At 62.6% G+C, this 57,671-nt stretch carries 53 protein-coding genes and 1 tRNA gene (1 of these 54 running past the window's edge); 34 read left to right on the forward strand and 20 right to left on the reverse strand.

What is annotated here, in order from left to right:
- Nucleotides 1-111: 111 nt before the first annotated feature.
- From NE609_RS06690 to NE609_RS06720, 7 genes are all read left to right on the forward strand, one after another.
- Complete coding sequence (locus tag NE609_RS06690; protein ID WP_256152091.1) at nt 112-1,110, forward strand: hydrogenase maturation nickel metallochaperone HypA; 999 nt, start codon at nt 112-114, stop codon at nt 1,108-1,110.
- Nucleotides 1,111-1,132: 22 nt separating this feature from the next.
- Nucleotides 1,133-2,347, forward strand: coding sequence for a class I SAM-dependent rRNA methyltransferase (locus NE609_RS06695; protein ID WP_256152092.1), 1,215 nt, complete (start codon nt 1,133-1,135; stop codon nt 2,345-2,347).
- 58 nt (nt 2,348-2,405) lie between these two features.
- Complete coding sequence (locus tag NE609_RS06700) at nt 2,406-2,594, forward strand: PspC domain-containing protein (protein WP_101548640.1); 189 nt, start codon at nt 2,406-2,408, stop codon at nt 2,592-2,594.
- Between the two features lie 203 nt (nt 2,595-2,797).
- The gene (gene rplM / locus NE609_RS06705; protein WP_101548642.1) at nt 2,798-3,226 is read left to right on the forward strand and encodes a 50S ribosomal protein L13; all 429 of its coding nucleotides are present in this window, start codon (nt 2,798-2,800) and stop codon (nt 3,224-3,226) included.
- A gap of 19 nt (nt 3,227-3,245) precedes the next feature.
- Complete coding sequence (gene rpsI, locus NE609_RS06710; protein WP_101548644.1) at nt 3,246-3,644, forward strand: 30S ribosomal protein S9; 399 nt, start codon at nt 3,246-3,248, stop codon at nt 3,642-3,644.
- Between the two features lie 379 nt (nt 3,645-4,023).
- A complete protein-coding gene (locus NE609_RS06715; protein WP_158595707.1) occupies nt 4,024-5,070 on the forward strand; it encodes a G5 domain-containing protein in 1,047 nt (348 codons plus the stop codon).
- A gap of 110 nt (nt 5,071-5,180) precedes the next feature.
- Nucleotides 5,181-5,257 (forward strand) — tRNA-Arg (locus NE609_RS06720).
- A gap of 54 nt (nt 5,258-5,311) precedes the next feature.
- On the opposite strand, the gene NE609_RS06725 is transcribed toward NE609_RS06720, so the two are convergent.
- From NE609_RS06725 to NE609_RS06775, 11 genes are all read right to left on the reverse strand, one after another.
- A complete protein-coding gene (locus tag NE609_RS06725) occupies nt 5,312-5,530 on the reverse strand; it encodes a hypothetical protein (RefSeq protein WP_256152093.1) in 219 nt (72 codons plus the stop codon).
- A gap of 238 nt (nt 5,531-5,768) precedes the next feature.
- Complete coding sequence (locus tag NE609_RS06730; protein ID WP_256152094.1) at nt 5,769-6,506, reverse strand: DUF4367 domain-containing protein; 738 nt, start codon at nt 6,504-6,506, stop codon at nt 5,769-5,771.
- Complete coding sequence (locus NE609_RS06735; RefSeq protein WP_256152130.1) at nt 6,506-7,063, reverse strand: RNA polymerase sigma factor; 558 nt, start codon at nt 7,061-7,063, stop codon at nt 6,506-6,508. The genes NE609_RS06730 and NE609_RS06735 overlap by 1 nt, the downstream gene beginning before the upstream one ends.
- A gap of 88 nt (nt 7,064-7,151) precedes the next feature.
- Nucleotides 7,152-7,484 carry a helix-turn-helix domain-containing protein gene (locus NE609_RS06740; RefSeq protein ID WP_101548662.1) on the reverse strand — a complete coding sequence of 111 codons (333 nt, stop codon included), beginning with the start codon at nt 7,482-7,484 and terminating at the stop codon, nt 7,152-7,154.
- A gap of 265 nt (nt 7,485-7,749) precedes the next feature.
- A complete protein-coding gene (locus NE609_RS06745) occupies nt 7,750-8,358 on the reverse strand; it encodes a sigma-70 family RNA polymerase sigma factor (protein ID WP_256152095.1) in 609 nt (202 codons plus the stop codon).
- Between the two features lie 405 nt (nt 8,359-8,763).
- A complete protein-coding gene (locus NE609_RS06750) occupies nt 8,764-9,930 on the reverse strand; it encodes a hypothetical protein (protein ID WP_256152096.1) in 1,167 nt (388 codons plus the stop codon).
- Between the two features lies 1 nt (nt 9,931).
- Entirely contained in the window at nt 9,932-10,912 is a 981-nt protein-coding gene (locus NE609_RS06755) for an RHS repeat-associated core domain-containing protein (RefSeq protein ID WP_256152097.1), read from the reverse strand.
- Nucleotides 10,913-10,991: 79 nt separating this feature from the next.
- A complete protein-coding gene (locus NE609_RS06760) occupies nt 10,992-11,717 on the reverse strand; it encodes a hypothetical protein (RefSeq protein ID WP_256152098.1) in 726 nt (241 codons plus the stop codon).
- A 3-nt stretch (nt 11,718-11,720) separates the two neighbouring features.
- A complete protein-coding gene (locus NE609_RS06765; RefSeq protein ID WP_256152099.1) occupies nt 11,721-17,138 on the reverse strand; it encodes an RHS repeat-associated core domain-containing protein in 5,418 nt (1,805 codons plus the stop codon).
- A 54-nt stretch (nt 17,139-17,192) separates the two neighbouring features.
- On the reverse strand, nt 17,193-18,518 hold the full coding sequence (locus tag NE609_RS06770) for an RICIN domain-containing protein (protein WP_256152100.1): 1,326 nt from the start codon (nt 18,516-18,518) through the stop codon (nt 17,193-17,195).
- A 120-nt stretch (nt 18,519-18,638) separates the two neighbouring features.
- Nucleotides 18,639-18,875 (reverse strand): BhlA/UviB family holin-like peptide, encoded by a 237-nt coding sequence (locus NE609_RS06775; RefSeq protein WP_101548672.1) that lies wholly within the window; start codon nt 18,873-18,875, stop codon nt 18,639-18,641.
- A gap of 612 nt (nt 18,876-19,487) precedes the next feature.
- On the opposite strand from NE609_RS06775, the gene NE609_RS06780 reads away from it, so the two are divergent.
- Nucleotides 19,488-19,577 carry a DUF4491 family protein gene (locus NE609_RS06780; protein ID WP_243107450.1) on the forward strand — a complete coding sequence of 30 codons (90 nt, stop codon included), beginning with the start codon at nt 19,488-19,490 and terminating at the stop codon, nt 19,575-19,577.
- 67 nt (nt 19,578-19,644) lie between these two features.
- On the opposite strand, the gene NE609_RS06785 is transcribed toward NE609_RS06780, so the two are convergent.
- Together NE609_RS06785 and NE609_RS06790 are read right to left on the reverse strand one after the other, a co-directional pair.
- Complete coding sequence (locus tag NE609_RS06785; protein WP_256152101.1) at nt 19,645-20,520, reverse strand: Sir2 silent information regulator family NAD-dependent deacetylase; 876 nt, start codon at nt 20,518-20,520, stop codon at nt 19,645-19,647.
- Nucleotides 20,444-21,256: a protein-ADP-ribose hydrolase gene (locus NE609_RS06790; RefSeq protein ID WP_256152102.1), complete on the reverse strand. Its 813-nt coding sequence runs from the start codon at nt 21,254-21,256 to the stop codon at nt 20,444-20,446. The genes NE609_RS06785 and NE609_RS06790 overlap by 77 nt, the downstream gene beginning before the upstream one ends.
- 299 nt (nt 21,257-21,555) lie before the next feature.
- Between NE609_RS06790 and NE609_RS06795 the strand changes: the two genes are divergently transcribed.
- The 22 genes from NE609_RS06795 (at nt 21,556) to eno (ending at nt 46,806) form a co-directional block, all read left to right on the forward strand.
- Complete coding sequence (locus NE609_RS06795) at nt 21,556-22,110, forward strand: cupin domain-containing protein (RefSeq protein WP_101548676.1); 555 nt, start codon at nt 21,556-21,558, stop codon at nt 22,108-22,110.
- A gap of 216 nt (nt 22,111-22,326) precedes the next feature.
- Nucleotides 22,327-23,502, forward strand: coding sequence for a M20 family metallopeptidase (locus NE609_RS06800; RefSeq protein ID WP_256152103.1), 1,176 nt, complete (start codon nt 22,327-22,329; stop codon nt 23,500-23,502).
- Between the two features lie 22 nt (nt 23,503-23,524).
- Nucleotides 23,525-24,877, forward strand: a complete 1,353-nt coding sequence (locus NE609_RS06805; protein WP_121587023.1) for a GntP family permease — start codon at nt 23,525-23,527, stop codon at nt 24,875-24,877.
- A 19-nt stretch (nt 24,878-24,896) separates the two neighbouring features.
- Nucleotides 24,897-26,252 (forward strand): D-serine ammonia-lyase, encoded by a 1,356-nt coding sequence (locus tag NE609_RS06810; RefSeq protein ID WP_279221679.1) that lies wholly within the window; start codon nt 24,897-24,899, stop codon nt 26,250-26,252.
- A 614-nt stretch (nt 26,253-26,866) separates the two neighbouring features.
- Complete coding sequence (locus NE609_RS06815) at nt 26,867-28,387, forward strand: sugar ABC transporter ATP-binding protein (protein WP_121587025.1); 1,521 nt, start codon at nt 26,867-26,869, stop codon at nt 28,385-28,387.
- Nucleotides 28,374-29,378 (forward strand): ABC transporter permease, encoded by a 1,005-nt coding sequence (locus NE609_RS06820; protein WP_256152104.1) that lies wholly within the window; start codon nt 28,374-28,376, stop codon nt 29,376-29,378. The genes NE609_RS06815 and NE609_RS06820 overlap by 14 nt, the downstream gene beginning before the upstream one ends.
- 59 nt (nt 29,379-29,437) lie before the next feature.
- A complete protein-coding gene (locus NE609_RS06825; protein ID WP_256152105.1) occupies nt 29,438-30,508 on the forward strand; it encodes a sugar ABC transporter substrate-binding protein in 1,071 nt (356 codons plus the stop codon).
- 146 nt (nt 30,509-30,654) lie between these two features.
- Entirely contained in the window at nt 30,655-31,701 is a 1,047-nt protein-coding gene (locus NE609_RS06830) for an ABC transporter permease (RefSeq protein WP_101548692.1), read from the forward strand.
- A gap of 42 nt (nt 31,702-31,743) precedes the next feature.
- Nucleotides 31,744-32,568 carry a sugar phosphate isomerase/epimerase gene (locus tag NE609_RS06835; RefSeq protein WP_256152106.1) on the forward strand — a complete coding sequence of 275 codons (825 nt, stop codon included), beginning with the start codon at nt 31,744-31,746 and terminating at the stop codon, nt 32,566-32,568.
- 27 nt (nt 32,569-32,595) lie between these two features.
- Nucleotides 32,596-34,131: a xylulokinase gene (locus NE609_RS06840; RefSeq protein ID WP_121587029.1), complete on the forward strand. Its 1,536-nt coding sequence runs from the start codon at nt 32,596-32,598 to the stop codon at nt 34,129-34,131.
- Nucleotides 34,132-34,155: 24 nt separating this feature from the next.
- A complete protein-coding gene (locus NE609_RS06845; RefSeq protein WP_121587030.1) occupies nt 34,156-35,163 on the forward strand; it encodes a dihydroxyacetone kinase subunit DhaK in 1,008 nt (335 codons plus the stop codon).
- Nucleotides 35,164-35,174: 11 nt separating this feature from the next.
- The gene (locus tag NE609_RS06850) at nt 35,175-35,789 is read left to right on the forward strand and encodes a dihydroxyacetone kinase subunit L (RefSeq protein WP_101548700.1); all 615 of its coding nucleotides are present in this window, start codon (nt 35,175-35,177) and stop codon (nt 35,787-35,789) included.
- Nucleotides 35,790-35,801: 12 nt separating this feature from the next.
- Nucleotides 35,802-36,467, forward strand: coding sequence for a class II aldolase/adducin family protein (locus tag NE609_RS06855; RefSeq protein ID WP_121587031.1), 666 nt, complete (start codon nt 35,802-35,804; stop codon nt 36,465-36,467).
- Between the two features lie 25 nt (nt 36,468-36,492).
- Nucleotides 36,493-38,034 (forward strand): L-fuculokinase, encoded by a 1,542-nt coding sequence (locus NE609_RS06860; RefSeq protein WP_256152107.1) that lies wholly within the window; start codon nt 36,493-36,495, stop codon nt 38,032-38,034.
- Nucleotides 38,031-39,476 carry a hypothetical protein gene (locus NE609_RS06865; protein ID WP_256152108.1) on the forward strand — a complete coding sequence of 482 codons (1,446 nt, stop codon included), beginning with the start codon at nt 38,031-38,033 and terminating at the stop codon, nt 39,474-39,476. Before NE609_RS06860 ends, NE609_RS06865 begins: the two co-directional genes overlap by 4 nt.
- Before the next feature lie 77 nt (nt 39,477-39,553).
- The gene (locus NE609_RS06870; protein ID WP_256152109.1) at nt 39,554-40,336 is read left to right on the forward strand and encodes a triose-phosphate isomerase; all 783 of its coding nucleotides are present in this window, start codon (nt 39,554-39,556) and stop codon (nt 40,334-40,336) included.
- A 20-nt stretch (nt 40,337-40,356) separates the two neighbouring features.
- The gene (locus NE609_RS06875; protein ID WP_256152110.1) at nt 40,357-40,797 is read left to right on the forward strand and encodes an RpiB/LacA/LacB family sugar-phosphate isomerase; all 441 of its coding nucleotides are present in this window, start codon (nt 40,357-40,359) and stop codon (nt 40,795-40,797) included.
- A 41-nt stretch (nt 40,798-40,838) separates the two neighbouring features.
- Nucleotides 40,839-42,404: an FGGY-family carbohydrate kinase gene (locus NE609_RS06880; protein WP_256152111.1), complete on the forward strand. Its 1,566-nt coding sequence runs from the start codon at nt 40,839-40,841 to the stop codon at nt 42,402-42,404.
- On the forward strand, nt 42,394-43,335 hold the full coding sequence (locus NE609_RS06885) for a transketolase family protein (RefSeq protein ID WP_243107451.1): 942 nt from the start codon (nt 42,394-42,396) through the stop codon (nt 43,333-43,335). The genes NE609_RS06880 and NE609_RS06885 overlap by 11 nt, the downstream gene beginning before the upstream one ends.
- A gap of 5 nt (nt 43,336-43,340) precedes the next feature.
- On the forward strand, nt 43,341-44,159 hold the full coding sequence (locus NE609_RS06890) for a transketolase (protein WP_256152112.1): 819 nt from the start codon (nt 43,341-43,343) through the stop codon (nt 44,157-44,159).
- Between the two features lie 191 nt (nt 44,160-44,350).
- A complete protein-coding gene (locus NE609_RS06895) occupies nt 44,351-45,229 on the forward strand; it encodes a MurR/RpiR family transcriptional regulator (RefSeq protein ID WP_158595645.1) in 879 nt (292 codons plus the stop codon).
- A 293-nt stretch (nt 45,230-45,522) separates the two neighbouring features.
- The gene (eno, locus tag NE609_RS06900) at nt 45,523-46,806 is read left to right on the forward strand and encodes a phosphopyruvate hydratase (protein WP_256152113.1); all 1,284 of its coding nucleotides are present in this window, start codon (nt 45,523-45,525) and stop codon (nt 46,804-46,806) included.
- Between the two features lie 96 nt (nt 46,807-46,902).
- On the opposite strand, the gene NE609_RS06905 is transcribed toward eno, so the two are convergent.
- Nucleotides 46,903-48,129, reverse strand: a complete 1,227-nt coding sequence (locus tag NE609_RS06905; protein ID WP_256152114.1) for a hypothetical protein — start codon at nt 48,127-48,129, stop codon at nt 46,903-46,905.
- Between the two features lie 96 nt (nt 48,130-48,225).
- The gene (locus NE609_RS06910; RefSeq protein ID WP_256152115.1) at nt 48,226-49,341 is read right to left on the reverse strand and encodes an ethanolamine utilization protein EutH; all 1,116 of its coding nucleotides are present in this window, start codon (nt 49,339-49,341) and stop codon (nt 48,226-48,228) included.
- A gap of 525 nt (nt 49,342-49,866) precedes the next feature.
- Between NE609_RS06910 and NE609_RS06915 the strand changes: the two genes are divergently transcribed.
- The 4 genes from NE609_RS06915 to NE609_RS06930 are packed head-to-tail and all read left to right on the forward strand — an operon-like array spanning nt 49,867 to nt 52,899.
- Nucleotides 49,867-50,562 carry a DUF5058 family protein gene (locus tag NE609_RS06915; RefSeq protein ID WP_256152116.1) on the forward strand — a complete coding sequence of 232 codons (696 nt, stop codon included), beginning with the start codon at nt 49,867-49,869 and terminating at the stop codon, nt 50,560-50,562.
- Between the two features lie 10 nt (nt 50,563-50,572).
- Complete coding sequence (locus NE609_RS06920) at nt 50,573-51,268, forward strand: hypothetical protein (RefSeq protein WP_256152117.1); 696 nt, start codon at nt 50,573-50,575, stop codon at nt 51,266-51,268.
- Between the two features lie 30 nt (nt 51,269-51,298).
- On the forward strand, nt 51,299-52,390 hold the full coding sequence (locus tag NE609_RS06925) for a M42 family metallopeptidase (RefSeq protein WP_256152118.1): 1,092 nt from the start codon (nt 51,299-51,301) through the stop codon (nt 52,388-52,390).
- Nucleotides 52,391-52,449: 59 nt separating this feature from the next.
- A complete protein-coding gene (locus NE609_RS06930) occupies nt 52,450-52,899 on the forward strand; it encodes a HutP family protein (RefSeq protein WP_256152119.1) in 450 nt (149 codons plus the stop codon).
- A gap of 60 nt (nt 52,900-52,959) precedes the next feature.
- Here the strand turns inward: NE609_RS06930 and NE609_RS06935 are convergent, their stop codons facing one another.
- From NE609_RS06935 to NE609_RS06955, 5 genes are all read right to left on the reverse strand, one after another.
- Nucleotides 52,960-54,075 (reverse strand): ABC transporter ATP-binding protein, encoded by a 1,116-nt coding sequence (locus tag NE609_RS06935; protein WP_256152120.1) that lies wholly within the window; start codon nt 54,073-54,075, stop codon nt 52,960-52,962.
- On the reverse strand, nt 54,075-55,106 hold the full coding sequence (locus NE609_RS06940) for an iron ABC transporter permease (RefSeq protein WP_256152121.1): 1,032 nt from the start codon (nt 55,104-55,106) through the stop codon (nt 54,075-54,077). The genes NE609_RS06935 and NE609_RS06940 overlap by 1 nt, the downstream gene beginning before the upstream one ends.
- Nucleotides 55,107-55,129: 23 nt before the next feature.
- A complete protein-coding gene (locus NE609_RS06945; protein ID WP_243107453.1) occupies nt 55,130-56,272 on the reverse strand; it encodes an ABC transporter substrate-binding protein in 1,143 nt (380 codons plus the stop codon).
- A complete protein-coding gene (locus NE609_RS06950; RefSeq protein ID WP_256152122.1) occupies nt 56,269-57,171 on the reverse strand; it encodes a hypothetical protein in 903 nt (300 codons plus the stop codon). The genes NE609_RS06945 and NE609_RS06950 overlap by 4 nt, the downstream gene beginning before the upstream one ends.
- A 163-nt stretch (nt 57,172-57,334) precedes the next feature.
- Nucleotides 57,335-57,671, reverse strand: partial view of a sirohydrochlorin cobaltochelatase gene (locus NE609_RS06955; protein WP_256152123.1) — the end only. The gene runs 620 nt beyond the window's last position; only the last 337 of its 957 coding nucleotides appear in the window; the start codon falls outside the window, past its right edge; it ends in the stop codon at nt 57,335-57,337.

A 57,671-nucleotide genomic window follows, 5' to 3' on the forward strand; every position in this document is an offset into this window, starting at 1 on the left:
CCCGCGCGCGAATGCCGCGCGCCGTCTGTGGCCGCGGTACGACCGGGCCGCCGGGTCGGCCCGGGGGTTGACGCGGCCGGTATCGGGAAATTTTCTGGAGGGGGTGGCCTAATGCGGATCAAATGCGGTTCCTGCGGAAAGGTCTACGATTACGACAAGGATGAGCTCTGCCCCAAATGCGGGGCGCATAACCAGCTTCCCCGCGCGGAGGGCGCAGCGGCCGCTCCGCGCGCGGAAACGGCGGAGCCGCAGCCCCGGCGGGGCTGGCAGACCTACCGTCAGCCGAAGAGGGCCCCCGGCACGCCGCCGCCCGGATGGACGACCTACACGGCGCCCACCACCCCGCAGGAAAAGCGGTCCAACCGCTGGAAGGTCGCGGCGGGCATTTTCCTGTTCGTGCTCATCATGGTGGTGGGCGGTTTGATCGGCGGCCTTTCGGCCTACCACGCGGCCCGGGAACGGCAGGAGCGCGGCGCGGCGGCCGCCTCGGCCGCGGCCTCGCTCGCGGCGCGCGCGGAGCGGGAGGCGATGGCCGCCTCGCTTGAAGCGCCGGACGAGTGGGAAGACTGGGAGGTGTGGGACGACTGGGACGACGGGCAAGCGCCCGCCGCACCGGCGGCGGACGGCTTTTTTGAGGACGGAGCGGACGGCTCCGTCCCCGCGGAGCCTTTCTCCGCGCCCGCGCCGGATCTCTCGGCGCTCGCGAGCTTTACCTACGGGACGGAGGTCGGCGCGTCCAAGGGCGTGACGCTGACGGTCAACTCCGCGGGCCCGGCCGACTCCGCCGGGCTGGAAAGCCTGCTGCTGCCGGGCGAGAAGGCGATCTTTATCGACTTTACCGCCGAGGTCACCGACGCGGACGCCTTCGGGCGGGAGTTCTTCCAGCCGCCCTTCGTGCGGGTGGGGCAGGACGGCGGGCGTTCGCTGTGGCCCTACGGCGCGGAGCTGCCCGCCCCCTTCACGCCGCTCGACGTGGACGGGATGCGCTACACCGACCGCACGGTGACCTCCGGGCAGCTCTTTTTCGCGGTACCGGAGGACTGCCACACCTTCATGCTGCACTACGGCGACCCGGATGAAAGCTATTACATACAGAGAATAAACGTATAAAATATACCGATTGGAGTAAGCCATGAAGCAAAACAGACCATTCGCCCGGGCTGCGGTCACGCGCAAGGCGCAGAAATCGATTGAGGAAGGCCACCCGTGGGTCTACGACACCGAGATCACCGGGATCGAGGGCGGCTGTGAAAACGGCGGCCTGATCGACGTGGTGAGCGATAAGGGCGCCTACCTGGGCACCGGCTTTATCAGTGAGCGGTCGAAGATCCGCGTGCGCATCCTCTCCCGCAACGCCAACGACCGGTTCGACGAGGCGTTCTGGGAGCGGCGGCTGCGCTGGGCGTGGGACTACCGCAAAACGGTGATGGGGGAGGATGCCTCCTGCTGCCGGGTGATCTTCGGGGAGGCGGACCAGTTCCCCGGGCTCACGGTCGACCGCTTCGGGGAGGTGCTCGTGACGCAGACGCTCTCGGCGGGCGTCGAGCGGATAAAGCCCCTGCTCTTCCCGCTGCTCAAAAAGGTGCTCGAGCGGGACGGACAGGCCGTCCGTGGCGTCTACGAGCGCAACGACGCCGCCATCCGCGAGCTGGAGGGCCTTCCGCAGGGCAAGGGCTGGTTCGGCGGCGACGGCGGCCCGACCCGCACCGAGATCACCGAAAACGGCATCGTCTACGGCGTGGACTTTGAAAACGGGCAGAAGACGGGCTTCTTCCTCGACCAGAAATATAACCGGCGGGCGGTGGCGAAGCTCGCGCGCGGCCGCCGGGTGCTCGACTGCTTCACCCACACCGGCTCCTTTGCCCTCAACGCGGCGGCGGGCGGCGCGGCGCACGTGTGCGCGGTGGACGTCTCGGCGGACGCGGTGGCGCTCGCGGCGGAAAACGCCCGGCGCAACGGGCTGGACGGGGTCGTCGAGACGAAGGCGGCGAACGTCTTCGACCTGCTGCCCGCGCTGGAGGGCGGCGCGGAGAAATACGACTTCATCATCCTCGACCCGCCCGCCTTCACCAAGAGCCGCAAAACGGTGGACCGCGCGGAGCGCGGGTATAAGGAGATCAACCTGCGCGCGATGAAGCTGCTGCCGCGCGGGGGCTACCTCGCGACCTGCTCCTGCTCCCATTTCATGACCGACGGCCGCTTCCGGCGGATGCTGGCCTCCGCCGCGCGCGACGCGGGGGTGCAGCTGCGGCAGATCGAGGCGCGCCAGCAGTCGCCCGACCACCCCGTCCTCTGGAACGTTCCGGAGACCGACTATCTGAAGTTTTACCTCTTCCAGATCATCTGACGGCGCGTCCGCGCCAAAACCGTCTGCCCCCGGCGCGCCGGGGAAGTTAGGAGGAACTATGAAAAAGCTTTACCGTTCGGAAACCAACAGCATGCTCGCCGGGGTGTGCGGCGGGCTGGGGGATTATTTCGGCGTCGACGCGACGCTCATCCGCCTGGGATGGGTGCTGATCTCGCTGATGGGCCCCGGGCTCATCGCCTACATCATCGCCGCGATCATCGTCCCCAAAGAGAGCGAAGTGATTTGAGCGCCTCCCGTCCCCCGGGAAAATGTGATTTGCATCCGGAGGATACGGGAGAACCAAAGAGAAAACAGGCGAAAAACAGAGCGTGTCATTTGTAAATTAAAAAACCTGCAAAAAAGTGTTGACAGGGCGCGGGGCGCGGGTTATAATACAAATTGTCGCGAAATGCAAACCGGATTTAGAAGAAGAATATTGGAGGAAAAGGTATGTCTACAACTATGCCGAAGGTAGCAGAAATTACCCGCAAGTGGTATATCCTTGATGCTGCCGACAAGCCGCTGGGGCGCACCGCTGCTGTTGCGGCGTCGATCCTTCGCGGGAAACATAAACCCATCTTCGCGCCCAACTGCGACTGCGGTGATCATGTGATCATCATCAACGCGGAGAAGGCCGTCCTGACCGGCAAGAAGCTCGATCAGAAGATGTATCGCCGTCACAGCGGCTGGATCGGCGGCCTCAAGGAGGTCCAGTACAGCAAGCTGATGAAGGAGCGCCCCGAGCTGGCGATGATGCTCGCCGTCAAGGGCATGGTCCCCGACACGGTCATTGGCCGTAAAGCGCTCACCAGATGCCGCGTGTTCCGTGGCGCGGAGCATACGCATGCCGCGCAGAAGCCGCAGGCGTGGACACTGTAAGGAAGGGGAATTAACGATTATGTACGAAGGCAGACCTTATTTTTACGGTACCGGCAGAAGGAAACAGTCCGTTTCCCGCGTCAGGCTCTACCCCGGCACCGGCTCGATCACCATCAACGGCCGTGACATCGACGACTATTTCGGCCTTGAGACCCTCAAGCTGATTGTCCGTCAGCCGCTCAACCTTACAGACACCCTCGGCAAGTTCGACGTTGTGTGCACGGTTGCGGGCGGCGGCGTTTCCGGCCAGGCCGGCGCCATCCGCCACGGCATCTCCCGCGCGCTGCTCCAGAACGGCGAAGAGATGCGCCCGATCCTCAAGAAGGCCGGGTTCCTCACCCGTGACCCTCGTATGAAGGAGCGCAAAAAGTACGGCCTCAAAGCGGCCCGCCGTGCGCCCCAGTTCTCCAAGCGCTGATCATTTCCCGGCTTTTTCAAACCGCATGGAGCCACGCTCCATGCGGTTTTTCGTTTTTTCGGAACGATTCCCGGGGACAGGCTTCTGCTGAAATTAATATGAAATTTTTGTGAATTTTACCCGTCAGCGACGTTTTGGATTGGGGCAATTTTGTCCCAATTCGTCGAAAAGATGCGGAAAAAAACTGACAAAATGAATTTTTGACGAGGAAGTTGCACAAGATGGATTTGACAAAACTATGCAATCTGAATATAATTGCAACTACTCCGGTATACTAAGCAAAGGGTAAATTTACCAGATTATTTTTTGACAGCGGAGTGCACCCAATGCGTACCGGCCGATGGAAATTCCCCCGGCCGGCGAGCAAGAAGGAGTAGGTATGAAAAAACTTTGGAGCGAGGTCCGCGCGCTGGGCAGGTTCCTGCGCAGCCGGATCTTTGCAGTCAGTATGCTTTCTCTCGTGCTGGCGTTCGTGGTCTACCAGATCACGACCGCAACCAACACCGTCTACGTCATCGACGAGGACGGCCGCACGGTGAGCCATACGATGGAAAACCGCCCCGACCGGATCCTGCAAAGCGTCGGCCTGGGCGCCCTGGCGGCCGGCGATCCGGGGCTGGGGGAGATATCGGGACACTACGTCCAGGTGGACACGACGAAATCCTTCCGCGTCACCCTCACCGCGGACGGCGAGACGCAGGAATACGAGGTGGGCAGCGGAACGACCGTCAGCGAGCTGCTCCACGACAACGGCATCGAATACGACGGCAACGACCTGCTGGACCCTCCCGCCGAAAAGTCGCTCGAGGATGGGGACGAGGTCGTCCTCCAGCGGGTGGAATATGAAAAATACACCGTCGACGAGGCGATCCCCTATGAGACGGTGCGCAAGAATTCCCCGCTTCTGCGGGTGGGGAACAGTCGGACGATCCAGCCCGGCGCGGACGGCATCAAGACGTTGACCTACGTCCAGAGGACGGTCGACGGGGAGAAAGAGGACGTGCAGCTGCTCGGCGAGAAGGTCACCCTCGCGCCGGTCACCGAGACGATCCTCATCGGGTCGCTGACCCCCGTTTCCCCGCTCGATTTTGACCTCAACGTGGACGAGGAGGGCCGCCCGGTGGAGTACGCCCGGCTGCTGACCAACCAGGTCGCGACCGGCTACAGCGCGCGGCAGGGCGCCAAGACCGCCAGCGGGCGGTACGCGGTGCCGGGGCATGTCGCCGTCGACCCGCGTGAGATTCCCTACGGGTCCCGGCTGTATATCGTCTCGCACGACAACAATTTCATATACGGCTGCGCGATCGCCGCCGACACCGGCACCGGCCTGCTCGCCGACATCGTCGACGTCGACCTCTTCTACGACACCTACGCGGAGAGCGCCCTCAACGGCCGCAAGATCGTGGATATCTACGTGCTCGATTAAAACAGGCGGCCGCTCCCGTCCGGGTGCGGCCGCCTCCGTTAATTTTTGAAAAAAGACTTGACGAAACCTTCCAAACATAGTATTATAGTAAGGCTGATTACAGTCAGTATGCGCCAGTAGCTCAGCTGGATAGAGTGACTGGCTACGAACCAGTAGGTCGGGGGTTCGAGTCCCTTCTGGCGCACCAAAAACGGACACGCTCATGCGTGTCCGTTTTTTTGTCCTTGGGCCCTGCGGGGATTCATTCGACGAAAGGCTGGTTATCGGACGCGTTGCGCACCGTCTCGATGACGGCTCCCGTCCGGTGGTCGGTAACGGTGATCGTCAGGTAGACGCGGTATTGGTAACCGGAGGACAGGGCGCGTTTGGCGGTCATGCCGCAGCCGCCCTGCCCTTCAATCGGGCCCCAGTCCTCCACGGTCCTCCAACGGCCGTCGTATCTCTGGAGCTCAACGATCATCGAGCAGTCGTTGTTGCTGCTGAGGTTGACGTCCGCTTCGATGCTTGCCGTTCTTCCGCTGACCTTAAAGGTGTTGTCGATCCCGCCGATATCGATCCAGCGTGCGGACCCGGAGACGGCAAGGAACAGGGCGACGATGCAGACCAGAAGCAGGGAAACCGTTTTTTTTCATGTTCAACACTCCTTTATCATACGTTTTACATAAAAACCGAGCGGAGGAATGGCGCCTTGCAGAGCTTCACGACGTCCTGACGCTTTTCGCGATCTGGATGATTTCGTCCTTTGTGACAGGCCCGTCGATGTGAAACCCGTACAGGCCGTTATGCCAGACGATGCCGACTTTGCTCCCGTCCTTTCGCGCAAAAACCGTTGCCGGCGTTCCGTCCAGATCGGCGGGGATCTCGATGCGGTCCTCCGTATCGGCGGAATAACCGTCGGCGATCGGATAGACTGTAAAAAACAGAATCCCACGGTCGGGATCTATGTATTGTATGGTCGACCGGTCCGCGACCGTTTTGGTTCTGAGAAATGTAAACCGCTCCGGGATTCTTTTGGGGAAATACCCGCTCTCCCAGCTCTCCGGTTTTTCTCCAATGGTATACCCGCCGGCGTCCACGATGAATTTTGAGTATTTATCATATTTTTCAAAAAAGTAGTTGGACACGGGAACGCGGAAGGCGGACACCGTAACGAACAGCCCGACCAGCAGGATGCTGAGGGCGGCCGCCGCAAGCATCGCGCCCTTGATCCCACGCCGGACGGCTTTCCCGCGGGCTTCTTCGCGCCGCTCTTTCTCCAGCTTTCGTTCGATCTCCCGCCAGATACGGTTTTTTATCTCTTCGTCCGGGGCCGGCTCCGCGGCTGCGCGGGCATGGTCGGCCTCCCATTCAAGTTCCGCCGCGATCAGTCCGGCACATTTCAGCAGGTGCTCCAGATATTGTTCTTCATACTCCCGTTCGAATCTTTCAATGTCCATCACGTCACTTCTCCCTTGGAAATAAGCCGCTTCAATTCCTCTTTTGCCCGCTTGTGGATGACGCTTGCATATTCCGGCGTGACGTCAAGCAGCCTGCTGACGTCCTTGATTTTCAACCCGTAATAATAGTGCAGGATGATGAAACTGCGGTAAAGCGGTTTCAGGTTTTGGACGTAGGCGCGGAGAAGCAGATAGGCCTCGTTCCGGATGACCGCCCCTTCGACGGCTGCGGACACGTCGGGCAGAGCTCCATATTTCTCTTCAAATTCGTCCATGCTCCAGCAGGGCTTGGCCGCGCGCTCGTTGATCAGGTTGAAAATCCGATGGGTGAGGCATTTCTTTAAATAACAGTACGGCGAATGCAGCTCCCGGAGGGCCTTTATGTGCCCGGTCATATCCAGAAACAGCGCTTGCACCTGATCGAGGGAATCCTCCCGGCACTGCAGGATGGAATCGGCATAGGAAACGAGTGCCCGATAGGTTTCATTATATAGTTCCTCCAGATATTTCCGGTCCTCATCGTTCCCGATGCGGACGGCGACTATAATCGGCAGCATGATATACACGGTAACCGCCTCCTCCGCGCGTACATCAGTTGCAGGTTTTCACAGTGTGCCGCATTGACGCGGGCAGCGCTTCCGCCATTTATTTTCCATCGTTCTCAAGCCGATGCTCCTCCAGGAAGCGAAAGATGTCGGCCCGGCTGAACTGATACGCCCTGGGGCTGAACTGATCCGCCTCCTCGGGATTCAGCGTGCAGCCGAAAAAATAGGAGGCGGGAACGTCCAAGGCGCATGCGATTTCTTCGTAACAATAGAGCATGACGTGCTCTCCTTTTTCCAGACGCTTCAGCGTCTGCGTGGAGATGCCGGACAAGTTTGCGAGATCTTCGCGCGAAAGACCTCTTTCGCGCCGCACCTTAGAAACGCGCAGTCCAGCTTCCTTGCTGAACGGAGTCGGTACCCTTTTCCTGTGCATATTAGCTCCCTCCCCTCCGGCTCCGATTATATTTTACCATTTAAAAGGGTGAAATAAGGACGGATTCCCAACAAATAGTTGTCCCAATTGATGCTGTTCGGGAAAATAACAAAGAAGGGGGAGCGCAGCCGGCACCCCCTCCTTCTTTGTTCCGAATGCGGGACCCCTGCCGCCGCAATCGGCGCGGCCGAACTCCCCTGCCGGGAGTTCCCGACCATTCGCCGCGCCCGCGCCGTGGAAGGCCGGCACGATAAAGACACGGCGATCAAGTGTTTTTCAGCGCTTTGTCCTGTTCGGTTATATAGGCCTTCAGCTTTTCCAGCGCCCGCCTCTTCGATTTTGAAACCGCGGACTCTGAGACGCTTAATATCCGGGCGATCCTTCGCGTTCCATACCCACATATAAAGTGGCAGCGGATGATGTCCGCCTCACGTTTCGTCAGCACCCCCAGGAGGTCCTCCAAAACAATGTTTGCATCGAACGCGGGTTCATAGGACATTTTAGATTCCAGCCAGCCCGGGGGGCCGCCGTTCTCATCGTCCGCACCGGTGTAATTGGAGATCGGGATACAGAAGCGGCTTTTGTCGGCGGCCTTCGACAGCTGGATATAGGCGTTGTGCATGCTTTTTATGATGTAGCCCGCGAGACGGTTATCCTGATGCAGGGTATCCCTGTTTAGATCGACAGAACGGATGATTTGGATGAAATGCAGCGTCAGGCTGGCCTCCGCATCCTCGGCCGAAACAAGATGCAGCCGCCGTATGTAGGTTTTCATGAGAGGGCGGAACTGCGAAAGCAGGCAGAGCATCGCATCTTGACCCGCACGATCCGTACGCTGGGCCTCCCGCACTTTTTTCACCAGAAGATCAGACATAGAGCTTCCCCCCTGGGTGATACCAAGGAAGCTACATGCTGAAACTTAACCCCCGATGTCGATTTTTTTCGAATGAGGAAGGGAAGAAGGGCCGCCGCGATTTTATGGCATGTTTTTTTACTTCCCTGATACGTTTGGGGGGTTCCCTTCCTGAAAGTTCCACCTATTTACTAAGAAGGGTAAAAATAGAAAAACCCAACAGTCAATTTCAGGCAAAAAAATTAGCGCCCCATAGGAGCGCGTGACATTGGCTGCAATTTAAAAACGTGCGCTGCAAATTGTGCAGCGCACGTTTTTGCTTGTTTAATTGTTGCGCAGGACTCCCCGAGCTATAGCGCCAGTAGCGCCTGTTACATCCGGCAACTTAGGGATAGGATAGGAATTGCGATTGATTCTGCCATATGCTTATTCAAGTAGGATAGCTTCTTGCTTGCCGGACAAATTTTCCCGGAAAAGATGGAGCTGCCTTTCGGGGTCATCGTAGTCAAATCTTAAATAATAAATCGATTTGCCAATGACACAGAAATTCGCGACCGTGACATCAGAGATCCTGCGAAAACTGCCGGTTGCATAGTCGATATATCCCAAAAAACTTCCGGGGAAAGCAAGATCGCTCGCATCGTCGAAAACAACCACACCTGCCTCATAACTGGACAGGGGATTGTGCGGAGATTCAAAATAGATATCATTGAGCGGAAGGACTTTTTGGACCGTTCCGCTTGCTAAATCAATAAGTTTGAGAGTACGGTTGTCCGAGGTTATATAAGCCAGATCGGAGTCGCGGATTGACAGGTAGGAGATGTGGTCCTCCAGTTCGTAAAGACAGCGGCTTTCCTGGCTCTTTAGATCCATTGCAAAAAGCGACTGGCTGTGTTGGGCGTCAGGCAGTTCTTGTTCCTGTATATAGTAGAGCATATGATTGGAAAAGCAAAAATTTGTGACTTTATTCACCAATTCCTGCGGCGCCTTATCCGGGCGTATGAGGTAGATGTCATACGGGGGACAGGGAGATGGAGGGCCAAATGCAGCTTTTACTCCATATATTTCTCTTCCATACCGATAGAGGGAGTACATATCATGGGAAGGCAGCTGTGTAAGCTTTCCGGAGACTATGTTGACACAGAAGTAATCGATATAACCGTCTTTTGCTTTGACTTTTAGAAGGAGACTTTTTTCATCGTAAAGCTGTACTTCCCACAGATTTTCTGTTGTCGTCAGCAAAGTTCCGTGTCCCGATCCATCCAATAAATAATAGAAAATTTCTTTCGGGTGTTGATCTTTTTCAAAATAGATGAGGCAGTCTCCTGCCTGGAGCAGATCACTATGGAAAGCTTGCCGCTCCAAAGCGGCGCCGTCTATAGACGATATGGCATCAATGAATTCCTTCGGCGGGGGATAGAAATCATATGGAAACGAGCCCTCCTGATTTGGAGGTGGCACAAACTCGTCCAGCGCGCCTGACTCAGGCGCGCTGGACGAGCTGTTTAAGGGGATATTATACACGGGCGCCCTTTCGGAACTACAGCCGCAGGTGAGTAATAAAAGGGAAAAAACGACGAGAAAAAGCTTCATGTTATCCCCCTTGTTCTGGGAAGAAGGTGTTGATATCCGCCCCGTTTCTAATTTCGAAATGCAGATGGCTCCCAAATGAGTTTCCGGTATTTCCAACTTGGCCGATCGGAGCGTCAATGAAGACATAGTTCCCTACCTCGACAGGTGCAGATTCGGAGTAAGACATGTGCGCATAAATCGCAATGGAATCGTCTGCCATTCGGATCCGAATGGAATTTCCGTAAGGATTTCCAATGATCGGAGCCCCGTTATTGTCTCGCTTAATGTTTCCGCTGGCATCAACTTCATAATATGAAATTTGCCCCTTATCATTTTTAAATCCTCTTACGGTATAGTCATCTGCATATCCCCAGTCAACACGATCGACGATTCCACCGGTAGCTGCATGAATGGTTGTTCCTTTATCGGCAATAAAATCTTTCGAGTTCCCATGCCCTGGATATGTTCTCCCGTTAGTATTTTCCTTAATCGGAAATGTTACTGCCGTACGCCCTTGATGGTATGCAATATCCCATGGGTCTTTTTTGTTTCCTTTTACAAAATCCCGGTATTCTTGAGAATCATAATAATTATTTAACGGGATCCTAGAGGCCATGCCAGTTGGATCTGTAAATTGTATAGGGTTATTTCTACCGTAAACATAGTAGTTCAGGTCTTTTCTGGCCGGGTCCTCGGTGGTGAACCTTCCGATCCGCGGGTCGTAGTTCCGCGCGCGCAGGTAGTAGGTGCCGATCTCGCGGTCGAAGTACTCCCCGCAGTAGCGGAAGGGGTTCATATCCAGCGGCTCCGGGTCGATCTCGTTGCCGAAGGCGTCGTAGCGGTAGGTCTTGAGCATATTGCCGCTCGCGTCCAGCCGGTGCAGCACGTCGCCGTGCGCGTCGAAGAGGTAGTACTGCAGCGTGCCGTCCATCTCCCGCGCGATCAGCCCGGTCCCGCGGATGTACCGCGTGTTCAGGGCGCCCGCCGCGCCGACCTCGGCCACGATGTTCTGCCCGTCCCACAGGTGGATGTGCGTCGCCGCGGCGCTCCCGCTTCCGGTTGGCCTTAGTTTTTATAAGTAATTACACCTCGGAATCCGTCTTCTGGGGCCGTTGCCTTTTGCGCGCGATTTGTTGTTTGACGCAGAAGAAAACAACCAAAACCATGTAAAGAGGGAATAAAAACCAGGCATATCGCACGATTAGCGGCATACGGTCACGCATATCGATCAGAATCGTTTCCGTTCCATCCGGTTCAACCCGAACGATATGGTCAATACACACGAGGGCATTTATCCACTCCAGAGGTTTTACCGAGTGTTGCATCCGATAGGTAACTCCGTTGACCTCTTTCTCAAGGCTATTAATAACACGCCAATATGGGTCAAGGTGCCCCTCTCTGATTTTCATAACATCTTTTACGTTTCCCTGAGAATCAACAATGCGAACATAGTTCCCTCCGCTGTTCACCAAGATATCGTCGCCATACCAAGCAACTCTATAAGGACCCCGCTCTACCTTATAACCGTATTGGAATTCTCCGTTATCGTTATAGACATCTATTTGCTTTTTGGCAACATAGCATGCGATCCAGCCATTTTCATGCACTGCAAAAGCATAAATATATCCCGCTCCAGGAGTGTCCGCCAATGAGAGGGGTTTTTCTAGTTGCTCTTTTATACTGAGATCGTCTTCCGGAGGGAAAGAGACCAAATCAAAGCCTGTATTCTCGGCGGCTGCCCTAACGGGCAGTCCGCCGAGAAGCACGCAGCTTATCAGGATGAGACAGATATACCGAAGTTTTTTCATGAGTTACCACTCCAACATTTTTCTATATAACCCTTCCAGTTGGTCAAAAATGTTTTGATGTAAAAATGTAGATGTGATGGTAGGTCCTACATGAAGTTCGAAGCCCTTTCCTATTCCTGATTTAATAGTTCCTCCGTGGTAAGTGTTTTTGTTTTCATCTTGAATACGAAGATAGTCGGCCCCCACGATAAAGTCTGCTCCGCCAGTGCCGCCCGCTTCGATCGTCGATTTTTCCAAGTAGGTTATGTCAGGGGCGTTGGTAATTGTTTGCGTTGCAACTACAGAACCGGACAGCCAGCCTTTAAAAGTCGCACCTTCATCGAGCCCATCTAGGGACTTCGTCAGATCAGGAACGCCAGTACCAGCACCAGCTGACACACTGTAAGTTACCTGTATTGCAGAGTTTCCGTGCAGATCCTTTACAGATGTAACCCCACCCGAAAAGTTTATAATCCCAAGGACGGTTGCGTTCCCTTCAACTCCTTCAGAGTATGTACCGGAAAGTTTCTCCATGCGAGACCGAAGCCTTTTCAGTGGCTCGTAACCCAGACGATAAACAGCTCCCTTGACTCCCAGCTTGTACGTATTATTTGCCAGCCAGCCTTTCAAAGTTGCCTTTTGTGAAGATAAGCCTGTCGGGTCGGTATACCGCACCGGATTGTTGTGGCAGTAGGTATACAGATTGAGGCTGAGCGGATCGACCGCCTTCCTGTCCCCCGGGAGCGAAACGGTCGCGCTGCGCAGGGCGTCCTCGGTGGCGAACCTTCCGATCCGCGGGTCGTAGTTCCGCGCGCGCAGGTAGTAGGTGCCGATCTCGCGGTCGAAGTACTCTCCGCAGTAGCGGAAGGGGTTCGTGTCCAGCGGCTCGGGATCGATTTCGTTGCCGAAGGCGTCGTACCGGTAGGTCTTGAGTACGTTCCCGCTCGCGTCCAGCCGGTGCAGCACGTCGCCGTGCGCGTCGAAGAGATAGTACTGCATCGCGCCGTCCATCTCCCGCGCGATCAGCCCGGTCCCGCGGATGTACCGCGTGTTCAGGGCGCCCGTCGCGCCGACCTCGGCCACGATGTTCTGCCCATCCCACAGGTGGATGTGCGTCGCCGCGGCGCTCCCGCTTCCGGTCGTTTTGCGGTACCGCAGGCCGTCCGGACGGTAGGCGAAGCTGGCGGAACCGGATGGACCGGTAATTCCTTCCAGTTGCCCAAATCCATTATACGTCCGCGTTTCGGCGCCGTCAACCGTCGTTTTTGTGAGCTGGCTGCCGTTTCCGTCGTAGGCGTAGGTTGTGGCCGTAACGCCCGCCGTGTGGCCCGGGGAGTCGATGAAGTCCTCGCGGTCCTCGCGGATCAGGCGGTTGTTGAGATCGTAGGTGTAGGCGATCTCGTACCAGTCGTCGTAATCCGCGTTGTAGGCGAAGAGCGATTCGCGGTTGCCGAAGCGGTCGTAGGCGAAGTCGAGCTCGTAGCCGGTGTCGTCGCGGTAGTCCTCCTCCATGTACAGCCGGCTCATGGAGTCGTAGCTGTAGACGTAGAGGGTGCTGTCGTCGTCGACCCGGTTCACGCTGCCGTCCATGTAGTAGCTGTAGGTACGGTAGGACGGGCTGGTGTTTCCCACGTAGTTGTCGACCATCGTCACGAGGTTGGCGTAGTTGTAGGTGTAGCCCACGTAGATGCCGCTCTGCGGATACATCATCATCGTGCGGTTGCCGTTGGCGTCGTAGGAGTATTTGACGACTGTCGTGTTGTTGCTGCCCATCTCCACGAGGCGGCCCAGCCGGTCATAGAGATAGGTGAGGCTCATCTCCTGGACGCCGCCGCGCAGCAGGAAGAACTTCACGCGGTTGCCGTTCTCGTCGTAGACGTAGGCCTTCACCGTGCCGTCCGACTCGGTCTGCTTCACCATCCGGCCCATCGCGTCGCACTCGAAGGAGACGGTCAGCGTGCCGTTGGCGTCCTGCTTCTTCTGCCCGGTGCGGGTGTAGGCGTGGGTTACGCTCGACGCCGCGCCGTCCGCCGTGACCGTCTCGCGCACGATGCGCCCCGCGCCGTCGTAGGTATAGGCGGTGACGTTTCCGTTGCGGTCGGTTTTCGATACGAGCAGGCCGGTGGCGTCATAGGCGTTCGTCTCGACCTGATTCATCGGGTCGGTCGTCGTCAGCAGCTTGCCGAAGCGGTCGTAGGTGTAGGAGGTGACGGCCGCGCCGTCGATGCTGTCCCCGAGCATGCCGGTGTACTGGGTGATCTTGTTGCCCAACCCGTCGTAGACGAAGCGGGTGCGGATCTCCCGGTCGGCCCGGTCGTCGTACTGGATGGTGTCGATCACACGGTTTCGGCTGTCGTAGGTGTAACGGGTGGCGCGCCACTCGTCGTTATAGCCCATCTCGTAGTCCTCCTCGCAGCAGAGCTGGTCCTGCCGGGTGAGGTTGCCCGCCGCGTCATAGTAGTAGCGGGTGAAGGTGTGGAAGGACCTGTAGAAGGGGGCCTCCTGCTGGATGAGGCGGCCCGCCGCGTCATAGGTGAAGAGGGTGTCGTGGCCGGCGCGGTCGCGGGATTTCACCTTGCGCCCGAGCGCGTCGTAGGTGGTGTAGACGCTGCGGCCCACCGCGTTGATCTCGCGGGTCTGCCGCCCGGCGTAGTCGTATTCCCACATCGTGCTGTAGCCGCGGGGATCGACCGTCTTGACGCGGTTGCCGGCGCGGTCGTAGGTGTGCTGGGTGACGAGGTCGCCCACCTGCTCGACGGCCGCCTTGCCCATCGGGTCGGTCTGGGTGAACCTGGTGATCTGCGGCGCGCCCTCCTCGCCCGCGGTGACCACCTGTTCGAGCCGTGTCGCGCCCGGGTAGGCGGGGTTGTAGGTGTGGGTCTCGAGCATGTCGACCCCCTCGCCCACGGCCTGCTTGGTCAGGACCTGGTCGAACAGGTCGTAGGTATAGGAGATCGTGGCGCGCGGCGCGCCCGCGGCGTCATAGTTGATCTGCCGGGAAAGCCGCTGGAGGCTGTCGTAACGGTACTCGACGAGCAATGTCTCGGGGGAGAGGGCGTAGTCCTTTGCGATTTTGCCCAGCGGGGTGTACTCCTGCCGCCGGGAGAAGCCGTTTTCGTCGGTCGTGACGATCGTGTTGGCGGTGTCGTTGTAGACGGTCGTGCGGAAGGCTGCGTCCGGATGGGTCACCTTGGTGACGCGTCCGACGCCGTCGTATTCGGTCGCGGTGGTGTTGCCGTTGGGGTCGGTCGTGCTGACGGCGCGGCCGAACCAGTCGTAGGCGGTTTCGGTGCGCAGGACGCCCGCGCCGTTCGGCGAAGGGACGAGGACGCCGTCGATATCCCTGACGCCGGAGAGCTGTTGGGAGACCGGCTGGTCGGTGTAGCTCCCGTAGGTGTAGGCCGTCTCGACGAAATCCGCCGCCGTTTCCAGATCGTCCCCGTGGTAGCGCTTCTCGGAGGTCACGCGGAAGTTCGCGTCATAGGCGTAGTGGGTCTTCTCCCGAAGGGCCTCCGCGCCGTCCCGCTTTTCATAGACCTTCCGCCATTCGGGCACCTTGCCCTTGCCGTCCGCTTCACTGCGCAGGGTGTCGCGCTGGATGACATACCGGCCCGCGGCGATCAGCGTGGACTGCTCCACCGGAATGCTGAAATTGCCGTCGTAGACGAAGGCCTGCTCCTGGTCGCAGCCGGGACGAGCCGGATAGCGCTCGATCTTCTTGAGGACGTCGCCCCGCTTGTCGGCCGAATAGGTGTATTCGGTGATCCGCTGCCAGATGTTGAGCTTGTCCTCAAGCCCGGCATAATCGTAGTTGAGATAGGAGTCGAGCTGGGTCTTGAGCAGACGGTCCTGGTAGCCGTACTCGTGCCGCTCCACCTCCTTTTCCGCGCCGTTCACGCGGTGGAACAGCCGTTCCGAACGCTTGAAGCCGTCGTCCCGGAACTCGGTGGTCTCCCACACGTCGAAGCCGCCCGAGGCGTTCTTGTGGGTGTGGATGGTCGCGGTGGCCGTGTAATAACTGCCCCAGTCCTGGACGCCGTAGAGGAGCTCGCCGTCGTCGTCCTTCTGCTTGTTGCGCGCCTCCTCCGCGGTGTAGCTGAAGGTGCGTTCGTCGACCGCCGTATCGGACGCGCCGGGCAGGTCGCGGCGGGAGGCGAGCAGTGGGATCTGGTGCTCGCCCTCAAAGGGCGACTCGTAGCGGTCGACGCGGGAGGTGTAGGTATACTCGGTGCGCGCGCCGGTGGGATGGTCGATGGCGGTCAGCAGCACTGAGGTGATATCCACCGGCAGATCGCCCGTCTCCTCCCGGCTCATGCGGGTGTAGTGGCTCCGGCGGTCGTAGGTATAGGAGGTGGTGCGGCCCGCTCTGTCGGTGGCTGCCTTCAACTCGCTGTTTTCCACCGTGTAGGTCATGAGGACTTCGCCGGTGTCCTGCCGCTTGACCGTGAGGGCGGTCCCCGAGAGCTCGAGGAGGATGACGCGGCCGAAGGTGTCGGTGATCTGGTTCATGCGGCCGGCGGCGTCGTACGCAAAGGAGATCTCGTTGCCGAACCGGTCGGTCATGCGGACAAGGCGGTTGTTCGTATCGAAATACGCCTTGCGGCCGTCCTTATAGGAGACGGTGTAGGCGTTGTTCGACTTGGAGACCGCATAGTCCTTGAGCGGGTAGTCCTCAAAGCCGTTGTCGTCCTCGTTGATGGGCAGGGAGAGGCCGTTTTCAAGGTGCACGAAGGTCTTGTAGCGGGTCCGGTAGTCCTGGGTGAGCACCTTCTCGATGGAGGGCAGCATGAACCGCCAGCCGTAGCCGAGGCCGTAGAGCTTGTGAAAATGGTCGTTCGGACGCTTGGAAGTGCGCAGGAAGACGTTGGTTTTCCACGGATCGGGCCAGATGTAGCCGTCGTAGTACTCCTGGTCGTTGTCGAAGGTTCCGTCGTGGTTTTTGACCTCCACGTCGCTGTACCTCTGCTTCACCTCGCTGTTCAGCGCCGATTTGGAGGTCCAGAAGAGGAAGCTGTCCTCCTTGCGCACGTACATGGTGGGATTGCGGTCCTGCCACTTGGCGCGGTAGACGACGGTGTTCCAGCGGTCGCCCTCCTCGTCGTCGTAATAGAGGTTGACGTCCTCGGTGTTCGACTTGGAGGAGTCGTACTGGCGGGAGAGGCGCAGGTCGAAGCCGCCCCTGCCCGGCAGCACGAGGTCGTCGTAGGTGAGCTGGACAGCGCCGCTGTTGAGGATGACGTCCTCGTTGCCGATCTCGACCGAGAAGGGCGCGTCGTTGTAGTCCTTGGGGTCGCTCCATGAGGGGGTGATGGTGTCGCCGGGCGGGTCGGGCTTGACGATCTCCTCGGCGGCGGAACGGGCCGCGCGTGCGGAAAGCCGCCGCCGCAGCTCCTCGGTCCGGTCATAGAGGACCCAGCCGTTTTCTTCCTTGATTCGTTTCATAGGGGACACTCCTTTTCATGTCATGTCAAGTGGACGTTTTTCCTTCCCACGGCCTCACGCGGGGCTGTTTGAAAACTTGTCGATGTTGGCGAGCATCCGGGCGTGGCAGGCGCTGCACCAGAAGCTCCTCTGCGCGCCGTTTTTGACGGCGTTGTAGATCGTCTGGGTGTTGCTGTTCGGGTCGGCGATGCAGCTGGAATCGTGGGCGGTGCTCTGCGCCCCGAAGATGTCGGAAATGCCGCGCAGCGTCAGGGCGACGAGCTGCTCAAAGGTGACGTTGAGCGGGAGATTCATGGCAATATACGGTTTCAGCGGCACGCTCGCGTAGTAAAACTGCTCGCCCAGACCGAAATTGGAGTGCCTGCCGGAGGCGTTGGTGCACTTGCGGTGGCCGTCCCAAAGAAGGTGGAAGCCGTTGTCGTAACGGCCGCGGGCCTGGTACCAGTAGAGCTGCTTGGGCCAGTTGTTGTGGTGCAGCGCGTCCTCCTCGCCGCTGTAGGTGTTGGTGCAGGGACCGCCGTGCTCGCAGAGGTAAAGCATGCCCGCGCAGTCGTCCGCAAGGGAGGGGATCATTTCGCTGACCGACGGGGCCGGCCGCAGGCCGTACTCCCCGTAGAGGATGGAAAAGGCCTCGTTCGCGATGCTGTTGAGCCGTTCCTGGATCGCCAGGCCGGAATAACCGGAATGATACATGAAATACCCCTGGTCATATTCCATGTAGGGGGCGATGAAGGGCTCGAGAACCCACTCGTCGTTGAGGGCGGCGTTGTCGGTGTAGGCGTACTGCGCCACGTTCGCTCCCTCCGCCGAGGCGTTGGCGGGATCGACGCAGAGCGCGCGGGCGCCGCCGCTCGCCCGGGAATAAAGGACGTAGCAGCCGCGTGCATTTTTGGAGAGGGCCCAAAGCTGGGCGGTCTCGGGCGGATCCTTCCCGAGGGCGAGGCCGACGTTGGCGCCCTCGGCGGCGCTGCCGGAGAGGACGGCGAGCCGTCTGCCGGGGGAGTGGCGCGGGGCAAGCTGCCAGCCGCCGCTCTCCTGCGTGAGGTACCAGACCTGGTTCGGCGTTCCCGCGAAGGCGCGCTGGGTGCAGTTGGAGCCCGTTTCAGCGCCGTCCGCCGTGAGGTAGAGGCCGCTGCCGGCGTTGCGCAGGCAGTAGTTCACCTGCGTGCGCGCGTCGGGCGGGGCCGCGGCGGCGCGCGGGATCGCCGTGGAGGCCGGGCGAGCGGCGGGAGCCGGGCCGGCCAGGGGGCTGAGCGCGGCGCGCCCGCTTTTCGCAGAGGGCTCGAGCAGGATTTGCGCGCCGGGAATCTCGCCGAGGATCAGCCCCTGCGCGGAGGGGATGAACCCGGCCGTCTGACGGTGTTCGTGCGAGTTACACATAGTGCATTCTCCTTTTCTTTTATTTGCCGAGGGCCGTGAGGAGCCGTCCGTTTCCCGACAGGCTGTGATGAAACGCGGCTCCGGACCCTGAACAAGCTATTGATGGATTCCGCTGGCGGATCATTCGGGACTTTTTTCATCGACGGCGCAGAGATGGTCCTGAAGCAGCTGCTTGACGTCCGTGATATCCTTCGCGGTTTCCGTGAGGCTGAGGATCATCTGCTGATAGTTTTGCTCGCGTTGGTCCTGGCGCTCATCCCGTTTTTCCTGGCTCTTGAGGATATAAAAGATCAGCGCGACGCTGAGCAGTGCCCAAACGCCGTCCACACTGAACATTTTCAGAAATTCCATGTCCATTGCATTCACCTCCCAACGTGCAGCGGTTGCCGGCAGGGGCGTGCGTGTCCTGCCGCCCGGGCCTTGGACCAGGCCTGCGGATGATAAGAAGTAAAACCGCGTCCAAAAATTGGCCTGCAAATCAAAAAATACCGGATCACACCCTCGACCCCGCGCGATGCAGAAGCCGGTGGGATGGTTTCCGGTTTGTAACGTAGGACCGGGTACTGGCTTGCATCCTGACCGGCGTGCAGTTCACCCAAGAATGCGGTTTTAATCCGTTCGCCGGCAAGTCCCCAAGCGGCAGGTTCCGGGAGCGCTTCTTCGGGAGAAACTGCCTCGGAATGGATCTCAAGCCGGATTGTAACAGCTGAAGTAAATACAAAAAAACGGACTGGGCGTTTGCCCAGTCCGTTTTTTTGGCGGAGGTGTTTTGTCCGGAGTTTTCTTTGCAGGCGAAGTCGCGCGCCGCCGGTATTTTTTCGTGATACGCCGCAGATCGCATATTGACGGGCGCATCTTTTCGGATTGTTCCAGTAATGGTAATAAATTAACAGGGCATACCGCCTCTCACCGGAACATTTCACTGGCCTTGCGCCGTGCGCGGCTTCCGTCTTCGTCGCGCAGCCCGTTTTGTCGGCGGCGCTTGCGGTGGAGGGCTTTTCCGCGCTGTGGAGCATCGGGAAACTCAAAGAGCAGGAGGAGCGGGTGCGCAAGGGCTGATCCCCGGAAAATCCCGGCCGCCGGAAGCCGTAGCGCCGAGGGACTTCGGGGATCCGCGGCGCGCCCTTTAGAGGCGCGCCATCTCCCGCAAAACCCCGCCGATATCCTGCTCGATGCAGATCGACCGCCCGGCGATTTCCCGCGGGGCGAACGCCTCCGTGAGGTTGACGCAGGCGTAGACGGCCCGCGGGTTTTCGTGCGTAAACTTCCAGAACGGGTATTTGATGATGGCCGGCGTATTCCCGCCCACGCCCAGCTCCAAAAAGAGCACCCGCCCGCCCCCGTAACGGCGCAGAAAGGCATCGTACCGGGATTGGGCGGCGTACCAGCCCTCGTCCTGCACGAACGCGGCGTCGCAGCGCAGATTCATCGTCATGGGACGTCCGCAGATGGGACAGCGGGGAATCAATTCCGTCGGGATCCGCAGGTCCTTCTGCTCCGCAAGCATCCGGCGCACGGCCGCCTCGTTGTCATAGGTCCTCTGACGGCAGGGCTTGGAGCATTGCCACAGGCCGTAGTCGCCCTGCGTGTAGAAGAGGCGCGCCTTGTCGAACCCCGCGTTTTGAAAACAGTGGTCCACATTCGTCGTGATGACGAAATACGTCTTGTCCCCCAGCAGTTCCAGCAGGAGCCGGTAGGGTTCGCCGACCGGCTGGTCGTAGCGGTTCCAATAGATGTGGCGGCTCCAGTAGGCCCAATACGCTTCCGGGGTGTCGTAGGGATAAAACCCCGCGGAATACATGTCCCGGAAATGGTACCTTTCGATGAAATCCCCGAAGTGCGCTTCAAAGCGCGGCCCGGAATAGGTGAGCCCCGCCGAGGCGGACAGGCCCGCGCCCGCGCCGACGACGACCGCCTCGGCCCGGTCAAGCGCCCGCTTCAGACGGCTGATCCGCTCCGAGCAGCCGCCGGTAGATGTGTGCGTCGAGATCCTTGAAAACATTGAAGATCACCTTTCTGACGGATGTCGGTTCCCGCAGGAAACCGGCGACCGTTTTGACGGCGATTTCAGCGGCCTCCTCGTTCGGGAAATGGTATTCGCCGGTGGAGACGCAGCAGAACGCCACCGTTTGCAGGCCGTGCTCCGCCGCCAGCTCGAGGCAGGCGCGGTAGCAGGAGGACAGCTCCCGGCGGTCCCGTTCCGTCACGCGGCCCCGGACGACCGGCCCCACCGTGTGCAGGACGTATTTCGCCGGAAGATTGTACGCCCCCGTCAGCTTGGCACGGCCGGCGGGCTCGGGATGGCCCTGCGCCCGCATGATTCGGCTGCACTCGTCCCGCAGCTGGAGGCCCGCCGCCGAATGGATGGCGTTGTCGATGCAGCCGTGGCAGGGGCAGAAGCACCCCAGCAGGGCGTCGTTGCCCGCGTCCACAATGGCGTCGGCCCGCAGGCGGGTGATGTCCCCCTGCCAGAGCGCGAGCCTTGGGTCGCCCGCGGTGACGGGGAGGAGGCCGGCGTCCACCACGCCCCTCTCCGCGCGCTCGGCGCAGAGCAGCGCGTCCTGCATGGCGAGGAACTCCCGCTCCAGCGGCATGGGCGGGCGGAGATTCATCAGGCTGCGCAGCAGGCGGCGCTGGCCGGGCAGGTCGTCCGGGAACCCGGCGGCCTGGCCGCGGTATGCGGGCATTTCGTCAAGCAGGACGCCGTTGAGACGGCGGATCAGTTCGATACGGTCCATAGTGCCTCCCGGGCCGCGTGAAAATCGGCCGCCCCGGACGGCGCCGGGGCGCTGTGGCGGAACGCGGCTGTTGATCTTATTGTAGCCTCCTTCCGCCGGACCGGCAAGTACGCACAATCCGGTGCCATAGTTTCCCGCGGGAACCGGATCTCCGCCGGGCCGGACCCGCGCGCGGCGGTGCATTGACAATTAACGGCCGATCTCCTATAATAAAGACAATTTACGACAACAGCTGCGGGGAACCCCCGGCCGGGCGCGAAGCCGGGACGGGCGGAGCCGGCGGGTTATGGGAGAGTAACGTGGAAGATCTGGATATCGGCAGTGTACTGCAAAACTGTAGAAGCGCAAGGAATATCAGCCTGCGGCAGCTGGCGGAAATGACGGGCATGACCGCCTCGATGTTAAGCCAGATTGAACGGAATCTGGTGAACCCGTCGATCAACACGCTCAAGCTCATTTCCATGGCGCTGGACGTTCCGATGTACAAGTTTTTCCTCAGCGAGGAGGAGGACCGGGACCTGGTAGTCCGCCGGGACGCGCGGATCACGCTCGGCAGGCCGGAGACGGAGGACATCGTCTATGAGCTGCTGACCGCCAACGTCAGCGGGGACATCGAGTTCTGCATGATGCACGTACCGGGAAAGAACGATTCCCACAACGTCGAGACGATGCACCACGGCGAGGAGGTCGCCTATGTGGTCAAGGGGCGGATCACCGTCTACGTCAACGACGTCCCCTACGAGCTGGAGGAGGGCGACAGCGTCCTGATCCCGCCCGAGAGCCTCCACCGCTGGAAGAACGACGGGGACGAGGAGTGCGACGTCCTGTTCGCGATCACGCCGCCCAGCTTTTGACGGCGGCGGGCGGCGGAAACCGACCGATATGGTCAGATTGTACAATTTTTTGGCTGTGAACAAATCTATTTGACGATTTTCAATTGAACAGGTTGACATTTTTAAAACGGGTGTTAAACTGTACTTAACAAACAGCGTTGTTGTTAAGTACTTTTTAATGCCCTTTTGTTATTTTCGCAGAAAATGACCGGGAAAAATGGAATGGAGGAACCTGCAGTGAAAAAAGACCTCTCCGCGGCATATGCGTACATCGACGAGATCCGGGAGGAGACCCTCGGGCTCTACCGGGAATTCGTCAACCGTGAAAGCTGGAGCAAGACGCCGGACAAGGTCCGCATATTTTCCGACTTCCTGAAGGCGGAGATGGAGAAGGCCGGATTCGAATGCCGGTACGTGCCGGTGGGCGTCAACGCCGACACGCTGGTCGGCGTCCTGGGCAAGGACCGCCCGGGCAAGCCGATCCTCTTCTGCGGGCACATGGACACCGTCTTCCCGACGGGCATGCACCCGGAAAACCCCTTCAAGATCGTCGACGGCAAGGCCTACGGCCCCGGCGTCCTCGACATGAAGGGCGGCATCCTGATCGCGCTGACCACCGTAAAGGCGCTCAACAGGATCGGGTACGACGAGCGTCCGATCAAGTTCTGCTTCTCGGGGGACGAGGAGATCAACCACACCGGCTCCCAGGGCGCCGAGGTGATGGAGGCGGAGGCGAAGGGCTGCCTGTGCGCCTTCAATATGGAGACGGGCATGATCGACAACTACCTCTGCACCGGCCGCAAGGGCTGCCTGCGCTACACGGTCGAGGTGGACGGCGTGGAGACCCACTCGGGCAACGACTTCCAGGGCGGCAGGAGCGCGATCGCCGAGATGGCCTACAAGATCATCGACTTCCACAACATGACCGACCTTTCGATCGGCAGCACCTGCAACATCGGGACGATCTCGGGCGGCACGGTGCCCAACGCGGTCCCCGCCCACTGCGAGGTGGTGCTCGACATGCGCTACACCACCCTGAGCGGCAAGGAAAAGCTGCTCGCCCGGCTCGACGAGATCTGCAAAAAGACCTACATCGACGGCACCTCCACCAAATACGCCTTCCTGAACAAGCTGGACGTCTTTGAGACGACCGACGAGGGCATGCGGTTCTTCGAGTACGTAAGGGGGATCGCGAAGGAATACGGCCTCCCGGAGGTCAACGGCCGCCCGCTCGGCGGCGGGTCCGACGCCGCGTCCACGACGATGGCGGGCGTCCCGACGATCTGCTCCTGCGGCGTGCGCGGGCAGTGGAACCACACCATGAAGGAGTACGCGGTGGTCGACTCGATCTTCGACAGGAGCAAGATGTACGTCGCCGCCGTGGCCAATTCGGATCAATTCGCACAGAAATGATATCTAGGAGGGAGAGAACGGCATGAATACTCTGATTGTTTTCCTGATTTCCATGGTTTTTCTGCTGGTGGTCCTGATCCGCTTCAAATGGAGCGCGTCGGTGGGACTCGTCTCTGCGACGATCATGATGGGGCTGCTTTCCGGCATGAAGATCGCCGACCTGACCGGCGCCATCAGCGGCGGCTTCGGCAGCACGATGACCAGCACCGGACTCGTCATCATCTTCGGATGCATCTTCGGCGAGATGCTCGGCTCGTCCGGCGCGCTGGAGGAGATCGCGAAATTCCTCCTGCGCAAGGTCGGCTCCAAGCACGACTACCTCGCGATCAACCTGCTGGGCTACGTGGTCTCGATCCCCGTCTATTTCGGGTCGGCCTACGTCATGCTCTCGCCCCTGCTCAATTCGCTGCAGAAGCTCACCAATAAGAAGATGACCGGCTATGTGAACGCGCTCTTCGTGGGCCTGCTGCTCACCCACTGCATCGTCGCGCCGACGCCCGGCCCGGTCGCGGTCGCGGCGGAGGTCGGCGCGAATCTCGGCTGGTTCATCTTCTACGGCCTGATCGTCTCGATCATCGCGAGCCTGCTCTGCGGCTGGCAGTTCTCCAACGGCATCAACGCCAAAGGCCGCAAGGAGGCCCAGGAGTTCCTCGACGCCAACAGCGACCTGATCAAGGCCGACGAAACCAAGCCGTCGGCGGGCATCGGCTTCGCGCTGATCCTTTTCCCGATCATCCTCATCGTGCTCGGCGCCGTCGTGCCGATGTTCGTTGCGGAGGGGAGCATCCTCTACACCGTCTTCCAGTTCATCGGCGATAAAAACGTCGCCCTCTTCATGGCGATGCTGCTCGCCGCCGTGACCCTGCGCAAATACCTGGTCGCGGGCCCGGCCAAGAAGGGCATCATGCGGTATATCGACACAAGCGCCAACAAGGTCGGCAGCATCCTCATGGTCATCGGCTGCGGCGGCTGCTTTGCCAAGGTCATCACCCAGACGGGCATCGGCGACGCGCTGGCGAACATGTTCTCCCACTTCAACATGCCCGTGCTGCTGCTCGGCTTCCTGCTCGCCATGATCATCCGCGCGGCGGTCGGCTCCGCCACGGTCGCCATGATGACGGCGGTCTCCATCGTCGGTCCGGCGATCGCGCTGCAGGGGCTGTCGCCCGTGCTCGTGGGCCTCGCGGTCTGCGCCGGCACCGTCGGCCTCACCCTGCCCACCGACGGCGCCTTCTGGCACCCCTCTCAGCTCAACGGCATCTCCATCAACGAGACGATGGTCGTGACGGTCAGCACCACGCTGGCCAGCGTGGTCGCCTTTGCGATCATCCTGCTCATCAACTGCTTCAGCGGCTTCCTGCCGGGATTATTCTAGTACGTTTTAGGAGTCGATTATGGATAACACGATATTGTCGATGGAGGAAAGCGAATGGAGCGCGAAATACCCGCTCCTCCGCTCCCTCCGGGATTTACGGGAATGCTTCTGGATCAACGATCAAAAACGCCCCGCCGCGCAAGCGGCGGGGAACTGTCCGTTCACCATCCGGGACATCGAGGACGCCAGCGACCGGCTGGACCGGTTCGCCCCCTATCTCGCCGCGGCCTTCCCCGAGACGGCCGTTTCGGGCGGGATTCTGGAGTCCCCGCTGCGGGAGATCCCCCGCATGAAGAAGGCCCTCGAGGAGCAGAGCGGCGTCCCGATCGACGGGAGGCTGCTGCTCAAATGCGACAGCGAGCTTCCGATTTCCGGCTCCATCAAGGCGCGAGGCGGCATCTACGAGGTCCTCAAGCACGCGGAGGAGCTCGCGGTCGAAGAGGGGCTGCTCTCCTGGACGGACGATTATGCGCGCCTCGCGGAGCCGCGCTTCCGGGAGTTCTTTTCGCGGTATAAGATCGCGGTGGGCTCGACGGGGAACCTCGGGCTTTCGATCGGCATCATGAGCGCGAAGCTCGGCTTCCACGTCACCGTCCACATGTCGGCGGACGCGCGCCAGTGGAAGAAGGATATGCTGCGCGGCCTCGGCGTGCACGTCGTCGAATATGAGAACGACTACAGCCTCGCGGTCACCGAGGGGCGCAGGCAGGCGCAGTCCGACCCCTCCTGCCACTTCATCGACGACGAAAACTCGAAGGACCTCTTCCTCGGCTACGCGGTGGCCGCCCTCCGGCTCAAAAAGCAGCTGGAGGAGATGCGGATCGCCGTCGACCGCGAGCACCCGCTCTTCGTCTACCTGCCCTGCGGAGTCGGCGGGGGGCCTGGCGGCGTCGCCTTCGGCATCAAGACCCTCTTCGGGGACGCGGCTCACTGCTTCTTCGCAGAGCCGACCCATTCCCCCTGCATGCTGCTGGGGCTCTACACCGGACGCTACGACGGGGTCTGCGTGCAGGACATCGGCATCGACAACCGGACCGCGGCCGACGGGCTGGCGGTCGGCAGGTGCTCCCATCTGGTCGGGCGGCTGATGCACCCGTTTATCAGCGGCGCGATGACGGTCAGCGACCGGCACATGTACCGTCTGCTCGCGCGGATGGCGGACACCGAGGGCATCCGCCTCGAGCCGAGCGCGCTGGCCGGCGTCCCGGGCGTCCTCAACCTCCTCGGGACCGGGGAGGGGCGCGGCTACCTGGTCCGGGAGAAGCTCGCCGGCTTCCAGGGCCAGTTCACGCACATCGCGTGGGCGACGGGCGGCAGCATGGTGCCCGCGGACGTGATGGAGGAGTACTACCGGAAGGGCACGGAGGGGGAATAGCCGTCCGGGGCCATAGACGGAATCAGGAGAAAAAGGACCCGGCGCCTGTGCAGACAGGCGCCGGGTCCTTTTTGTCCGGGACGGCGCCCGCGTCATCCGCGGGCGCCGTTTTTTACCCGCGCGGGGAAGGCCGGATACGCGGATACGCACCTCCGGGAGAAAAAACTGTGTCACTTTCTACAAAGAAACGCGGACGGTTTTGTTGAGCTGGAACGAATCGGGGGAAATATTCATTTTTGGTATTGACTTTGTTGATAAAAAGTATAATAATCAAGTAAAAGATTACATAATTTGAAATAAAAAAGTTAAATATTTTCTCAAGAAAATCTGCTTCAGATTTCCATTTTTGCGCTTTTTTCAAATATTATGTTGCAAATCGTGTGAAATTTCCGTGATAAACATGCGATTATTCGGGCGCTTTGACAACGTGGCAACGCAATTTATTTCAAAAATGATAAAAATATTATGAATTATAATTTGCCAGATTAAAATTAAGTTTTTGCCGAAAAGATCGACGACGGCCGCACACCGCAGCGCCGCGGACGCCCGGGAGGTAACGGTTGCTGCCGCGGGGTCACGGCAGCATTTATAACAATAAACAGGTGAGGTATCTTATGAGCACTGTGATTTTGGAAACAAAAAATCTCACAAAGGCGTTCGCAAACAAAAAGGTCGTCTCCGGGGTCGACTTTGTTGTCCGCGAAGGCGAAATCACCGCCCTGCTGGGGGAAAACGGCGCGGGCAAATCCACCTTCAAAAACATGCTTGTCGGTCTGCTTGAACCCACCGAGGGGTCCATCACCTTCGACGGCAGGGAGATGAAGGAGATCAAGATGGGCAAGCTGCCGATCGCCGCGGTGCATCAGGAACTGAGCCTGTTTTTGAACCTCACCGTCGCCGAAAACATCTGCATCGAGGACTTCCCCGGGAAGAAGTCGATGGTCAACTGGAAGAAGTGCCGGGAGGAAGCCCTCAAGTACATGGGCATCATGAACATCCAGCTCGACCCGGACGCGATCGTCGGGACCCTGGGCCCCGGCGAGCAGCAGCTGATCGAGATCGCCAAGGCGATCCGGCTCAACCCCCGCGTGCTGATTCTCGACGAGCCCACCGCATCCCTGACGGCGCCGGAACGCGAGCGGCTGTTCGAGGTGATGCGCACGCTGAAGAAACAGCGCATCGGCATGATCTTCATCACGCATTTCCTGGACGAGGTGTTCGCCGTCTGCGACAAGGTCGTCGTGCTGCGCAACTCCGAAAAGGTCTGCGACGCGCCGGTGACGGAGGTCACCAAGCACGAGATCGAGGAGCACATGGTCGGCCATTCGCTGGAGGGTTCCTCCTTCAGCCTCGGCAAGCCGGGCCCGGAGGTCGCGCTGCGCGTGACCGGGCTCGAGTCGGAGAGCTTCGCGGACATCAATTTCGAGGTACATAAGGGCGAGATTCTCGGCGTTGCGGGCCTCATCGGCGCGGGACGCACCGAGCTGATGGAATCCATCTTCGGCCTGCGCAAATGCGGGGGCACGATCGAGTTCATGGGCGAGACCTTTAAAAGGTGGAACACGCAGCAGCTGATCAAAAAGGGCATGGTGATGATCCCGGAGGACCGCAAAAATTGCGGCATCTTCCCGCGGCGCGACCTGAAGGAGAACATCACCGCGGCCCAGATCGACCACTTTGTCAACCGCAGGGTGAAGTTCTTCGGCTTCCGCAGGGAAAAGGAGAACGCGCAGAAGGTCATCGACCGCTTCCGCGTCGCCTGCCCCGGCATCGAAGCCTACATCACCGAGCTCAGCGGCGGCAACCAGCAGAAGATCATCGTCGGCCGGTGGCTGAGCCATTCCCCGAAGGTCTGCATGTTCGACGACCCCACCCGGGGCGTGGACGTGGGCTCGAGGGCGGAGATCGGCGAGTACATCGTCGAGCTTGCCAAAACGGGCACGGCCGTGATCCTGGTCTCTTCCGACCTGAACGAACTGGTCTCCATGGCGCACAGGATCATCGTGATGCGGCGCGGCCGGATGGTCTCCGAGCTGATGCGCGAGGACTTCGACGTGCGCCGGATTCTGTCGATCGCGTCCTCACAACAGGAAGACGAATCGTCGGTAGGGGGTAACCATGGTGAAAACGCATAAAAGCCCGCTGAAAAGATTTATGAGCGAGCAGTGGGCGGCCGCTCTGATCGGCAACATTCTGCTCTTTTTGATCCTGGCCGTGTCGCAGCCGGCCTTCTTACAGGCGACCAACATTATGAACATCCTCTGCCAGTGCAGTCTGTTCGGAATCATGGCCATCGGCATGACCTTCGTCATCTCCACCGGCGGCATCGACATTTCGGTGGGCATGAACGCGCTGTTTACCATGGCGCTGATGTACCGGCTGAACTCCTATGGCATCTTCCCCGTGTGGGCGATCTTCCTGATCGTGCTGGTCGTCGGGTGCCTGGTCGGACTGCTCAACGGCTTCATGGCCAGCGTGCTCAACTTCCCCGACATGATCGCCACGCTGGCGACGATGTCCATCCTGCGGGGCGCGGCCTACCTGCTGCTCGACAACTCCCAGAAGTTCGTGGACGCCCCGCTGCGGGTGATCGGGAACTCCAAGCTGTTCCAGCTGGTTCCCACCCCCACGGTCCTCATGGTCATCATGACCGTCATCGGCATCCTCGTTCTGCGTTACAGCCGCTTCGGCCGGTATGTGCTGGCGGTCGGCGGAAGCAAGAACTCGGCCGTCTTTTCCGGCCTGAACGTCACCCGCATCCGGATCGGCGCCTACGTCATCTGCGGGGTCTGCGCCGCGCTGGGCGGCATCGTCTACGCCGGGCGCATCGGCTCGATCGCCCCCAACTCCTGCATGGGCTACGAGTTCACCGTCATCACCGCCGTTGTTCTGGGCGGCACCAAGATGAGCGGCGGCAAATCCTCCATCGTGGGGTCCGCGCTCGGCTGCGTTTTCCTCTACCTGATTGAAAACGCCATGACGATGCTGGACATCTCCAGCTACTACCAGGTCTTCGCGCGCGCGGTGATGATGCTCTGCGCCATCGCGATCGACACCGCCACCACGATGCGCAACAACGCGAGCGTCATCAGGGAACGGCGCGCGCGCTTCCTGCAGATCCAATAGGATTGGTACCCGGCACGGCTTGCCGTGCAGAAAATAACAAAAGTCTAGGAGGACAAGAAATGAGAAAGGCATTAGCACTGGTTCTGGCGCTCGCAATGACACTCGCGCTCGCCGCCTGCGGCAGCTCCGCACCCGAGGCGCCCGCGAACACCCCGGCTCCCGAAAGCGCCGCCCCCAGCGCGGCGGACGACGCCGCTCCCGCCCCCAGCGAGGACGCGGGCAAGACCATCAAGATCGGCGTTTCCACCGATACGGCCACTACGGTTTTCCGCAAGGTGGAGCTGATGGGCCTTTACAGCGCGGCGGAGGCCGCCGGCAACGTGGAGATCATCGAGCTGTGCGCCGATGACGACACCACCACCCAGCACACCCAGTTCAAATCCCTGATCGATCAGGGCGTCGACGTCATCGTCTGCTGCGCCATCGACCAGGACGCCATCCTCACCGCTTATGACTACGCGCAGGCGGCGGGCGTTCCGGTTATCAACTACGACCGCAAGGTGGAGCACGAGAACGTCTTCTTCACCGCGATGTACGATTCCTACAGCGACGCCAAGCAGCTCGCCGAATACCTCCTCTCCGTGGACGACGGCGAAGAGCACACGATCTTCCTGACGGTCGGCTCCCTCGCGGACCCCAACGGCATTGCCCGCCGCGAAGGCTTCCAGGAGACGATCGCCGCCTCCGGCCACACCAACCTCAAGGTCGTCGAGATCATGACCGACTGGGACGTCGACAAGGCGCTCACCAACATGCAGAACGCGCTGCAGGTCTACACCCCCTGGGCGGTCGCCAACGTCTCCGCGCACATGGACGGCTCCTGCTACCAGGCGCTGGAGGAGGCCGGCCTCAAGATTAAACGCGGCGAGGAAGGCCATGTCTACTACACCTCGCTCTCCGGCGAGCCTCCCGCAGTCGCCTACATGGAAGAGGGCTACACCGACAAGATCTTCGTCATCCCGGCCGACACCGCCGGCGGCGCGATCTTTGACGCGGCCGTCAAGCTCGTCAACGGCGAGACCCTTGAGAGCGACACCTTCTATATGCCCACCTTCGGCGTCGGCCCCGACGAGCTCGAGGCGAAGTCCGACGAGATCTGGACCGTTAAGTATGCCGACATGCTGGGATAATCTCCCCGCAAACGCAAGACGCGCCACCCTGTAAACTTTCCGCCCAAAGGTGCGGCGGGTTTGCCGCCGGCTCGGCCGCGGCAGACCCGCCGTTCCCCGAGGGAAGCTCGCACAACCCAAGAACGCTTCGATGAGAGGTCAATCATATGGATACAAAGTTCAAAAGCAATTCGACATTGGGAAATAAGAATCGGTTCTGGAACGGCTTCAAGAAGTTTTCCTTGGATTTGCCGGTTGTGTATATGCTGATCGTGGTCTGCGTTGTGATGGGCTTCCTGAATCGCAATTTCTTCTCGATGGCGAACATCATCTCCATGCTCACCTCGTATTCCTACTACATCATCGGCGCCATCGGCCTGGTATTCGTGTTCCTTTCCGGCAACTCGGGAATCGACCTGAGCATCGGATATGTGACGGGCTTTTCCGCCGTGGTCTCCACCAAGACCATGTCCCTGCTCTCCGACGCGAACCCGGATATGAACCCCTGGCTCATCATCGTGCTCGGCCTGCTGGTCTCCTGCACGATCGGCGCGCTGTTCGGCCTTCTGAACGGCATCGCGGTGGCAAAGTTCCACATCGCGCCCTTTATCATCACCCTGGCCAGCCAGCTTCTGGCAATGGGACTGTGCTATGTGTTCACGAACGGTTACACCGTTTCCGGCGGTCCCCGGGAGCTCTCCCGGCTCTCCACCCTCACGGGCATCCACATCGGGAAGACCATCATCCCCATGGCGGCGATCATCCCCATCGTCATCTTCATCCTGATGGCGGTGGTGCTGAGCAAGACCACGTTCGGCAGGCAGGTCATCCTGACTGGCAGCAACCCCAAGAGCGCCGAGCACGCGGGCATTTCGGTCTCCCGGATCTATATCATCGTCTACCTGCTCTCCGGCGTCTTCGCCGGGATCGCGGCGATGTTCATCCCCATGTGCATCGGCGGCGTGAACCCCGATGTCGGCGCAAACCTGCTCATGCCGATGGTGGCGGCGGTCACGATCGGCGGGATCAGCCAGTCCGGCGGCTACGGCAACATGGTGCAGGCCGGCTTCGGCATCCTGTTCATCATGTGCCTGATGAGCGCAATGACCTTCCTGGGCTTCGGCCTGCCGACCCAGCAGCTCGCCTACGGAATTGTAATCGTGTTTACAATGACGCTCCTCGGCTACATCGAGAGAAAGCGTTTTAGAGTATAAGCGCGCAAAAAAGTCATTAAGAAGGTAAAGGAGTAATCAACAATGAATTTCGGAATTGGCTCGTTCGCATACAGGTGGTCGATCGGCCGCCCCTACTACCGCCCCGAGGACCCCATGACGGTGGACCAGCTCATCGACCGCTGCGTCAAGTACGGCGTGAAGGCGGTCCTGCTCTGCAACAACATCTCCCTGCACGAGTTCACCGAGGAGCAGCTCACCGCGATCCGCGACCGGATCGTGAAGGAGGGCATGACGGTCGAGACCGGCTCGCGCGGCACGGATTTCAACTACTTCAAGCGGATGCTCGAGGTCTCCAAATTCCTCGGCTCCAAGGTGCTGCGCATCGGCTGGGACATGGACCGCGACACCGACGCGGCCGGCCTGGAACGCCAGGTGCAGAAGGGCATCGAGACGATCGGCGCGCTCATGCCCACGGCGCACGAGTACGGCGTGCACGTCGCGATCGAGAATGGCAAGCTCAACGACGTCTACGAGGTCAAGAAGATCATCGAAGGCGTGAACGACCCCTTCTTCGGCTGCGCGCTCGACACCTGCAACTCCACCTGCTTCATGACCCCGACCGAGACGGTGGTGCGCACCCTCGCGCCCTATGCGAAGACCGTCCACTTCAAGGACTATGTGGTCACCCTCGACCCGCGCGGCGACGTGATCACCGGCGTCCCCCTCGGACAGGGCTACGTGGATTTCCCGCTCATGCTGGACATCCTCAAGCAGAACAGCTACGACGGGAACATCTTCCTCGAGCTCTACATCAACCGCTGCGACACCCATGCCGAGACCGTCGCCTACGAAGAGGAATGCGTGAAGCAGAGCATGGCCTACGCGCATGACACGCTGGGCTTCTGACCCGGATGCCAGAGCGGAGGTGCGCATATGAAAGAGGCGTATATCGGCGTCGACATCGGCTCCTCCGGCTGCAAGGCCATCGCGGTCGACGGGGAGGGGAAGACCCTCGGCGTCCAGTCGGTGCGGTATGACAACACCCTGGTCTGCACGGGGCTGGGCTGCTATGAGCAGCCCGCCCGCGTGCTGCGCGACGCCGGGCTTGACTGCATCCGCGCGCTCGTGCGGGAGCTCGGCCCGGACCGCCGCACGGCGGCCATCGGCCTCACCGGTCAGATGCACGGGCTTGTGGCGCTGGACGAACATCTGGAACCGCTCCGCCCCATCCTCAGCTGCGTCGATTTCCGCAATGAGAAGCAGAACGACGAAATCTACGCCAAGGTGGGCGGCAAGGAGGGCCTGCTGCCCTACACCAACAACAAGATGGTCCCCTCCTGCACGGCGGGGAAGATCCTCTGGATGCGGGAGAACGAGCCCGCGCTCTTTGCCCGGACGCGGGTCGTCGTGAACCCCAAGGACTATGTGCGCACCGTGCTGACCGGCGTCCCGGCGACCGACGAGTCGGACGCCAGCGGCTTCGGCGTCTACGACGTGCGAAACCACCGCTGGAACCGGGAGCTGCTCGACCTGATCGGCCTGCCCGAAGAGGTGCTGCCGCCGGTCCTCCACGCCGACCAGGCGGTCGGGACCGTGCTGCCGGAGGTGGCCGCCGAGCTGGGTCTCGGCCCGGATACGGTGGTCGTGGCGGGCGCGGGGGACGCGATCATGCAGACGGTGGGCTCCGGCGCCGTGGAGGAGGGCGTCTACAGCGTCGTCCTCGGCTCGGGCGGGCTCATCTCCACCTCGCTGGGCGTCTGCGCCCACAACGAGGGCGCACGGCTGCAGGTCTATTCCAGCGCTATCCGCGACCAGTGGGTGGCCTACACCGGCCTCATGAGCGTGGGCACCTCGGTCAACTGGATGCGCGAAAGCCTTTATGCGGCCGAGTCCGCGCGCGGCGCGGAAGAGGGCTTCCGGCGGATGGACGAGGAGGCCGCGCGGGTGCGCCCCGGCTGCGACGGGCTGCTCTTCTTCCCCTCGCTCCTCGGCCAGCGCAACCCGGTGGACGACCCCTACGCGAAGGGCGTGACGGTGGGGCTGACCCCGTCGCACACCCGCGGGCACCTCTACCGGGCCCTGCTGGAGGGGCTGGCGTTCGGGATGCGGGAGGTCTACCTCCAGCTCCGCGAGGTGGGCGCGCCGATGAAGTGCATCCGGATTTCCGGCGGCGGCGCGGTCAACACCCTCTGGTGCCAGATCTTCGCGGACCTCTTCCAGGCCCCGGTCCGCCGGGTTCCGGAATATTCCGCCTGCGGCGCGCTGGGCGCGGCCGTGCTGGCCTCCCACCACGGCAGGGACCCCGCGTCGCTGCCCGGGCGGTTCGCCTCCTTTGGAAGCGACCGCACCTTCGAGCCCGACGCGTCAAAAAAAGCGGTCTACGACGACCTGTTCGCCGTCTACACGCAGATCTATCCCGCGTCGAAGGGGATTTTTCAGGCGCTCAAGCGTTTTGACGAGACCCATTGACCACTCGTTTCGGAGGGAATACATATGAAAAAAGTCATCAACCAACCCGCTGATTTTGTCGATGAGACGATGGAGGGCATCGTCGCCGCCTACGGCGACCGGGTGCATTTCCTGGACGGCGACCGCCGGGTGCTGGTCTCCGGCTACCCCTCCAAAAAGGGGAAGGTCGGGATCGTGACGGCGGGCGGCTCCGGGCACCTGCCGCTCTTTTTGGGCTACGTGGGCGCCGGCATGGTGGACGCCTGCGCCGTCGGCAACGTCTTCGCCTCTCCCGCCTACACCAAGATGGCAAGCGCCATCCGCGCCGTCGATTCCGGCGCGGGCGTCCTCTGCCTCTACGGCAACTACGGCGGCGACAAGATGAACTTCCAGCAGGCGATCGAGGACTGCGAGTTCGACGACATCCGCTGCCGCAGCGTGCTGGCGTGCGACGACGTGGCCTCCAGCCCGAGGGAGACCGCCGAAAAGCGGCGCGGCGTGGCGGGCATCCTCTACGCCTACAAATGCGCCGGGGCCGCGGCCGACCAGATGCGGAGCCTCGACGAAGTCGCGGCGGTCGCCGAAAAGGCGGTCGCCAACACCCGCACGATGGGCGTGGCGCTCACCCCCTGCATCGTGCCGGAGGCGGGCCGCCCCACCTTTGCGATCGCGGACGACGAGATCGAGATCGGCATGGGAATCCACGGCGAGAAGGGCATTACGGTGGAAAAGATGATGACCGCCGACCGGATCTCCGAGATCCTCATGGAAAAGCTGCTCGCGGACCTGCCGCTGAAGGCGGGGGACGAGGTCTCTGTCCTGGTGAACGGGCTGGGCGGGACGCCCGCGGAGGAGCTGTTCATCGTCTACCGCCGGGTGGCGCAGATTCTGGGGGAGCGGGGCGTGAGGATTTTCATGCCCCATGTGGGCGAGTTCGCGACCTCCATGGAGATGGCGGGCCTTTCCGTCACCCTCTTCAAGCTCGACGGGGAGCTCAAGGAGCTGCTCCGCGCGCCCGCTTCCACCCCCTTTTACACCAATGCCAACAAATGATGGAGGGCGTTATGACGACGAAAGACCTTTGCAGGGCGATCGACGCGATCTCCGCGCGGATCGATGAAAACAGGGACGCCCTGGTGAGCCTGGACCAGCAGAACGGCGACGGAGACCTCGGCATCTCCATGAGCGGCGGGTTCCGCGCCGTGTCCGATTTCCTGCACGATTCGCAGGAGACCGATCTGGGGAAATGCCTCAACCGGTGCGGCGACCACTTCAACGAAGCGGCGCCCAGCTCGCTGGGGACCATCCTCGCCTTCTTTTTCAAGGGCATGGCGAGGAGCCTGAAGGGCACGGAGACGTGCGACGCGGCGCGGCTTGCGGAAGCGATGCGCGCGGGGCTGGAAAACGTGATGGCCAAGGCCGGCTCCAAGCCGGGAGAAAAGACCATCCTCGACTCCCTGACTCCCGGCGTCGAGGCGCTGTCGGCCCATGCCGGGGAGGGCGCGCGGGCCGCTTTCGCCAAGGCCGCGAAGGCCGCGCGGGAGGGCAGCGAGGGGACCCGGGCGATGAAGGCCGTATGGGGCCGCGCCGCCTATTACGGGGAAAAGAGCCTGGGCGTTCTGGACGGGGGGTCCGTCGTCGGGGCGCTGATTTTTGAAGCGATCAATGATATGGAATAGGGTGTGATATCGATGTTTGAAGAATTCATGTACCAGCAGGCCGTGCGCCAGACCAAACAGGATATGCTCAAGGTGGGCTCCCGCCTTGCCGAAAAGGGTCTCCTTGTCGGCAAGGGCGGCAACTACAGCGTCCGCATCGGGGAGAACCAGATCCTGCTCACGGCCTCCGGCTTCTGCAAATCCGAGATCAGCGAGGAGCAGATCAGCCTGGTGGATATGGAGGGCAACCTCCTGGAGGGCTTAAAGCCCGCCGCCGACATCCGGATGCATCTGGAGGTCTACCGCTCGATGCCGGAGATCCGCGCGATTGTGCACAGCCATCCGCCCATCATGACGGGCTTCGCCATGTCCAACTACACCTTTGAGGACTTCTGCATGCCCGAGGCGATGCTGGACATCGGCGGGATCGAGGTCACGGAATTTTCCGTGCCCACCACGATCGAGGTCCCCCAGGTGGTGCACAAGTGCATTCAGAAGAACCCGGACGTGCGCGCGCTGATCCTCAAGGGCCACGGCGTGCTCTGCCTCTCCTCGGTGGACGTGATGGACGCCTGCTACAAGCTCGAGTGCCTCGAGGCCGTCGGGCAGGCGATCCTCGTGACCAACGCGCTGGGCGGCGCCTACCAGATGACCCCGCGTGAGATCGAGGGTGTGCGGGCGATCCTGGCGAAGAAATAACGACCGCCGTTTTGGGGGGAACACCATGTATTTTATCGGCTTGGATATCGGCACAACCGGCTGCAAGGCCGCCGTTTTCGACGAGACGGGCGCCTGCTTCGGCAGGTGCTACGAGGAATTCGACATCATCTGCCGCGCCCCCGGCTGGGCGGAGCAGAGTCCCGCGGTCATGTGGGACGCCGTCACGCACGTCCTGAAGGAGTCGGTCGCGCAGGCGAAGGCGGCGGGCATGCGGGCGGAGGAGGTCCGCGCGCTCAGCACCTCGGTGCTGGGGGAGGAGGTCATGCCGGTGGACGGGGACTACCGCCCCCTCCGGGACGCCATCCTCGGCATGGACTACCGCGCCGACGAGGAGACGAAGCTGCTGACCGGGGCGGTCCCGGCGCAGCGGATCTACGACATCACCGGCTTCCCGCCGCATCCGATGGGCTCGCTCCCCACGATCCTGTGGATGCGCCGCCACGAGCCGGAGCTGATCCCCCGGACGTATAAATACGTCACCTTCACCGAGTACGTCATGAAACGCCTCGGCGCGAGGGAAGGGGTGGTCGACCACCCGCAGGCCGGCCGCACCATGGCGTTCGACATCGAGAGGAAATGCTGGTCGGACGAGCTGCTGCGGGCGGCGGGGCTGGACCGGAGCCTCTTCTGCGAAACGGCGGAACCCGGCCGGGTCGTCGGGAACCTGTCGCGGGAGGCCGCGGCCGAGCTGGGCCTCACCGAGGCGGTGGCGCTGGTGGCGGGCGGACAGGACCAGACCTGCGCAGCGCTGGGCGCCGGGCTCATCGATGAGAGCATCGGCATGGATTCCCACGGCACCATCGAGGGCATCGGCGTGATGTCCTCGAAAAAGATCACCGACGAGCGGGCGCTCGCGGCGGGCGTCTCCTGCTACGCCTACACCATCCCCGGGCGGTATTTCCTCATGTCCTCCTCCCAGGTGGGCGGGCTGCTGCTCAAGTGGTTCAAGAACAACTTTTCCCTCGCCGAGGAGCAGGAGGCGCGGCGGACCGGCAGGAACGTCTACGACGTGATGACGGAGCGCGCGCCCGAGGGCCCCAGCGGCGTGATGGTGCTGCCGCACTTCATCGGCAGCGGGCCGCCCTGGAACGACCTCGACTCGCGGGGCGCGATCGTGGGGCTCACGATCGACAGCACCCGGCATGACGTGGTGAAGGCCATCATGGATTCACTCACCTACGAGTTCAAGATCAACATGCTCTACTACGAGGATATGGGCTTTCGCTTCAAGGACATCCGGGTGGTGGGCGGCGCGTCCAAATCGCCGCGGTGGATGCAGCTCAAGGCGGACATCCTGAACCGCCCGGTCTCCACGCTGCGGGAAAAGGACGCCGCCTGCCTCGGCGCGGCGATGATCGCCATGTGCAGCATGGGGGCGTACCCCTCCTGCGAGCAGGCCGTGCGCGCCTGCGTGAAGGTGGACCGCGTCTACCGGCCGGACCCCGCGTGGACCGGCGCCTACGAAGCCGCCTACCGGAAGTACACGCACCTCTATGATTCATTGAAGGAATTTAACCACATCAAAATTCCAGGAGGCACCGTATGAGTAAATTTAACCGCAACGCAAAGCCCAAGATGGGGATCCTGCCCATCGCAAAGACGAACCAGTACCAGGGGAACATCCGGAACTACATCGAGGTCGCCCGGCGCACCTTCGGCGCGGACCCGGAGATCGAGATCATGATTCCCGACGAGCCGCTCTTCGACATGGACGAGATCATGGAGACCTGCACCGCGATGGAGAAGGCCAACTGCGACATGTTCCTCTTCGTCATCGGCTCCTGGATGTACACCTCCCTGGTGACCACCGCGGTCAACTCGCTGGGCGGCAAGCCCTGCGTCATGTACGGGCTCTGCGACGAGATCGCCAACGGCTCCCTCGGCGTGTCGGTGCAGCTGCGCTACGTGATGGAGGAGATGAAGCTCCCCTTCGTCTACATGTACGGCAGGATCGACGACGCGGAGCGCGCCGCGGACATCAAGAAGGCGCTGCGCGCCGCGTGGACCAAGAACGACATGGCGGGCAGGAACATCGCGCTCATCGGCGGCAAGTGCATGATGATGTACCAGACGCAGGTGAACGAGTTCAACTGGAAAAAGGTGTTCGGCATCGATTTCCCCCAGTACGACCACGTCGAAATCTTCAAGGAGCTGGAGAACATCGACGAGGCGGAGGCCGAGCGGCTCGCGCGGCAGTTCATCGACAACTGCGCCAAGGTCAACTGGAAGCTGGAGAACGGCGAAAAGATCAACGAGGACGCCATCCTCTCCCAGATGCGCCTGTATCTCGCCTATAAGCGTTTCCAGGAACTCTACGATGTGGACATGTTCGCCACCAAGTGCATGCCCGAGCTGGTGAACAAGTGCTACGGCTACAGCTACGGCGCCTGCCTCGCCACCGCGCTGCTCAACGAGGAGGAGTCCACCATCGCGGCCTGCGAGGGGGACGTGCCCGCCGGCGTTTCGATGTACATCCTCAAGAAGCTGGCCCACGCCCCGGTGATGTTCGCGGACATCTCCCGCCTTAACGAGCAGAACGGTGTGATGAACTTCTTCAACTGCGGCTCCGGCCCCGTGTCCATGGCGAACAGCCTGGGCTACCGGCTGTGGCCCATCCCGCCGCTCGTCCCCGACGAGGCGGTGGCCAAGCCCTACCTGAACGGCGATTCGGGCGGCGCGTGCATCGAGTTCGAGTTCGAGGGCGACCGCACCGTCACGCTGCTGCGCCTCGGCGGAAACGACGACACCCTGCGCTTCCACGCGGCCGTCGCCAAGACCAGCCTGCGCGTGAACAACGACGAGGAGGACCCCAACAACAGCTTCGCGGGCGGCACCCGCTGGCCCGGCTGCGGCATCAGGCTCGAGGACCCGGACTCCTTCCTACGCAACGCCACCGGGCACCACTACGCGATCGTCTACGGCGATTTCTCCAAGGAACTGGAATACATCTGCGGCTTCTACGGCGTCAAGCTGGTCATGGACCGCTGACGCCATCCGCCCCGGCGGGACCCATCTCCCGCCGGGGCGGCGGACGTATCGGCCGCGTTTTGAAAGGAGTCGTCCCCATGCAGGACAGATTCTACTTCGGCACCAACACCAAAATGTTCAAGACCGCCGCGGAGACCGTGGATTACCTGCGCCGCCTCGAGGAGCTCACGCGCGGCATCCCGCCGGAGCGCGCGCAGCGCTTCGTGATCCCCTCCTACACCTCGCTTGGGCCGGCGCGGGCAGAGCTTGACCGCGCGGGCTCGGGAATCCTCCTCGGCGCCCAGAACATGGGCTGGGAGGAGCGCGGGCAGTATACCGGCGAGATCTCCCCGCTCATGCTGCGGGAGGCGGGCGCGCGGCTGGTGATGGTCGGGCACTCCGAACGGCGGCATACCTTCCGCGAGACGGACGCGGAGGAGGAAAAGAAGGTCCGCTGCGCGCTGGACCACGGCTTCCGCGTTCTTCTGTGTGTGGGGGAACAGCTGGAGGACCGGCGGTACGGCACCGGCGACGAGGTGCTGCGCGTCCAGCTGAAGATCGGGCTCCACCAGGTGCGCCCGGAGGAGGCGGACCGCGTGTGGGTCGCCTACGAGCCGGTCTGGGCCATCGGCGTGAACGGGATCCCGGCGGACGAGGGGTACGCGGGGGAAAAGCACCGCATGCTGCGCGGGACGATGGTGGAGCTCTTCGGGGAGGCGGGAAGCCGCGTCCCGCTGCTCTACGGCGGGAGCGTCAACCCGGAAAACGCCGTGGCGCTCAGCCGCTGCGAAGAGATCGACGGCCTGTTCATCGGCCGCAGCGCGTGGGACGCGGAGCGTTTCGCGGACATCATGCGCGCGGTCCTGGCGTCCGCCGCCTGAAAGGAAGAGGGAAGGATACGATGAAAATCGCGATTGGCTGCGACCCAAACGCGGCTGAACTGAAACAGGAGCTGAAGACCTTTATCTCGGGCCTGGGGCACGAGTGCGTGGATTTCGGCGGGGACGACCCCATCTACGCCAACACCGCCGTCCGCCTTGCGAAGGCGGTGGCGGCCGGCGAATGCGACCGGGGGGTGTTGATCTGCGGGACCGGCATCGGCGTGAGCATCGCCGCCAACAAGGTGAAGGGCGCCTATGCGGCGCTGGTGAACAACGTCTACCAGGCGCAGCGCGCGGAGCTGAGCAACCACGCGAACATCATCACCTTGGGCGCGCAGGTCACCGGCGCCGAGCTGGCGAAATGCCTCGTGGCGGCTTATCTCAAGGAGGAGTTCGACCCGCAGTCCCGGTCCGCGCCGAAGGTGCGGCGCATCTGCGAGTACGAAAACGGGATCGATTGACCCGTCCGGAGCGCGGCGGGAAGGAAAAGGGAGGCCCGAAAATGAACTATTTGATCGGAACGGACATCGGCACGTCGGGCACGAAATCCATCGTCATGGATACGAACGGCGCCCTGCTGGCCTCCTCGCTCGCCGAATACGGCGTGACGACGCCCCGGGCGCTCTGGGCCGAGCAGTGGCCGGAGGTGTGGGTGGAGGCGGTGAAGTCCACCATCCGCGACGCGGTGAAAAAGGCGGGGATTCCGCCGGAATCGGTCGGCGGCATCTGCGTCAGCGGACTCTACGGGGGCTCGGGCGTGCCGCTCGACGACGAGATGCGGCCGGTGCGGCCCTGCATGATCTGGATGGACCGCCGCGCGGACGACGTCAGCCGCATGGTGGAAGCGCGCGTCGGCTTCGACCGGCTCTACCGCATCACCCGCAACGGCCTCGACCCCTACTACGGCTACACGAAGATCCTCTGGATCAAGGAGCACGAGCCGGAGAACTGGGCCAGAATCCGGTGCTTTTTGCCGCCGAACGCCTACGCCATCTACCGGATGACGGGGGAGATCGCGATCGACTATTCCTCGGCGGGCAACCTGGGCGGCATCTTCGACATGGAGCGCCGCTGCTGGAGCGGCGAGCTGATGGAGGCGCTGGGCATCCCGCGCGCGATGATGCCGGACCGCGTCGTCGACTCCTCCGCCGTGGTGGGCGGGCTCACGCCGGAATGCGCGGCGGAGCTGGGCCTGCCGGCGGGCACGCCCGTGTGCGCGGGCGGCGTGGACTGCACGGTGGCCACGCTCGGCCTCGGCGTGACGAGGCCCGGGCAGCATGTGGCGGTCATCGGGACCTCGATGACCTGGGGCTTCGTGCACGGCGGCGGCGAAACCGGGCGGGAGCTCATCACCATGCCCTACGTGAAGGACGCGGCCGACCTGCTCTTCACCTTCGGCGGCGCGGCCACCGCCGGGGCGCTGACCCGCTGGTTCCGCGGCGCCTTCGCGGAGCTGGAGTACCGGGAGGAGCTTCAGGGCGGGAAAAACGCCTACGCGCGCCTCGATGAGGCCGCGGCGGAAATCCCGCCCGGCAGCGAGGGGCTGCTGGTGCTGCCCTACTTCATGGGGGAGCGCGCCCCCATCTGGGACGTCAACGCCCGCGGTGTGGTGTTCGGGCTCGACCTGCACCACACCAGGGCCCACCTGTTCCGGGCCTTTTTGGAGGCGGTGGCCTTTTCCCTCCGTCATTCGATGGAGGCCGCGCCGCAGGGCGGCGTGCTCGACGAGCGGCTGGTGCTGGCGGGCGGCGTGGCGAAATCGCCGCTCTGGCGGCAGATCATCGCGGACGTCACCGGCTTTCAGGTGGTGTGCCCCAAAAACGACGTGGAGGCCAACCTGGGGGACGTCGTCCTGGCGGGCGTTGGGACGGGCCTGCTGGACTATGCGGGCGTGGAAACGTGGAACGTGTTCGACGAGCCTGTCCTGCCGGACGCCGCGCGCCGAAAGGTATACGAGCGGTACTACCGGGAATACCTGGAGCTGTACCGCAGCCTAAAGCCGAACATGGAGCGGATGGCAACGGTCGTGAAGGAACTGAATGGTGGAGGGGACGAGCGTGGTAGGTAATTTCAGGGACGAATTGGGCAAGACCTTCGCCGCCGTGGGGGAGGCATTCCCGGAACTGTATGTGGTGACCGCCGACGTGTCCAAATCGACGCGCAGCAGGATGTTTGGGGAGCGCTGGCCCGACCGGTTTTATTCGGTGGGCATCGCGGAGGCGGACGCCGTGGGCATCGCGGCGGGCATCGCGTCCTTCGGCGGCCCGGTGATCTTCACCGCCTACGGCGTCTTCGCGACGGAAAAGCCGTTTGAGCAGATCCGCAACTGCCTCTGTTACCCCAACCTCAACGTCAAGATCGTGGCCACGCACGGCGGAATCAGCGTGGGCGAGGACGGCGCGACCCACCAGGCGATCGAGGACATCGCCATCATGCGCGCGCTGCCCAACATGAAGGTGCTCGTGGCGGCGGACCCGGGCGAGGTGCGGGGCGCGGTGTTCGCCGCGCTGCAAACGCCCGGGCCGGTATACGTCCGGCTCGGCCGGGGGGTGGGAGCCCCCCTCCACCTGGAGCCGGAAGCAGTCGACTTCCGGGTGGGTAAGGGCGAGGTCCTGCGGGACGGCTCGGACGTCACGCTCGCTGCGGTGGGCGTCATGGTGGAGCAGGCCCTGCGCGCCGCGGAGCTGCTGGAGGCGGAGGGCGTCTCGGCGGCGGTGATCAACCTGCGGAGCGTCAAGCCGATCGACCGGGAGCTGCTGTGGGAGTACGCGGACAGGACGGGGGCAATCGTCACCGCGGAGGACCACAACTGTTTCGGCGGCGTTTTCGGCGCCGTGGCCGAGACGGTGGCCAAACGCCGCCCCGTCCCCATGGAACAGGTGGCGCTTGAAGACACCTTCGGGGAATCGGGGAACGGCGCGCTGCTGCTCGAGAAATACGGGCTCACGGCGGAACGGATCGTTTCAAGGGCAAGGGCGGCCATTGCCCGGAAAGGATGAGGCGGATGAACGAGCAAGACAGGCAGGCGCTGGAGCGGCGGGCAAGGCAGCTGCGGCGCGACGTGCTGCAAATGACCTACGAGGCGCAGAGCGGGCATCCCGGCGGCTCCTGCTCGCTGGCCGACCTGATGGCGTACCTCTATTTTTACCGGCTCCGTTACGACACGGCCTCACCGAAATCCCCCTCCCGCGACCGGCTGGTCCTCTCCAAGGGGCACGCCGCGCCCGTCCTGTACGCCGCGCTGGGGGAGAGCGGCTTCTTCCCGAAGGAGGAGTTCCGCCGCCTGCGCAAAATCGGCAGCCTGCTGCAGGGTCACCCCTGCATCGCGATTCCCGGCGTGGACGCCACCACCGGCTCGCTCGGCCTGGGGCTTTCGCTGGGGACCGGCATGGCGATCGCCGCGAAGCGCCGGCAGCCCGGCGTCAGGGTCCATGTGATCCTGGGCGACGGGGAGCTCGACGAGGGACAGGTCTGGGAGGCCGCCATGGCGGCCCCGCGGTTCGCGCTCGACAACCTCGTTGCGATCATCGACCGCAACCGCTACCAGAACGACGGCGCCACCGAGGAGATCCTCCCGCTGGAGCCGCTGGCGGACAAATGGCGGGCGTTCCGCTGGAACGTGATCGAGATCGACGGGCACAACTTCGACGAGATCGACGAGGCGTTCTGCCGCGCCGACCGCACAAAGGGCGCGCCCACCCTCATCCTCGCGCACACGGTCAAGGGGAAGGGCGCCTCCTACCTGCTCGACCAGCCCCAGCTGCACTACACGCCTCCCACGGCGGAGCAGCTCGCCGGCGCGCTGAGGGAACTGGCGGATTAGGACGGAAAGGAACGCCCGGACAACCGGCGCGGCCCGTTTCCGGGATGGAAAAATGAGTTTTTTGTTGACCGCGTATCAAAAAGAAGTATAATAATGGGTAGAATTGCCTGTCGGTTTACGTTGCGCAGGCAAAACCGTGCGCCGCGTTTCGTCTCGCGGGAAAGGGGGATCGGTTGGGAATGCCGCAAGAGATGGATAGTTTCAGCATCCTGAAAACAAAGCTGCAGTTGATCCTTCCCTCGCTTCCCCGAAGTGAAAAGGCCGCAGCCACCTATCTGATCGAAAACCTGCACCGCATCGGGTCGTTGAACCTGAACACGATTTCCGCTGAAATCGACGCGAGCAGCGCCACGATCATCCGCCTGTGCAAGCACATGGGCTACAAGGGCTTTTTGGATTTCCGCAACAGCGTCCGGATGGCCGAGCGGCAGCCGGACGACCCCGGCTTCGCCACCCCGGTGGAGCAGGTCTCCGCGCGGGAGCTGATGCGTTCGGTGATCGACAAGAACAACGAGACGATGCTCAACACCCTCGCGCTGATCTCCGACCAGTATGAGCCCGCGGCGTACGCCCTGCGGAAGGCGAACATCATCATCATGTTCGGCAACGGCGACGCGATCATCCCCTGCCAGTTGATCAGCCTGAAGCTCATGAAGATCGGTAAGGCCTGCGTGGTGCTCAACGACCAGGACATGCAGGTGTTCTGCGCCTCCTCGATGCGGTTCGGGGACGTCGCGCTCGCGGTCTCCCACACCGGCCGGTCGAAGTCGGTCGTGGAGGCCATGCGCATCGCCCGCGAACGCGGCGCCATCACGATCGGCGTCACGGCGGCGGCCAAATCCCCCCTGCTGAAGCACTGCTCCTACGCGCTGCTGACCGGCACGGTCGACGACACCACCGCCGGGGACATCATCTCCCGGCGCATCGCCGAGCAGACGGTTTTGGAGACGCTCTACCTCTGCACCGTCGACAACAACGAGAAGGACATCGAGGAAGTGAAAAAGCAGGGCGCGAAGGTCATCGAGCAGATGACGAAGCTGTCGAACGAGGACAGCGAGGTGAAAGTCTGACAAGGCCGCGGGGCGGGTTTCCAACGGAAACCCGCCCCGTTTTTTTTGGCGCGGACCGGTCCGCCCCGGGGGAGGACGGGAATAATCCGGCAGGAAAACGGGAATAATCCGGGAGTGGCGGAGTTGTAAACTTTTTTGGACGCGCCCCCGCGCCCTTGACAATCCTCTACCGAAGAGGTATAATTTTAATGAAAAGGTTAGCTATAGCTAACCAAATGGGGCGAATGACGCCGCACACCCCGCCGCTTTTCATTTTTACGACACGCACCTGAAATGTGAGAGGAGTCTTCTTTATGAAAACCATCGGTTCGATCATTTGCGATATCCACGGACGGGAGATCATCGACTCGCGCGGGAACCCCACCGTGGAGGCGGTCGTAACGCTGGAGGACGGCAGCGCGGGCACCGCCGCGGTCCCCAGCGGCGCCTCCACCGGACAGTTCGAGGCGCTGGAGCTGCGCGATGGGGACGCGTCCCGCTTCGGCGGCAAGGGCGTGCGGAAAGCCGTCGGCAGCGTCAACAACGAGATCCGCGCGGCGCTCACCGGCATGGACGCCGCCCGCACCGCCGAGATCGACGCGGCGATGCTGGCGCTCGACGGCACCAGGGAAAAATCCCGCCTCGGCGCGAACGCCATTCTGGCCGTTTCGCTGGCCTGCGCGCACGCGGCCGCGAACAGCCTGGGACTGCCGCTCTACCGGTTTTTGGGCGGCGTCGCCGCCGACACGCTGCCGGTCCCGATGATGAACATCCTGAACGGCGGCGCCCACGCGGCCAACAGCATCGACGTGCAGGAATTCATGATCATGCCGGTCGGCGCGCCGGATTTCCGGGAGGGGCTGCGCTGGTGCACCGAGGTGTTCCACAAGCTGGCCGCCATCCTCAAGGCGGAGGGCCACTCCACCGCGGTGGGCGACGAGGGCGGCTACGCGCCCAACCTCGAGAGCGACGAGGAGGCGATCCGCTACCTGCTCCGCGCGATCGAAGAGGCCGGGTACCGTCCGGGCGGCGATTTCGTCCTCGCCATGGACGCCGCGTCCAGCGAATGGAAGAGCGAAAACGGCTACTTCCTCCCCAAGAGCCGGAAGCGGTTCACCACCGACGAGCTGATCGCCCACTGGAAATCCCTCGTTGACAAATACCCCATCCGCTCGATCGAGGACGCGCTCGACGAGGAGGACTGGGAGGGCTGGCGGAAGCTCACCGCCGAGCTGGGCGACAGGGTGCAGCTTGTGGGCGACGACTTCTTCGTCACCAACACCGAGCGCCTCCAAAAGGGGATCGACCGCCGCTGCGCCAACTCGATCCTCATCAAGCTCAACCAGATCGGCTCCCTCACCGAGACGATCGACGCCATCAAGCTGGCCAAGCGGGCGGGCTACACCGCGATCGTCTCCCACCGCTCGGGCGAGACGGAGGACACCACGATCGCCGACCTCGCGGTCGCGCTGAACGCGGGCCAGATTAAGACCGGCGCGCCCAGCCGTACCGAACGCGTGGCGAAATACAACCGCCTGCTGCGCATCGAGGAGGAGCTGGGCGGCGCGGCCCGCTACCCCGGCCCCGGCTGCTTCTGAGCGGCAGGGAGCGGGCGGGCCCGAAACCGGCCTCCTGACGTTTCAAAAGCCGCCGCCCGAAAGGGCGGCGGCTTTTTTGAGGGCGTGCGCCGTGGTTCACCAGCCGGACTCCAGGATGGAAACGTTTTGCAGCCCGATCCGCCCGGAATATTCCCCGTCGGTATAGACGACGTCGGCGGTGAGCGGAAAGGTCACGGCGGAGGCGGGATAGGGGTAGTCCTTGCAGTAGGCGACAAGATCCGCCCGCAGGACGATGCGGCCGTCGTCCTGGAATTCGTACCGCATCAGCTCCCCCATGATGAGTCCGTAGCGCACCGTCTCATTCAGCTCGGGGAGCTCGGGGAGCGGCTGCGTGACCGTTTGATCCCGGTAGGAGAGGCTGAGGGAGCGCGCGCCGGGATCGCACCGGAGGGAGAGCTCGTCCTTCAGCAGGTCGTCGAAGTCGTCCGGGTCGAAGACGGACGTCCCGCAGACCACGCCCGAATCGGGATTGTACTCCACCACGTAGAGGGAGCCGGCGGAGATGTAGGTGAGCCCGACCCCGGTGACCCATGTGTGGGTGATGACAATCTCCTCCCCGCCGTCGGAATCGGCGTCCATGACCCGCATCTCCGGCAGGCCCATGCGCGGGGAGAGGCCCGGCCAGTCGGGATAGAGCTTACTGGTCCCCCTGATGTTCAGCAGCATCCCGAACGGATAGGCGTGATAGAGGTAGACCTCTTTTTCCGGTACGCCTGCGAGGAGCAGCAGCGGATATTCCTCGGACCACGCCGACATGGCCCCGTCGCCGGGCCATTCCCCCGGCGCGTTCAGCGAATAGCGGTACCCGGACAGGGCCTCGGTCAGGGAGGCCTCGTCGACCGTATAGGGGCAGTCGACGCCCGTTTCCCCGAGGAGCGCGTGGAACCGCAGCGCCTCGCCCCGCAGGAAATCCCCGATGGCGGCGAACTGGTTGGCGGTGCTTTCCCCCTCGCCGGTCGCCATCAGCTTCATGCGGGCCTGCGTGAGAATATAGTCCCGGTCGAAGTCGATGTACAGGTAGAGGTTCGGGTCGATCTGTGAAAAGACCTCCTCCAGCTCCCAGTACCACTGGCGGGCGTAGAGATAGGCCATCGTTTCGCTTTCGGCCTCCTCCTCCCCGAGGACCTCCCGCATGTGCGCGAAGGCCCCGTCGATGGGGTTTTCCTCCGCGCCGCCGTGTGGCGTCTCCTCCCCGGCGCCTGAAGACGCGGAGGGAGCGTCCGGTTCCGCCTGTGCCGCGCAGCCCGCGCCGCAGACGGCCAGCGAAAGGATGAGAATACCCGCCAGAAGAATCCGTTTCACCTGTTTTGCCCTCCGTCCGTCAAGATTCCGACACCCTCTATAACAGGGGCGCCGCACGGAAAGGGACAGCGGGGAAGCGGATTTTTTCCGGTCCGGTCAAACCGGCCCGGCTCCGGAGAGCTCCCCGGCCGCCGACTCCGCCGGTTCGCGGAAAAAGACGCGGACCGCGAGGATCGCGCAGAAGCCTCCGGCGAGCTTGGCAATGATCATCGGGGCGATCATATGGGGGGTCGTGCCCGCCGTGAAGCCGAGATAGTCCCCGAACACCGCGCCCGCGTTGACGCCAAACGCCATCGCCATGACCTTGCCGCGGCGGTCCATCGACCGGACCATCGGCAGGACGGGCAGCAGGTTGGCGAACATCGCTACGATGCCCGCGCAGGCCGCCGCGTTGACGCCGAGCGCCCTTCCGATCCTGCCGAGCGGACGGCAAAACGCCCGGTTGATGACCGCGACCATCGGGTAGGCGCCGGCGAGCACGATGCCGATCGAGCCAACGATGAGGATGCCCTCCCCGGCAGGAGCCATGCCGGGCAGCAGCTCCACCGAGGTCATCTGCTGGAAGGCGGCGAGGGCGAACATCGCCGTCGCCAGGATGATGACTCCGCGGCTGAAGAGGAGGAAGCCCCGGACCATCTTGCGGGGGAACCGCCACAGCCCCAGGACCAGAAAGGCGGAGAGCAGCAGGATGGGGAAGAGGTTGCGCAACAGCATGACGGCCCCGAACCCGGCGGCGAGCCCGCCGCAGAAGCATCCGACCGGGATTGTAATGATGCCGGCCATGATGCCGGTCGAGCAGTCGGCGAGGTCCTCCTCCCGGACGAAGCCCAGAATGACCGGGATGGCGAAGCAGAGGTCGCCCCCCAGCATCGCGCCGACGATGATCCCCGCGAAATCGGCGGCCTGCGGGTCCAGCGCCATCGTCCGCGCCAGCGGGTAGCCGCCCATGTCGCTCGAGAGGATGGTGCCCGCGAACATGGCCGGGTCGGCGCCGAGGGCCTGGTAGACGGGTCCGACGAGCGGGGCGAGCAGACTGCCGATCACGGGTGCGGCGGCGATGAAGCCCACCATGGGTACCATGAGCCCGCCCATCGCCGAAATGCCCTCGTCGAACGCCTTCCCGAGCCCGAACCGGCCGTCCAGGCAGCGGTCGGCGGCCCCAAGCAGCATGAAGCCCGCCATTATCCACACGATCACCTGATTGACACCCATGCGTCCGCCTCCGGTCGTCTGATAAAATACCCCAAAGACGCAAAAAGGACGCAGTGATCACCCCTACGGGTATCACCGCGTCACTCAACACTCTATGTGGGGCCGCCGGCGGCGGGACTCGTCACTCGTCGCCCGGACCTCCGGGGACCCGCCGCGAAAGAGGAAAATGAACTGCTGTCTGCATCATATCCGAAAACGGAGCGGATGTCAATTGGGCGGGAAAAGATGTTTGTGAGAATCCCCAAAATCGCTATAAAATGTTTAGAAATTGCTACAAAATGCACAGAAATGATTGAAATCCTGCAAGAAACGTGATAGAAATAGAGTAAGGCGTACAGACGCCGGGGGAACCAGCGGATTTTGAGAAGATGTTTTGAGGGCGTTCCCCCACCAGCGATCCTCCCCGGAAAAAGTGAATGACGTTTCGTGAAGAGTGTAGACGGCCCGACCCGTTTGGTCAGGCCTTTACACTCTTTTTTTGCGTCTTCGGGGAAAAAAAGAAAACATAGAAACAGGAGGGAAATCATGGTCGATTATCTGAAAATTGCAAACAGCTGGCCGGTCTGGTTATGCGCCTTTATCGGCGTGGGATGCGTGTTGGTCCAGTCGGTCATCTACACCAGGCTGGCCTACAAGAACGCGCCGGCCGCCGGTCTCACCAGCGCACAGTGCAGCCGGGGTCTGAAAAGCGGGCTTATCAGCGCCATCGGCCCCTCGATCTCGGTATTCGTCGTCGTCTTCAGCATGGTGGCGATCGTCGGCGGCCCGATCAGCTGGATGCGGCTCTCGATGATCGGCGGGTCGGGCACCGAGCTGACCGCCGCCACGATCGGCGCGAACGCGGTGGGCGCGGCGATTGGGTCGGAGTCCTACGACATCTACGCGATGGCCGCCTCCTGGTGGACGATGGCGGTCAACGGGTGCGGCTGGTTGCTCATGGTGGCGCTCTTCACCCACCGGATGGAAAAGGTGCGCGCCAGAATCGGCGGCGGGGACCCGCGCTGGCTCTCCCTGCTGACGGCGGCCGCGACGCTGGGGCTCTTCGGGTACATGGCCGCGCCCTACGTCCTCAAGCTGCACGGCTCGATGGTCGCGGCGCTGCTCGGCTTCGGCTCGATGCTCGGATTCATGAAGCTCTCGCAGAAGCAAACCTGGCTGAAGGAATACGCACTCGGGTTCGCCATCATCGTCGGGATGATCGGCGGGGCCGTCGTCGGATAAGGAGGAAAGCATGAACGAGACCACAAATGCCGCGGCGCTGTCCGCCGACGAACAGTTCCTCAGGGGTTGGACCCGCCCCTCCATCCGGGTCGGCATTATCACCGTCGTCGCAACAATGATCGCCAGCTTCCTGCCGAACCTCTACCTCTATCTGGCCTACGGGGTGTTCCCCTCGTGGCACCACGCGCTGGCGGCGTGGGGACAGGTAGCCCTCGCGTTCGGCGCCTTTTACGTTGTCGAGCCGATGTCCTACTACCCCATCTTCGGCATGACGGGTACCTACATCGGCGTGCTGTCAGGCAACATCGCCAACGTCCGGCTGCCCGCGGCGGCGACCGCGCAGGAGGTCGTAGGCGTCGAGAACGGCACGAAGAAGGGGGAACTCATCTCCACACTGGGCATCTGCGGCTCGGTCATCACCAACCTCGTCTTCCTGACGATCGCCGTGGTGCTCGGGGATTCCATCCTGGGGCTGCTGCCGGGATTCATCCGCAACGCCCTTTCCAACTTCATCCTGCCCTCCCTCTTCGGGGCTATGTATGGGCAGTTCGCCTATAAAAACCCGAAGATTGCCCTTTACGCCATGCCACTCTCCCTGCTCTTCCTCGGGCTCACCGGCATCCCGGCGTGGGGCGTCATCATTATTGCGGTGTTCGGGAACATCCTGATCACCTACCTGCTTTACAAACGCAAGCTGATCCAGTGAAAATTACAGTGTGAAAGGAACGAACAGGCCATGAAAGAACTGCTCCGTGAGCGGATCAAGGAGCTGACGTCGATCATCGGCGTCAGCGGGCACGAATGGGACGTTGCGCGCGCCGTCAAGCGCGCGCTCGAGGGCGTGGTCGATTCGATCGAGGTCCGCCCGAACGGCATCCTCATCGCGGCGAAGAAGGGCGCGCGCCCCGGCCCGCGCGTTATGATCTCCGCACATATGGACGAGGTCGGGTACATCGTCAAGGCGGTCAGCCCTGAGGGGTTCCTCTTCTTCGACAAGATCGGCGGCGCGACCGAGGGGTGCCTGCCCGGGCGGCGGGTGCTCGTGAAGGGGGAAAAGGGGGTTGTGCCCGGCATCGTCGGAGTGCGCGCGGGCCACCTGCTGACCCCGGAGGAGATGGCGAGACCCCAGACGGTGCGCCAGTCCTACGTCGACATCTGCGTCTCCTCCCGCGAGGAGGCCACGGTGCTGGGCATCCGCACCGGGGCGCAGATCGTCCCCGACAGCCCCTGCACCGAGATGCGCGACCCCGATTACCTCTGTACCCGCGCGGCCGACTGCCGCGCCCTCTGCGCCATCCTCGTGGAGACGATGCTGAAACTGCGCGCGGAGGACCTCTGCGGCGAGGTGTACGCGGTCTTCAACATCCTCGAGGAGAGCACGGTTTCGGCGGCGGCCGCCGCCGTGGCCTATCTGAAGCCGGAGTACAGCCTCTTCCTCGACACGATCCCCTGCGGGGACGTGCCCGACTGCGACTATGCTCGGGAGCTTCCCATCGCGCTGGGCAAGGGGCCGGTCATCGTCCTCAGCCAGCAGTGGGCCAACTGCTGCCGCTGCGTGGCCAGCCATCCCCGGCTGATCGAGGCGCTGCGGGCGTGCGCGGAGGAGACGGGCGCGCACTGGCAGGAATTTGCCTTTAACGGCGCGGGCTACATCACCGACGCGGTCGGCGCGGTCTTTGCGGGGGAGGGGACGGCGGTCGCGACTTTCGCGGTGCCGAGAAGGTACTCTCACTCCCCGGTAGAGTTGCTCCACCTGGACGACGTGGTGGACGCGCAGAAGGTGGTCGAGGCGTTTTTGAAGCGGGAGATCGACCTCGATATGATGTGAACCCGGTGGGTGACAGGGCGCGCCGGATATGTTAAACTGGAAAAAAGGAGGCGGTCCGTGTGGATGACAAAAGGCTGCTGGGTGCTGTGATCGGAAGGAACCTGGAGCCCGTCAAGGCGGCGGTGCTGCTCGCCATGACCGACACGCGGGAGGACGAGGAGATCCTCAAGCAGGTGTTCGCGGAGTACGGACTCCGGAGCGTGGTCACCGCCGCGACGGGCAGCAATACGATCATCCGTCCGAAGCTGGTGAATTCGATCATCGGGGCCTGCCTCAATTCCGGCCTGATCGAGAAAAAGCCGACGCACGTCCATCCGCTGGTCCACGCGATCCAAGAGGCGAGCTACAGCGCGAAGATCGAGACCGACGTGAGCCAGAACTGCCAGCTCAAGATCGCCGTCGTGCGCCGGGACCCGTGGATCAGTATTGGGATCTACGGTAACATCGCGATCCACGAGATATCCAACCACAAGACGGTCGGATCGGGGAACCAGGTCATCGCCCCCTGACGGGGCTTTTCCATAAAAACGGCGGGCTTGCGTAAGCATGCCCGCCGTCTTGCGCCGTCCTCAAATCAGATCCGCGCCCGTCACCGTCTCCAGCCCCATCGCGAGGGCCTGTTCGTACAGCTCCCGGTTCTTCCGGTTCATTTCGCCGTAGCCCGTGAGGCAGTTGACCACCCTGCCGCAGGCCTCCATCCGCCGCAGCGCACGGCCGTAGGCGTCCGCGCCGATCGGCTCGAAGGCTCTTTCCGTGATCACCTCGCCCGCGAGGTCGCGGGCGAGGTGGCAGTCGGCGTCGTTTTCGTGCAGGATGCCGGCGGCGAAGGGGACCCCCTTCTTTTGCAGCGCGCGGAAGACGGGGATGCCCGTCCCGCCGCCCGCGATGACGAAGAGCTCCGGCTCGCCCGCCGGGCGGGCCATCTCGAAGCTCCCGAAGAGGGGGTTGTAGCTTCCGCCCGCGAGCCCGTACAGCCCGGCGATCAGCTCCCGGTTGAAGATCTCCTGCGGGGGGCCGATATGCGTGACCGTCTCCCCCTTGACGCACATGACCAGGTCGGAAACCTTCTGCGCGAGGTCGAGCTCGTGGAGCGACATGATCACGGTGATCCGCCGCTCCTTCGCCAGCTTCCGCAGGATGCCGAGCAGCTCGAGCTTGTAGCGCACGTCGAGGAAGGCCGTCGGCTCGTCGAGCACGATGACCCGGGGCTGCTGGCAGATTGCCCGCGCGAGCAGGACCCGCTGCTTCTGGCCGTCGCTGATCTCGGTGAAATCCTGCTCCCGCAGCGCCCAGACGTCCACCAGCTCCATGGCCTCGCGCACCAGGCGGCGGTCCTCCTCCGAAAGGATGCCCAGCATGCCCGTGTAGGGGTACCGCCCCGTCGCGGCGACCTCCCCGCAGGTCATCAGCTCGGTGCGGGGCTTTTCGGTGAGCACGACCGACACCAGGCGGGAGAGGTCGCCGCCGGTCATGCCGCCGACCGCGCGGCTTTCGAGGTAGACGGCCCCGCAGAGGGGCTTCAGGTAGTTTGTAATGCTCTTCAGAACGGTCGACTTGCCCGAGCCGTTCGGCCCGATCAGCGTGAGGATCCGCCCCCGGTCCAGCCGGATCTCGATGTCCCGGATGAGCGGGACGCCGTTATAGCCGACCGTCAGCCGTTCGGTCCGGAAGAAGGGCTCCGCCATCAGACTTTCACCTTCTTCCTCAGCATGATTCCGATCACGACGGGCGCGCCGACCACGGCGGTCACCGAGCTGATGCTCAGCTCCATGGGCGCGAAAAGGGTCCGCGCCGCCAGATCGCACCCCAGGCAGAAGATCGCGCCGCCCAAAAAGCAGACGGGGACGACGAGCAGGGGCCGGGAGGTCTTTAAAAACGACCGCACCAGATGCGGCACGGCGATCCCCACAAAGGAGATCGGCCCGGCGAAGGCGGTGACGCAGGCGCTCAGCACGCTCGAGAGCAGCACCAGCACGACGCGGAACGCCCGGATATTCACCCCCATGTTCTGCGCGTAGCTTTCGCCCAGCTGGTAGGCGCCGATCGGCTTGGAGAGCAGAAAAACGGCGGCCGAGGCGGCCAGCACGACGACCGCCATCACCCGCACGTCCTCCCACGAAGCGCCGGAAAAGCTGCCGCGGGACCAGTTGTGGAGGTTCACGATGCTGGCGTCGTCGGCGAAGGCGACGATGAAGTCGGTGACCGCCGAGCAGATGTAGCCGATCATGACCCCGCTGACGATGAGCATCGACGACCGCCGGACCGCCCGCGCCATGAGCAGGACGAACCCCATCGAGAGCATCGCGCCCGCGAAGGCGGCGGCGATCATGGCGGCGGAGCCGACCGAGCGGTAGCGGCTGAGCGCCAGCACCATAAGGATGGCGACCGTCAGCTTGGCGCCGGACGAGATCCCCAGCACATAGGGGCCGGCGATCGGATTGTTGAAGAAGGTCTGTAACAGGAACCCCGACAGCGAGAGCGCGCCGCCGAGCAGGACGCCCGCCGCGGCGCGGGGCAGCCGCACCTTCCAGATGATGCCGCGCGCCGTCTCTCCCCCCTCCCCGCGAAAGAGGATGCCGAGGATCTCCCGCACCCCCACGGACACGCTGCCGACGCCGATGTTCAGCAGCGCGAGCGCGACGAAGAAGGCGGCGAAAGCCGCGAGCACGACGCAGTACCGCAGGCGCCGCCGGGCCGTTTCCTCTCTCATTTCCATCCTCCTCCCGGCGCGGCGCGCCGTCATTGCAGTCGGTACAGGAAGCGCAGTCCGTCCGGGTCCTCCTCCGTGAGCATCCGGCGGATGTCGGAGATCATCAGGCCGAACTGGGTCGTCTCCTGGAAAAGGTTCTTTTCGGTGCACCAGACGTTGCCGTTCTGCACCGCCCGGAAGTCCCGGAGCAGCCCGTTCTTGTCGATGAGCTCGCCGAGCGAGGAGAGCTCCCCGCCGACCGTGCTGTTGTAGATGATGTAGTCCGCGTCCCTGGCCGCCGCGTAGAACTGTTCCATCTCAAGGGGCACCGTGCTGGTGGCGCTGGCGGGGTCCCCGAGGTCCTTGAAGACGTAGTTCCCCCCCGCGAGCTCGATCATCTTCGTCACATAGTCGCCGGACTTCCTGGCGACGGCGTAGCCCGACGAGCTGATGTAGAAAAATGCGACCGTCTTCCCGGTGTTCTCCGCCCCGGCGGCCTCGTCCAGATAGGCGGCCTGCTCCGCGAAGAGCCGCTCGGCCTCGTCCTCCTTCCCGAGCAGCGCGCCGTAGAGCTTGATCCATTCGGTGCGCCCGAGGGGGTGGGGCTCGTAGCTCGACTGGTCGACCAGCACCGGGACGCCGAGCTCCTCCAGCTTTTCCCGCACCTCCGGGACGTGGTTGATCATTGTGGATTCCACGGCGAGGCCGCAGGAACTGGACAGGATGCGCTCAAAGTCGGGCGCGTTGTATTTTCCCGCGTAGAGGATTTCCCCCGCGTCCATCGCCGCCCGCGCGCCCGGGATATACCAGTCGCCCGCCTTCGTCCCCGAAAGCCGGATGCTGCCGAGCCCGTCGAGCGCGTCGAAGAGGCACATCGCCGAGGTGGCGACGAGGTAGATGTTTTCGACCGGCCGGCGAAGGACGGTGATCTCCCCATCGATCCCCTCCGGGGCCTCGCGGCCCTGCGGGACGGTGAGGAAGCGGCTGCCGTCCGAAATGGTGATCAGCGTATAGCCGCCGGAATAATAATCCACGCTGAAATTCTCCGCGTACCGCAGTTCCATGCTGCGCTCGGGCAGCCAGCCGTTGCCGAGCGCCCCCGGGCTCCCGGCGGCCGGAGCCCCGGCGCAGCCTGAAAGCGGGGAGAGGGCGAGCAGGAGGGCTGCGGCCAGGCAGGCCAGCCGCCGCTTCACTGGAGCTCCGACGGCACGGCCGTCGCGGAATCGAAGCGCAGCGTATAGTCGACGTCGTGGGGCTCGCTCATCGCGATCGTCCGCGCGCTGACCGCCATGTCCGTGTCCAGAACGACAGGGATTTCAAAGGTGGAATTCCCGCCAGCGGAGAGGGGCTCGTAATCCGTCCCGTCCACCCGCATGGACTCGTAGTAGGGGCTGCTCCACACGATGACGGCCGTGGCCCTTCCGTCCGCGACCGTGACCGCCGCCGGGGACTCCACCGAGGCCCTGCCCGAGCCGCCCGACAGGGCCACGTCGACGAGGTACCGCCCGTCGGCGGGAAGCTTTCCCGGCGGGGCCGGCGAGACCGCCCCGGCGGGGAGCCCCGCGGAGTGGAAGACGAGGACCCGGTCGTACCACTTCTCCTTACGGGTGCTCCACGCGGCGCAGTCGGTTTCCAGGTCGAGCGCGGCCACCGGGACCCGGTAGGCGTACCGGCCCTGATCGTCCTCGGTAAAATAGATGCAGTTGTCGTCCGTGTCGGCGAGCGCCTGCTCGCCGGTGCCCATATAGAGCTTTTCATAGCCCTTGCCGCCAAGCGTCAGCACCGCGGACATCTCCCCGCCCGCCACGGTGAGCCGCGCGTCGACGATCCGGAACATGGAGGAGCTTGAGGACACCTCGATCGGGTAGGTCCCGTCCTGAATCCGGTCGGCATAGACAGGCTCGGGGGCCTCCTCCCCGGGGCCTTCCTGCGTGCCTTCGGAGGCTTCCGCAGGGGAAGCGGGAGGCGCGCTCTCCGAGGCCGCGGCCGGCGCGGACGCCGGGCTTTCGGCGCGCGGCTCTTCGGCCGCGCAGCCGGAAAAGAGGATGCAGGCCGCCAGCGCGGCCAGCAGAAGCGTTCCAGTCTTGTTCATCAGGTGATTCTCCTTTTTTTGTTCCCCCGGGCAAAAGCCCGGAGAAGCCGCGACTGCTGTTTTGCCCGGTTGGCGGGCGCTTGTCAAAATCCGCCGGGCCGTCCCGGAAGAGGAAAACGCCGAAACCCGCGCCCGGCCGGTTTCGGCGTTTCTGAGGACGGGATTACTGCGCGATCAGCGCGCCCACATGCTCGACGAACATGTCCTGAATCCCCTCGTACTGGCCGAGGCCCCTGAGGACGCACTCGACCTCAAAGCCCGCCCGCCCGAAGGCGGATTTCCATGAGCCCTCATCGTCCCCCGCCATGTCGCTGTTGGCGTGGTCGCCCGCGACGATCATAAGCGGCAGCAGGACCACCTTTTCCGCGCCGGAATCCCGGACGAGCGCGAGGACGTCGTCCAGCGAGGGGGTGGCCTCGACGGTGCCGATGAAGTAGTTGCCGTAGCCCGCGGCGGTCAGGTGCTGCTGGAGCTTGGCATAGGTGGCGTTCGCCTCGTGC

The sequence above is a fragment of the Anaerotruncus sp. DFI.9.16 genome (assembly GCF_024461615.1).
GTDB lineage: Bacteria > Bacillota > Clostridia > Oscillospirales > Ruminococcaceae > Anaerotruncus > Anaerotruncus massiliensis.

Coding starts and splice junctions, on each gene's coding strand:
- NE609_RS06725 (WP_256152093.1), bottom strand. CDS start 5,530: ATGATCGTTGAGCTCCAGAGATACGACGGCCGTTGGAGGACCGTGGAG.
- rplM (WP_101548642.1), top strand. CDS start 2,798: ATGTCTACAACTATGCCGAAGGTAGCAGAAATTACCCGCAAGTGGTAT.
- NE609_RS06815 (WP_121587025.1), top strand. CDS start 26,867: ATGAGCACTGTGATTTTGGAAACAAAAAATCTCACAAAGGCGTTCGCA.
- NE609_RS06895 (WP_158595645.1), top strand. CDS start 44,351: ATGGATAGTTTCAGCATCCTGAAAACAAAGCTGCAGTTGATCCTTCCC.
- NE609_RS06850 (WP_101548700.1), top strand. CDS start 35,175: ATGACGACGAAAGACCTTTGCAGGGCGATCGACGCGATCTCCGCGCGG.
- NE609_RS06740 (WP_101548662.1), bottom strand. CDS start 7,484: ATGCACAGGAAAAGGGTACCGACTCCGTTCAGCAAGGAAGCTGGACTG.
- NE609_RS06845 (WP_121587030.1), top strand. CDS start 34,156: ATGAAAAAAGTCATCAACCAACCCGCTGATTTTGTCGATGAGACGATG.
- NE609_RS06950 (WP_256152122.1), bottom strand. CDS start 57,171: ATGAACAAGACTGGAACGCTTCTGCTGGCCGCGCTGGCGGCCTGCATC.
- NE609_RS06735 (WP_256152130.1), bottom strand. CDS start 7,063: ATGCTGCCGATTATAGTCGCCGTCCGCATCGGGAACGATGAGGACCGG.
- NE609_RS06695 (WP_256152092.1), top strand. CDS start 1,133: ATGAAGCAAAACAGACCATTCGCCCGGGCTGCGGTCACGCGCAAGGCG.
- NE609_RS06890 (WP_256152112.1), top strand. CDS start 43,341: ATGAACGAGCAAGACAGGCAGGCGCTGGAGCGGCGGGCAAGGCAGCTG.
- NE609_RS06925 (WP_256152118.1), top strand. CDS start 51,299: ATGAAAGAACTGCTCCGTGAGCGGATCAAGGAGCTGACGTCGATCATC.
- NE609_RS06870 (WP_256152109.1), top strand. CDS start 39,554: ATGCAGGACAGATTCTACTTCGGCACCAACACCAAAATGTTCAAGACC.
- NE609_RS06810 (WP_279221679.1), top strand. CDS start 24,897: ATGGATAACACGATATTGTCGATGGAGGAAAGCGAATGGAGCGCGAAA.
- NE609_RS06730 (WP_256152094.1), bottom strand. CDS start 6,506: ATGGACATTGAAAGATTCGAACGGGAGTATGAAGAACAATATCTGGAG.
- NE609_RS06935 (WP_256152120.1), bottom strand. CDS start 54,075: ATGGCGGAGCCCTTCTTCCGGACCGAACGGCTGACGGTCGGCTATAAC.
- NE609_RS06865 (WP_256152108.1), top strand. CDS start 38,031: ATGAGTAAATTTAACCGCAACGCAAAGCCCAAGATGGGGATCCTGCCC.
- NE609_RS06775 (WP_101548672.1), bottom strand. CDS start 18,875: ATGGACATGGAATTTCTGAAAATGTTCAGTGTGGACGGCGTTTGGGCA.
- NE609_RS06770 (WP_256152100.1), bottom strand. CDS start 18,518: ATGTGTAACTCGCACGAACACCGTCAGACGGCCGGGTTCATCCCCTCC.
- NE609_RS06760 (WP_256152098.1), bottom strand. CDS start 11,717: ATGAAAAAACTTCGGTATATCTGTCTCATCCTGATAAGCTGCGTGCTT.
- NE609_RS06765 (WP_256152099.1), bottom strand. CDS start 17,138: ATGAAACGAATCAAGGAAGAAAACGGCTGGGTCCTCTATGACCGGACC.
- NE609_RS06840 (WP_121587029.1), top strand. CDS start 32,596: ATGAAAGAGGCGTATATCGGCGTCGACATCGGCTCCTCCGGCTGCAAG.
- NE609_RS06940 (WP_256152121.1), bottom strand. CDS start 55,106: ATGGAAATGAGAGAGGAAACGGCCCGGCGGCGCCTGCGGTACTGCGTC.
- NE609_RS06915 (WP_256152116.1), top strand. CDS start 49,867: ATGGTCGATTATCTGAAAATTGCAAACAGCTGGCCGGTCTGGTTATGC.
- NE609_RS06750 (WP_256152096.1), bottom strand. CDS start 9,930: ATGAAGCTTTTTCTCGTCGTTTTTTCCCTTTTATTACTCACCTGCGGC.
- rpsI (WP_101548644.1), top strand. CDS start 3,246: ATGTACGAAGGCAGACCTTATTTTTACGGTACCGGCAGAAGGAAACAG.
- NE609_RS06690 (WP_256152091.1), top strand. CDS start 112: ATGCGGATCAAATGCGGTTCCTGCGGAAAGGTCTACGATTACGACAAG.
- NE609_RS06880 (WP_256152111.1), top strand. CDS start 40,839: ATGAACTATTTGATCGGAACGGACATCGGCACGTCGGGCACGAAATCC.
- NE609_RS06715 (WP_158595707.1), top strand. CDS start 4,024: ATGAAAAAACTTTGGAGCGAGGTCCGCGCGCTGGGCAGGTTCCTGCGC.
- NE609_RS06835 (WP_256152106.1), top strand. CDS start 31,744: ATGAATTTCGGAATTGGCTCGTTCGCATACAGGTGGTCGATCGGCCGC.
- NE609_RS06785 (WP_256152101.1), bottom strand. CDS start 20,520: ATGTTTTCAAGGATCTCGACGCACACATCTACCGGCGGCTGCTCGGAG.
- NE609_RS06825 (WP_256152105.1), top strand. CDS start 29,438: ATGAGAAAGGCATTAGCACTGGTTCTGGCGCTCGCAATGACACTCGCG.
- NE609_RS06790 (WP_256152102.1), bottom strand. CDS start 21,256: ATGGACCGTATCGAACTGATCCGCCGTCTCAACGGCGTCCTGCTTGAC.
- NE609_RS06875 (WP_256152110.1), top strand. CDS start 40,357: ATGAAAATCGCGATTGGCTGCGACCCAAACGCGGCTGAACTGAAACAG.
- NE609_RS06745 (WP_256152095.1), bottom strand. CDS start 8,358: ATGTCTGATCTTCTGGTGAAAAAAGTGCGGGAGGCCCAGCGTACGGAT.
- eno (WP_256152113.1), top strand. CDS start 45,523: ATGAAAACCATCGGTTCGATCATTTGCGATATCCACGGACGGGAGATC.
- NE609_RS06855 (WP_121587031.1), top strand. CDS start 35,802: ATGTTTGAAGAATTCATGTACCAGCAGGCCGTGCGCCAGACCAAACAG.
- NE609_RS06830 (WP_101548692.1), top strand. CDS start 30,655: ATGGATACAAAGTTCAAAAGCAATTCGACATTGGGAAATAAGAATCGG.
- NE609_RS06910 (WP_256152115.1), bottom strand. CDS start 49,341: ATGGGTGTCAATCAGGTGATCGTGTGGATAATGGCGGGCTTCATGCTG.
- NE609_RS06805 (WP_121587023.1), top strand. CDS start 23,525: ATGAATACTCTGATTGTTTTCCTGATTTCCATGGTTTTTCTGCTGGTG.
- NE609_RS06700 (WP_101548640.1), top strand. CDS start 2,406: ATGAAAAAGCTTTACCGTTCGGAAACCAACAGCATGCTCGCCGGGGTG.
- NE609_RS06860 (WP_256152107.1), top strand. CDS start 36,493: ATGTATTTTATCGGCTTGGATATCGGCACAACCGGCTGCAAGGCCGCC.
- NE609_RS06920 (WP_256152117.1), top strand. CDS start 50,573: ATGAACGAGACCACAAATGCCGCGGCGCTGTCCGCCGACGAACAGTTC.